This is a genomic window from Paraburkholderia sp. 2C (assembly GCF_054589215.1).
The window spans coordinates 578,640-636,169 of sequence record NZ_BAAILL010000032.1 but is presented as its reverse complement, the minus strand read 5'-3'; the positions used below and the strand labels follow the sequence as shown (position 1 = coordinate 636,169).

The window sequence follows — 57,530 nt, the reverse complement described above, 5'->3', positions numbered from 1 at the left end:
CAAGGTGCTTCCGTTTTTGACAGCCTTGGATTTTCGAATGCACGCCGGTATTTTCCATATCTTCAATCGGACCATACAGCGCGTTAGCTTGCTGCTCCACGACTGCCCAATACTTGTCGCCGTATGACCAATGCCTCGCGAGACCTATCGCACTCTGTCCAAGGACGATGCAGAATGCATCGCGGCATTCAAATATGCGGAACAGACCTGTTGTGTTATTCGCTATGACCGCAACTTCTTCCGTTCGGTCTTCGGATAGTTCGACGCCTTCACCCCTCAAGCATGCATCGCCGTCCCAGGCCATATCGCTTTCCTACCATCCAACCGCTCACCGATATAACGTCCAATCACCGCTGCGGGCGATCCCGTATCGTTGCCCGCGGTATTTACCAGCACGACAATCGCGCGTCCGCTCGAGCGGTTGAACGCCGCATAGCTTGTAAAGCCGCCCGTGCCTCCTGTGTGCCAGTGGGTCTCGTCCCCAGGCTGATAGAACCAGCCAAGACACATCGTCATGCCGGCACTGACTCCTATACGACGCTTTTGCGCTTCCTCGAGCGCTTGGCTCAACGTGCGTCCACCCGGGCCCGCTGCGTCGCGTACGCTAGCCGGATTGCAAAATGCCTCAAGATAACGAAGCACGTCGGCCGCAGACGCGCGCAGTCCGCCCGCCCCTGCCAGTACGTTGAGGTTCCAAGGCTGCGCGGGCTTGCCATTCGCCTTATGACCTTGAATAAAGCGCTTTTGCTGTTCAGCAGTCAGTGCGATGGCGGTGTCGTTCATGCCTAACGGATCGAGCACCTGCTCGCAGAGCAGCGCATCGAATGGTTTGCCAGCCCGGTTCGCGAGTGCGTAGCCGAGCAGGCCCACGCCAAGATTGCTATAGCTGCATTCCCGCTTTTTGGGCTTGCCCGTTCCATAGGCCGCGAAAAATTCGAGCAACTTGTCGGCATCGAAATCTGCGTAGGGATCGTCGAAGTTAGTGGGTTGCATGTTGGTGGGTAGGCGCGGCAACCCGGAATGGTGCGTCGAAAGGTCAAGCAGCGTAATTTCCCTTGGCGCCCGCTCTTTTACGATCCCGCGCGGCAAGAGTTCTCTTACCGGTTCATCCAGATGTGCTTTCCCTTGCGCAACCATTTGCGCGAGCAGCAGGCCCGTGAATGTCTTGGATACCGAACCGATTTCAAAGATCGACGGGGCATTTGCGGCGCCAAACGAGACAACCGACCGCTCGTCGTCCTGCACAACGCCGATCACCACACCGCCGGCGCTGCCTGGCGAGAGCCAGCCATTCGTCACGATCGCCTCAAAGTCTCGCGCAAGCAGTGCACCGAGCTCTGCCACCGGAACAGGTGGCAATGCCGACAACATGCGCGGCGGGGGAGGCGGTGTCGCGCGCGTGATCTGCGTCTGCCGATCGAAGTTGAGAGGGCAGTCGGCAAGTTGAGTCCATTGTCCGATCAGCCGGTTACCGTCCGCGGATAGCGTGCCCACCCAACGGCCCTGGATTGAAGGCACTTCGAAAGCGAAATGGCCGTCGCTAAACGATATGTTCTCGCACGCCAGATCGCCCCCTCGTTGATCAATGCTGTTCAAGGAAACGACGTGACGCCCGGACTCATCCGTTTTGACGATGAGTTGAATGCGAAGTACACGCTCGTCGGCAGCAAGTTGGCCCAGCCATATGCCGTCGACAGGAGAGGGCGATTCAGCTGGAGTGTCTGAGCTTGATGGAAGGCGAGTGTCTGGGGGCATGGCGAGTCTACGCGTTGGCGCGAATGTCGAAACTCAAATTGCATCATGGGCAGTCATCCGAAATTGGCCACATAAAGCCCGCTCATTAAACTGAGATCCCTTTTGTACCACACAAAAGGGGACTTCTTATGGTTAGCGTTGCCACCCTCGGACTCTTCTCTACGGCGTGTCTCGCCTTAACGATGACACCCGGCCCAGAGATGCTGCTCATAGCGTCGAGAAGCATGACCCAAGGGCGCTTCTCTTGCTTTGCCTCTCCAGTCGGAATACTGGTGGGCGCTCATTCTCACGCCGGAATATTTCCTGGCTGATCAGTGTTATTGCAGATCGAAGGGATAGTCGACACAGATAGTCACATTCCGCCCTTGCCGCGGCGGCTTATCGTCTCTTCGTGTTTTTTTGCGCTTAAAGGGATAAAGCAATGCGTGAGCATAAACACCATGAGTACCGAAAAGATCAACCTCGACATTCATAAGATTCTCGCCCTTCTACCGCATCGTTATCCAATCCTGCTGGTCGACCGCGTGCTCGAAATCGAACCGCACAGGACCATTAAAGCGTTGAAGAACGTATCGATCAATGAATCGTACGTTCAGGGACATTTTCCGACGCGGCCGGTGATGCCAGGCGTGCTGATCCTCGAAGCCCTCGCGCAGACGGCGGCGCTCCTAACGCTATCGGAAAATCCCGGTGATCCGCCGAACACGCTTTACCTGTTCGCCGGCATCGACAATGCACGATTCAAGCGCGTAGTGCAGCCGGGCGATCAGCTAATCCTGCACTGCACGTTCAAGCGTCACCTGCATGGCATCTCGAAGTTCACGGCGCGAGCCGAAGTGGATGGCGTCGTCGCGGCGGAGGCTGATCTGATGTGCGCTGAGCGCCACTTAGACAACGACAGGTAAACGAGAAGCGAGGACGCATGAGCAGGATCCATCCCACTGCGATTATCGAAGCGGGCGCGCAGCTCGATGAATCTGTCGAAGTCGGGCCCTATTCCGTGATCGGGGCACATGTGACGATCGGCGCGCGCAGCACGGTCGGCTCGCACAGCGTGCTCGAGGGCCACACTACGATCGGCGAAGACAACCATATCGGCCATTACGCATCGATCGGCGATCGTCCGCAGGACATGAAGTACCGGGACGAGCCGACGAAGCTTGCGATCGGCAACCGCAACACGATCCGCGAGTTCACGACAATCCACACCGGCACGGTGCAGGACGCGGGCGTCACGACGATCGGCGACGACAACTGGGTGATGGCCTATGTGCACATCGGACATGACTGCCACGTCGGCAGCCACGTGATCCTGTCGAGCAACGCGCAGATGGCCGGCCATGTGACGATTGGCGACTACGCGATCCTCGGCGCCATGTCGGGCGTACATCAGTTCGTGCGCATCGGTACGCATGCCGTGCTTGGCGCCTCGACGGCGCTTGGGCAGGACGTGCCGCCTTACGTGATCGCCGCGGGAAACCGGCTTGTCGAGCCACACGGCATCAACGTCGAAGGGCTGCGCCGCCATGGCTTCTCGGCGGATTCGATCTCGGTGCTGCGCACCGCGTATAGCGTGCTATACAACAATGGCCTGTCGCTCGAAGAAGCGAAGGTGCAGTTGAAAGAACTCGGTTCGAAGGGTGGTGATGGCGACACGCCGGTGCAGACGCTACTCGCCTTCGTCGAAGGGTCGCAGCGCGGCATCCTCCGCTGACAAATCCGGGCTATCCGGATTCGGGCAAAGCGTGGTTCGCCGGCATGACGCCCCCAGGAGCAGCATTGGCCGGCCAGCTTCGGTTCCTCGGGCGCCAGCGATGCCATTCACCTCCTAACGCCAGCCAAGCGCAGGAGCGACGTGGGTCAGCAACGATCCTATAACGTGAGCGCAGTACTCCACGCCCAATTGATTCGGCACGGTCAGAAGTAAAGTATCGGCCTCCGCAATGGCCTCGTCCTTTGCAAGTTGCTCGACGAGGACATCGGGCTCTGCCGCGTAATTGCGCCCAAAAATCGTCCGGACATTGTCTTCGAGCACACCGACGGTATCGTCGCTCTGTCTGTCGCGTCCGAAATACATTCGGTCATGATCGTTCATAAGCGGAAAAATACTTCGGCTTACCGACACGCGCGGTTCGCGATCATGTCCGGCTTCTTTCCATGCGCGGAGATAAGCCCGAATCTGCTCCGCCTGCTGAACGTGAAGCGGGCGACCTGACTCGTCGTTCTTCAACGTCGAACACTGAAGGTTCATGCCCATTTTGGCCGCCCAAACCGCAGTCGCATCGGAGCCCGAGCCCCACCAGATCCGGTCACGAAGACCCGCGGAGTAAGGCTCGACCCGAAGCAGGCCTGGCGGATTCGCGAACATCGGTCTCGGATTCGGCTGAGCAAAGCCCTCGCCGCGCAGCACCTCGTAAAACACCTCAGTGTGGCGCCGCGCCAGATCGACGTGCGTTTCGCCTTCGCCAGGCGCATAACCGAAGTATCGCCAGCCGTCGGTCACCTGTTCGCCGGAACCCCGACTGATGCCAAGCTGCAGCCGCCCGCCCGCGATCAGGTCTGCAGCGCCGGCATCCTCCGCCATGTAGAGCGGGTTTTCGTAGCGCATGTCGATGACGGCGGTGCCGATTTCAATCCTGCTGGTTTTAGCCCCGACGGCAGCTAGAAGCGGGAAGGGCGATGCGAGTTGCCGGGCGAAATGATGAACGCGAAAAAAGGCGCCGTCCGCGCCGAGCGCTTCGGCGGCAACTGCCAGCTCGATGGATTGCAAAAGCACATCGGATGCTGACCGTGCTTGCGAATGCGGGGAATTGGCCCAGTGGCCGAACGAGAGAAAACCGATCTTTTTCATTCAAACGTCGCGCGAACGCGTTCCATTCGAGATAGGGGCGTACTCAGGCAAGCATATCGCGATTCGCCAAAGTCACGCTGACGAAGTCCCACTCTTTTCGAGCATGACCGTCGGGCGGCGCCGATCGGCCAGGCTCGATGCTCCTGCTCTTCGCTGGGGGTATTCACACCGGAAAGCCGGTGGATCGCGACAGCGACTCCCCCTTCCGCGTTTCCGCCCTTACGTACAGGTTCTTTTCCGCGGTCGCCTTCAGCGTGTCGGTGCCAGGCGGTAGACGCAACGGCGGCGTTGCCTCATCGACGAGCACGACGAGCGCGACGAGCGCCGTTGCCAGCATTCTGGTCGACAATTTTGGTGTAGCGACAAGGATCGACGCAAGTGGTTTTGACCGGAGAGGCGACGTATGAGACAGAATGCGAATACCCCTTGCGGAGCGGGTTTTCACCCCTTGCCGCAAGACACCTCGCGCGCGATCCTATGCATCGCCTCCGCTTGATCGCTTTGGAAAGAGAATGCCCTCCTTAACGGGGCTCCCGGGTTTTACGCCATCGCCCCAACGCAAATTCCAGCGGGGACCGACCGAAGCGCCAAGCAAGTCTTGCAACTCAAGCATCTTGCCTGGCATCACGGGGTGCAGCAGGTTGCTGACACTGTAGAGCGCCTCGAGCAGCGTATAGAGAACCGTATCCAGCCGGTCGGACGCGTCGGAGTCTTTCGCGAGCGCCCATGGTGCGCTGCTCGCAACGTAGCCGTTGAGGTGTTTGACGAAATCCATCACCTGTTCCGCCGCTCGGCCCAGTTTCATCTCCTCGACCAGTGTCAGAACGATAGCCGGCAACTGGCTCGCGCGAGCGATGATTGATTCTTCGCGCGCCTCATAGGCGCGGGGCACAGGGACAAAGCCGTCGCGATATTTCTTCGTCATCGCCAGCGTGCGGGCGGCCAGGTTGCCCAGATCGTCTGCGAGATCACGATTCAGCCGCTGTTCGATCACCGCGTTGCTGATAATCCCGTCGAAACCGAAGCTGACCTCGCGGATCAGCGTATAGCGCAGTGCATCCACGCCGTAGGTATCCGCAGCCTCTAGCGGATCGACGCCATTTCCGAGCGACTTGCTCATCTTGCGACCATCGGAGCCGAGCAGATGCCCGGATACATGCAAACGCTGATACGGCGCGATACCGAGCGCGTGTGTCATGCTTAGCCAGAAGAGCGTGTGCGTGCGAAGGATGTCCTTACCGATCACGTGGCGCACGGAAGGCCAGTAGTCACGAAAGGCAGGATCGTCGGGATAGCCAAGCGGCGAAACATAGCTCAGAAGCGCATCGAACCAGACATAGGTAACGTGTTCGGCATCCCAGGGAATGGGGATGCCCCACTCGAGGCGATTCACGGGACGTGAGATACTCAGATCGCCTATCGGCTCTTCCAGCAGCTTCACTATTTCGTTGCGGTATTGCACCGGCTGGATCAGATCAGGCGAGTCCCGTAACAACTGACGCATCCAGTCACGGTGTGCCTCCATACGGAAGAAGTAGTTCGGTTCACGCCGCAACACGGGCGGTTCCTTGTCTTCGGGAAGCTTGCCGTCCACCAGTTCCTTTTCGGTGACGAAGCGCTCCTGGCCGACCGAGTACAGCCCTTCGTAGTCCGCCAGATAGATCTGCCCGGTATCGAAGAGACGGCTCAGACACTCGGACACAACCTTGGCGTGCTCGGGCGCGGTCGTGCGAACGAACTTATCCGGCTCGACCGACAGGCGGCGCCACGCTTCCACAAAGGTTTGCGCGTGTCGATCTGCGAATGCTCGCGGCGCCTCATTGGACTGCATAGCCGCTTTGGCAATTTTCTCGCCGTGCTCATCCGCGCCTGTAAGCAATATCGTCTGGTGCCCCACCACTCGCAGGTAGCGGGCCATGATATCGGCATGGACACTGGCATAGGCATGGCCCAGATGGGGCCGATCGTTGACGTAGTAAATCGGCGTGGTGAGGTATCGGTACGTCATTGCCGCTCCCGAAAACAAAAAGGGACGCCCGCGGCGTCCCTTTTCTAGAAATAAAAAAGCCCTTAGCGCCCGGGGGAGTAACCTTCCAGGAACATACGCATCGAGTGAACGGGGGCTTGGGTAACGTGGCTTTTCATTGAGGTGAGTCGAAGATAAATCGGCGGACTTGTCCGCACATGACAAATCCTGCCAGCTAATGTAACGCCTGTCCAGCAGAACGGCATACGCCCGAGCCCTTCCGCCATGACTGCCCACATTCCCCAGCCAGCGCTAAGCCGATTCCAGCTTGAACACCGCCACCGCGTTGCGCAGTACGACGGCCTGTTCTTCGAGCGAACGGGCCGCCGCGGTCGATTGTTCGACGAGTGCGGCATTCTGCTGGGTGGTCGAGTCCATCTGCATCACCGCGCGGTTGATGTCCTCGATGCCTGCGCTTTGCTCCTGAGCCGCAGTAAAGATCTCGGTCATGTAGTCGCTGACCATCTTCACGGAAGACACAATGTCGGTCATTGTGCGGCCCGCCTGGTCGGCTAGCGATGAACCTTCTGAAATTTTATCGACGGTGTCGACGATCAGCTGTTTGATTTCCTTCGCCGCGCTGGCGCTGCGCTGAGCCAGACTGCGGACTTCGCTTGCCACAACGGCAAAACCTCGCCCCAGCTCACCTGCTCGTGCAGCCTCGACCGCGGCATTCAAGGCGAGGATGTTGGTCTGGAATGCGATGCTGTCGATCAGGCCGACGATCTCCGCGATCTTCGACGAATGCGCCGAAATGCCCTGCATGGTCCTCACCACGTCGTTCACGACCTGCCCTCCCAGGGCCGCCGTCTCCGATGCGTGCGATGCCTGCCGGTTCGCCTGATCAGCATTGTCCGCATTGCGCTTCACGGTCGAAGTCAACTGCTCCATGCTCGCGGCGGTACGCTCGAGCGAGATTGCCTGCTGTTCGGTGCGTTGCGATAGATCGGCGCTGCCGGTTGCGATTTCCTGCGCGCCGCCGTTGATCGATTCGGTGCTTGCCCGCACGCTTCGCACCGTGTCGGCGAGCGCATCCTGCATGGACTTCAGATCGGCAAGCAGCGCGCCCATCTCGTTGCGGCGCTCGATCACGACCTCAGCGCGAAGGTCGCCCGAAGCGATGCGCTGCAGATGCGTCATCAGCTGCGCGACGGGGCGTGCGACAACTCCGACCAGCATCGCGCGAGCGAGAAGGCCAATGACGAGCGCGAGCGCCGATACGCCGCCTAGCGCCGCAACCATGAATTTGAAGCGCGCCTGTGCATCGGCATAGCGCGATTTCTGCCTGTCGATCACCGCGTTCGCGCGCGCGGTCATTGCAGTCTGATAGGCATTCGCCAGGGCTTGTGTTTTCTTCCCTTGCAAATCTTTGAAGCCGCTGAAATTCATTTCGTTTAACGCATCGAGCGACGGAATCACCGCGTCCTTGATAAAAAGCATGCGTTTCTGTTTCAGCTCCGTCGCCGCTTCCGCCGACTCGCGATTCTGCGATTGAAGCACCAGGTAATTGCCGAACGCGCGGTCGGACTCGGCCAGGTCGTTACGTGCGGCGGCAAGCAACTCCGGCTCGGGATCGCCTACACCATATAAGGCCATGTAACTGTCGAGCGATACGCGTGCATGCTGAAGCAACTCGTCGCTCGACTTCAAACTGACGAGGGCGCTCGTGTCGTTCTCGTACATTTCGCGCAGCGCATCGTTGCTCTGCTTCAGTGCGCCGACGCCGGCCGCGCTTGCCAGCGCCAGAATCGCGAAGAACACTGCGATCACGAGCGTAATGCTCGCTCGAATGCTGATGTGCCGTAACATGTAAGTCTCCCCGTTTGATTTTTTGTTCGACGATGCGGCGTCGCGAGTCACTCGACATTCGCCGGCGCGTACTTCTCCATCGTGAACGCCGGATCATAGCCCGAGGTATTGGCGAACTCCAGATTCGTGCGCGTTACCCAGATATTCGGACACTTGACGCGGTTGCGGGCGAGTGATGCATGTTGATATCAGGCGTGAGCCTCGAATCCGCCGCGATATCGGGCAGCCGGATGCGAGTCGGGCAGCCGTGCGTGGCCGAAGAGCTTCTCGCGATAGGTGCCTTCGCGGTAAGCGGTCTTGTACGCGCCACACTCCTGCAGGATCGGAATCAGCAGATCAACCACGTCGTCGAAACATTCAGGCACCACGGTGCGCGACAGATTGAAGCCGCTCAATCCGGTTTCTTCTGCCCACTCCATCATCAGGTCGGCGATGCTCTCCGCGGAACCGACCCAAGGCGGTTGCCTGCTGCCGAGCACCATCTGTTCGAGCAGCTTGCGGCGCGTCCACTGAGGACCGGCGGAACGCGTCATCGCTTCGACGTTCGACAGGATCGCCTGGCTTTTCCGCGTGTCGATGGGTTCGTCGATGTCGTATCGCGAGAAATCGATGCCCAGCGAGGCGGCTGCATGCGCAAGCGCCGCCTCCGAGCTCACGTAGCGCCGGTAGTCCTCGAGTTTGTCGCGTGCTTCTTTGTCGGTGCGACCGATCACGAGCGACGCACCCATGAAAATGCTCACCTCTTTCGCACTGCGGCCGTACTCGATGGCCTTCTGCCGGATGTCGTCGACAATTTCCCTGACGCCTTCTTTTTTCTGTCCATTCACGAATACGCACTCGGCGTGGGTCGCGGCGAACCGCCTGCCGCGCGTCGAAGATCCGGCCTGATAGAGAACCGGGGTGCGCTGGGGCGAGGGCGCGCAGAGGTGCATCGCATCGACCTTGTATTGCGCACCCTGATGATGAATCGTGCGCACGCGCGACGGCGACGCATACACACGATTTTCGCGGTCGTTCAGCACTGCGTCGTCCGCCCAGCTTCCTTCCCAAAGCTGATAGACGAGCGTCATGTATTCGTCCGCGAGGTCGTAGCGGTCTTTATGCGCCAACTGATGATCAATGCCGATCGCCCGCGCTGCGCTGTCCAGATAACCGGTGACGATGTTCCAGCCGATACGCCCGCCGGTCAGGTGATCCAGCGTCGACATGCGACGCGCGAACAGGAACGGCTGCTCGTAGGTGAGGTTGCACGTGACGCCGAAGCCGAGATGCTTCGTCACGGCGGCCATCGCGGGGACGATCATCAGCGGGTCGTTCGTCGGTACCTGAACCGCGCCGCGAAGAGCGGCATCGGCATTGCCGCCATAAACGTCGTATACGCCGACGACATCCGCCAGAAACAGTCCGTCGAACAATCCGGCTTCGAGCGTTTTCGCGTAGTCCATCCAGTACTGAAGCTCGTTATACCGCTTGGACTGATCTCGGGGATGCGCCCAGAGACCCTGCTGGATGTGACCTACACAGTTCATGTCGAATGCGTTGAGGCGGATTTCTTGCGGCATGGTCCTATCCTGTTCTGGGGTATCGGCGCGGAGCGATCCATCCTTCGGGCTGTAACACCGTTGCTTTGTTTACTATAGTAGACGATCGACTACTATAGAACCGATTTAGATTGAGCTTGTGCTCCCTGCCGGGACGCGCGGCGTCGTTGCACGAGTCCCGCATAGCGCACGTTTATAATGCGTCGCTCCTACCTTGATCCGACCATGGGGGGCCGAGTGACGAGTGACCCGACTGATGCCATCGCCACGCGCATCAAGATTGAACGCGAAGCACGAAAATGGGCGCTTTCTGAACTCGCGGAGCGCTCAGGCGTATCCAAGGCAATGATCAGCAAGATCGAGCGTGGCGAAGCAAGCCCGACTGCCACGGTGCTCGGACGGCTGTCCGGCGCCTTTGGATTGCAGCTTTCAGCCTTGCTGGCGCTGTCGGAACAGGCGGGGCTGAGAGTTAGCCGGACTGCCTCGCAGCCGGTCTGGCAGGATCCGGAAACGGGTTATACGCGGCGTGTGCTCTCGCCGCTCAATGGTTCAGTGCTCGAACTGGTGGAGATCAAGCTGCCTGCGCATGTGAGAATCTCTTATCCGCCTTCTGCGTTTGCGTTTCAGCATCAGCAGATCTGGGTGACGTCGGGAACGCTGGTATTCGAGGAAGGCGAGGTCACGCACACGCTGGATGCGGGAGATTGCTTGCAACTGGGTCCGCCTGCGCAATGTTCATTCGTGAACCCCACCGATGAAACGTGTGTTTATGTGCTCGGCCTGGTTAAGCGATAAGTCTGGAATGGCGCGGTTTATTCCGCGACTTACGCATGGAGGGACGCTGCGATCGCAAGCTGGATGCCCCGGACCCGCCAGTGCGAGCAGCACCAGCCACTTGACTCATGCGCACCGCCAGGTGGCTTTAAAAATCGGTGCGATGGACTTCGTCCAGAACAGCGCGCAGCGCCGCTGCCTTTTTCTTGCCGAACGCGCTCTCGAACCGGTCTTGTGCGATCTGCCAGTGCGCGATCGACTCCTGCAGCTTTTTTAAACCCTTCAATGTCAGCCGCACGATTCTCGCCCGCCTGTTGTTCGGATCGGGCTTTATCGAAACCATTCCATCCCTTTCGAGCGGACGGAGATTATGCGTTAGCGCGCTTCTACACAGAACGAGCTCGTCGGCAAGTTCCCCCATGGTTGGCGAGCTTGCATGCTGGATGGCGACGAGAATCGACACCTGGGTTGCTTTAAGACCGCACGGCGCCAGGTATGCGTCGTAGTGCAATGAAACGTTGCGCATGGCTTTGCGCAACGCTGTGGCATTGCAACGTCCTGTTTGCGACGTCCTCTCCCCTATCAGAGCGTAGTCGATGTCTGTCATGTTGAATACGGGCGAGGAGGCGGTTGAATACTCATGTATCCCTGCATCGTACCTGTATGCGCATACGCCCGATCAGAATTGAATACTCAAAAATTGATGTCGAATTGCGCGCCTGAGATTGTCTTGTGTTTGGCCGACGAACCATTGGCCAGGAGAGGCAACGCAGGTATTGAATTCTCAACGGACCGATGAAGTGGGCGCTTGCGAGGGGATTCGATAGGTGGCTCGTCAGGATCCGCGGGACAAGACGGCCTTCTATGCAGCAATAACGCATCACTACAATCGCGGCGGTGTGCCGTGCTCCAATCGACTCGACGAAGACGCTTCTGTCAATCGAGGAGTCCCGCCCATGCAAACTCAGCTCGCTCGCCCGCTTCCTGTCGCATCCTCACAAGACGGCGCACCGCCGCTACCCTCTGGCGCGCTGCCGCAGGTGGCCAACGTTGCGCGCACAGCGGCACCGCCGGCCGCGCACCGGGCAACGCGGTCCCGACCTGCGTCTGCGCCGGCGCGGGCGTCCCAACCGGTTTCGCGCGTGGTTCGCCACACGTCGGTCAGCGAGTCCGGATCGGGCACAAGGGTCGCGCGCGGCGGCGGTCAGACGAAACTGGACTGCACCGCCTCTCCGTTTCGCGAGTGTCGTGGCGGTGAAGCACTGGCTGCCGGCGCATCGACTTTCCTGCTGTTCGACCAGGCCGACTACCCGACGTTGCCACCCGACACATGGCACGGTGCGTGCGAGGGATGGCTGCGCGAAAGCTTGCGCCGCCTCGATCGGGACTCGACGGCGAACCCGGACCTTGCCGGCGTAGTACGCGGGATGCTCAAAGACGTCAATACACGACGCGGCGATGTGTCGAACGATCTGCTCGCCCGCGTTGACCGCTTTCAGAGCAATGCGGGCACGCTGGGGTTGAGTCGCTACGCCGTTGGGACGCATCTTCAGATCGATCCCGCGAGCACGCGCGATATCGCGCAGCGCACATTGTTCCAGGATCTGTTGCGCCGGCTCGATGTCGGCTCCATTGCGCATATCCGCCTCGGCGCGATCGGGGCATCCGCTGGAGACAACGAACTGGGCGGCCATACCTTGTTACTCCAGCGCTTGCCCGACGAGAACTACGTCATCTTCGATCCGAATAACGGAGCGTTTGTCTATCCGAACCGCAACGCAATGCGAGACTGCCTCACCGACTACATCGACAGTGCGTTCGAAGGGACCGGGCTGCATCTGCGGCCCGATAGTGTCCAGTACTACACGCGCAGGCCGCCTGCCACGATTCCGGCGATGGCGCCGCCCGCCGTGCCGCTGCGCGATCCGATCCCGTCGATTCCGCGCGGGAGATCGGAGACGCGCGACGCGTACCGGAAAAGCGCGGACATCTGGAACGACCTGTCCCAGCAGGCGCTCTCGGCCGCCTCGGCGAGAGCGTTGTCGCCCGTCGTCGGTCGCGGCCTCGCGATGCAGGCGTTGACCGAGGTCGCGCAACGCAGGTCGCCCACCCTCACGCAGGCGACCGAGAACATCCGGCAGCGTCTCAGCGACCGCGTCCATAAACCCTGGTTGCTTCAGGAAATCGATGAACTTCAACGGCAGAATCAGCATGGGCTCGTCGGTGCGTTGCCGAATTACCTGAGGCACGAAGGCGTGATGAACCTGCACTCGGCAGGCGCGCTCGTGGGCGAACTCCAATATGCGTTCGACCACCCGCAGATAGGCGACGACGAACGATTCGGATACCACACCGAATTCGCGGTGCTCGACCTGCGTTTCCGCGATACGCTGTCGGATACCGCAAGCGCCGCGGTGCCCCGGCTGTCGCCGGACGACGGGCACACCGTGATTGTGCAAAGGTTGCGCTCGTCGTCCGACTCGCGGACGAGTCAGTATGAACTCTACGATCCCGACGCCGGTGTATTCCGATACGCGAACTTCGCGGAACTGGCCACCGCGCTGCATGGCATGTACGAAGTGGGCTTTCTGCGGCACAGCGGGATCGACCACGTCGACACGAACTACTACGTCGACTTGTCGAACCCGGTCGCGCTGGCGGGCGCGGACACGTCCAGAGCGCCGCTTGTCTCAACGCGCCTCGCGAATCTCACACTCAGTGGTGTGGAGCACGAAATGCTCGATCGCGGTACCACACCGCATGCCACGCCGCGCCCGACGTTGCCGACGCCGCCTGTCGTCTTCGATCCGCCCGTCCTGCAAGCATACAAAGAATTGAAACGCCAGACCGGCGCCGATCCGGAGGGCGTCCCCGTTGACGGTGTGTTCCGGCCATCCGTTGTGAGCCCGATCGACCTGCAGGAACGTGGCGGCTTCGATACCGGACAGACGCCGCTCCGGGAGGTCAACCTCAGTCTGCACGATCACGATGTCGCGAGCAGCCAGACACTGATCGACAGCGCCGGCTATCTGGGCACGTTCCGGCGCGAGCGGACCGCACTCGACCGATTGCCGGGCGATGGCTACATCTACTACATCGCGCCGACACCGAACATGGTCGATGTCAATGCAACGCTCGGCCGCTTCGCGCATGTCCCGCGGACCGAGGAACTGGCCGCGATGGGTTGGATCGACTTCAGCCAGATCCGCGGGTGGCGCCCCGTGCGGCACGGTGTTCCGGGCCATTACGAGCGCAATTCCGCGTATCGCTGGGACGTGTACGACCGGACCTCGTCCGCGGGCGCTCAACCGCAACTGGCGCGCGTGCCGATCAGCGACTTTACATGGCGGGACGACGCGTTCGCGTCATATGTGTCGGCGGACACGACAGGCGATCGATCGCGAAAATTCAAGGAGAACCCGGATCTCGCTCATGCGTTTTTCTACGACGCGGCGTGGCAGAAGGCGCGCGACGTGCAGGACCAGCAGAACGCCGGAAGGGACTACCGCGGCCCGCTTCGGCTTCAGGCCTACGACAAGTCCGACAGGTCGGTCACACAGATCTATCTCGACGCAAGCGATAACGTCTACGTCAATTCGATGAACTTGCGATCCTCTACGCACGGGGGAACGCGGCATAACTTTGCGGTTGGCGACGACGGCCGTTTTCACGTGGTCGGTGACTACGCGAAGGTGCTGCGCGTCGGCAGCGACGGCAATCTGTATGCCGGTAATGTGCCGGACGACCCGGAGTCGGCCAACGGAGTATTCGACTATGTCGGGCAAACGCTTATCCACCGGGAGGACGGAAAGTATTTGACGACCGGATTGTCCTCGTACACGCCGTTCGTCGACAGTATCGACAGAGGGGAGCGAAGCCACTGGCAGTTGATAAGGCAGGACAGGACGCTGGCTATTCCGCCAGAGGTCAATCGGCACACGTTCACCGACGACTATATCGGCAGCAGGGCGCAGCAATACGCATTCTATCGGGATCCGGATAGCGCTTTGCCGCGCTCGGCGACGCACTTCGTCACTACCGTGCCGCAAGGCGCCGCAAGCAGCGAGTTCCGCGAGTACGTGAAGACGTTCGATGCCGCCGGTATTCGCGACGCGGCGGCGTGGCTCTATGCGAACAATGCGGCATGGCTCTTCAGGGACGGGTTCTATGCCGTGTCGAACACGCCCGGCAAGCTGGACGTATTCACATTGGGCGGAAGCCTCGCGTGGCACTGCGAAGGACTCGATTCGGACTTGAACAATGCCGTGTATACGCACTTCGATGCGCCTGCTTCGACCTACCGGATGCGCGACGATATATGGGGCCTCGTCATCGAGCGCGAGCGGCGCCGCAAACAGCTGAGTTTGAAGTTGAGCGCGTTGGGCCGGCATATGTGAGTCGCGAATCTGCTGCGCCCCTTCGCGCGCGGCTTGACCGTGTCGTGCTGATTGACAGACCATCCGACGCGGCATCCAGACAGTTGGACGCTTCGTCTGGGCGACCTGTCTATTTCTGTCGGTTTCGACGCTCGTATGCCGGTTGGCAAGCGGCTCCGAATCGTGCATGAGTCGAGTTTCGCAGCATCACGGCGCGAACGTCATTGCGGCCGACGCGAAGCACTCGGCAGAGCGGCGACGGGTTAGCGCAGTTGCATGATTCACTCCGATGATTGCCGCCGGTTTTTCTCCCAGGCTTCCCTGGAAGCGTACATGCAGCGCGATCTCGGCTGGCGAATCGAACGGCGAGGGCGCGAGGAGACTAACGGTAGTTGACGAAGTTGATGATGTCGTTGAGGAACCACGGCAGAATCAATTGCGTATCGGGGTAGCTGGTGCCGACGCTGAGCCTCGGTGGCTTCGACGCCGACGCGGCGTTCCCAGGCATCGCCGCGTTGGGAGTGTGCAGCATATAGGCATTTGTGTTGGCTGCGCCTGGCGAGGCGACCTGATTTGCCGCGGGCGGCGGCCATGCGGAGCTGCAGCCGCTGATCAAGACGATGAATACCACTGCAAAACCCGCGGCTGCTGAAGCTAAAGTCTGCAGGCCCTCCGTGAAGTGCCGGTGACGGTGCCCGGTGACCTTCAATTCGCTAGGCTCCGAGCTTGTAAGGGCGGGTCATGACCTCGAGAAAATGCCCGTCGGGGTCGTCGAAATAGAGGCCCCGGCCGCCGTTGTGCAGATAGGTTTCGCCGACACGCTGCTTGCTGGGATCGGCCCAGTACTGAAGCCCTCGATCGCGAATACGCGCGAAGGCGCGGTCGAATGCTTCTTCGCTGACCAGAAACGCGTAATGCTGCATGGAAATCGCGCCGTCGCGCTCGAAGAAGTCGAGCGAGACGCCGTTGTCGAGTTGAACCACCAGCATTGGCCCGAACTCGACTGGATCCGGAAGCGCCAGGATGTCCATCAGGAAGCGTGTCGACTTCCGCTTATCGCTGCACCAGACGATCGTATGATTGAGCTGGACGCCCATGGTGTGACCCTCGCTGAATGTGGCCCGAGTTCCGCCTCTCCATCATTCAACATAGCCGACGCGTGGCGGCATTCAAGTAAACATCCACTCAACCGTCCGTCGAAACCGTAACGGTCTCCCATGCCCGGATTTCGTCTCCCAACGCCGACAACTTGTCTCGCACAAGCCCGAGCGCATCGCTGCCGAGCAACAGATGAACGGGCGGGCAGTCCGCGTCAATCGCCGCGAGCATCGCGAGCGCAGCTTTCTTTGGGTCGCCCAGTTGTCTGCCGCTCTTTTCCTCGCGCGCTTGACGGATAGGGTCGAAGATCGCGTCGTAATCCGGAATCGAGCGGGGCGTTCGTGTCATCGAGCGGCCGGCCCAGTCGGTGCGGAACGAACCCGGTGCGACGGCGGTCACGGCGATACCGAAAGGCTTGACCTCCTTGCCGACCGATTCGGAGATACCGACCAGCGCGAATTTGCTTCCGTGGTAATAAGCGATGCCAGGCAGGGTGATGTGACCGCCCATCGACGCCATATTCAGAATGTGCCCGCGTCGGCGCTCGCGCATAAAGGGCAAGACGGCTTTCATCATGGCGACCGCGCCGAATACGTTCACATCGAATTGCCGGCGCATCTCCGACAAAGGCGATTCTTCCATGACGCCTTCGTGGCCATAGCCGGCGTTGTTGACCAGCACATCGATCGGCCCGACCGTCGCTTCGATATCCGACACGACGCCGTCGATGGCATCGAAGTCGGTCACGTCGAGTACACGCGCAAAAGCAGCGGCCGACAGCGACTCGAAATCGCGCTTTGCCTGCGCACTCCTTACCGTACCGACCACGGTGTGGCCGACCGCGAGCGCTTCTTTCGCGAGCGCGAGGCCAAAGCCGCTGCTGACGCCTGTGATAAGCAGAATTTTGCTGGATGCCATCGAAGTTTCTCCCGAATGTTATTTCGAGAGTGCATACTAGTCTGAGCGTCGAACGTAAATAAGCGAGATTTCGCTAATTTTATTGCACAAAACTATGAGTACCCATCATGAGCACAACGCGCGCGTCCACTGAGCATTGCGCGCCGGCCTTACGCAGTTCGGGCAGCCAGAAGCGCATGGTTGCGCTGCTGCGCGCGTTGGCTCCCGATGAAGGCTACAACCTGACGCCACTGCCGAGCGTGCGCATCCTGCGTTCGAACCGGGCGCTGTCGCGCACGCCGGTTTTGTACGATCCCGGCATTGTGATCGTCTGCCAGGGGCGCAAGCGAGGTTACTTCGGCGACCAGCTCTATCTGTACGACGAGCATCATTACCTTGCCGTTTCCGTGCCTGTGCCGTTCAGTATGGAAACGGACGCAACGCCGGAGCGCCCGCTGCTCGCGCTGTATCTGCACCTCGATTTCGCGCTCGCCGCCGAGCTGGCGGCACAGATCGACCGCGAAGGCGCGGCGGAACGCATGCAAGCGCCTCAAAGCATGATGTCGACGCCGATGGACGACGCGATGCAGGCTTCCGTATTGCGCTTTCTCGAGGCGATGCACCGGCCGCTCGAAGCCGCTGTATTGGGCCCGGACCTGCTGCGAGAACTGTATTTCCGCGTGCTCACGGGTGCTCAGGGGCGCTCGATGCGCGAAGCGTTGGGAATGCGCGGACAGTTCGGCAGGATAGGCAGATCGCTACGGCTGATTCACGCGGGCTACGCGCAATCGCTCGATGTGGCGCAACTCGCCAAGGAAGCCGGCATGAGCATTCCGAGCTTCCACAGTCACTTCAAGGCGGTCACGCAGGTGTCGCCGATGCAGTACGTGAAGTCGACGCGTCTGCATCAGGCCCGACTGTTGATGGTGCGCCAGGACCTGACGGCGGAGGCGGCCTGCAACGCCGTGGGTTACACGAGCGCGTCGCAGTTCAGCAGAGAGTTCAAGCGGCTTTTCGGCTTGACGCCCGCCGCGGAGACGAAGCGCATGCGCGAAAGCTTCGCGATTCCGGAAGCGTTCGCCGATGGGATTTATGTCTCGTCGCATTGAGGCCTCACGCTTTGTTCAAGCGTGTGGCGGATGGCGATGCATGTCGATCGCTGACTCGCGCCGCTTCAACGCAGAGGCGACCACGCTTCGGGCAAGCAGATCGTCGATGTCGCATGCTCTATCTGCTCGGGTCCGCCCTTGGGCGGCCAAAGTCCTTTGGCGTAGTGGTGTCTTCTCAGCGCCATGCGCTCCTCCAGACTCGCAAACCCCCAGATATGCGCGATGCGGGGCGGTCCGTCGAGTGCATACAGGTTGGCCACCAGGTGCGACGTGTAGGCTTTGGCCGGGCCGACGGCGCGCTCCCACGCTGCCATGGTTGGCGCGATTCCTCCCGGTTTTAGCCAATAGCGGCGAATTTCATAGAACTGGCCGAACGTCGAAGGCCCGATTTCGGGCAAAAAGGGAAACCGCGCGTAGCTTTCCATGTTCAATTGGACATGGTCGTTTCTGATATCGAAAGGCCATGTGCTCATTAACGCGCGATCGCGTTCATGCTGCATTTCCTCGGCCGCTTCGAAGCTGCGCAAGACGACAATGCGCGACAGCTCGCCGATCTCCGTTCGCCACGCGCCCAGCAGGCGGCCTGTTGCGTCGGCGTTCGACACCCAGCGATGCGCGCCCGCGGAAACAGCGTCTTGTTCCAGAAGCGGGCACGATAGCGTTGCCAATTCATACAACATGTCAAATCTCCGTTTGTGCGCGGATTCAATGGTAGGTCGACTTTGACGACTGCAGTTTCGTGAGCACGCCGCCTTTGAGACGGAACCATCCTTGCGGGCCTTGCATCACGACTTCATCGTCCTGCCAGAACACACGCTTGATTGTTATGCGCCTGTTCGAACGCTGCACGAGTGGCGGACGGTGGCGAAAGTCGTACAGCACAGGGCCGGAATCGGTCTGCACGAGCATGCGCGTGACAGCGTCATTTGCATTGCCGATGTCGTCGAAATGCGTGAGCGTGTTCGCACCAAAGCGATCGAATGCCTGTTTGTCCAGCATCCCCACGAAATCATGGTCGACGCGCGCGAATTGCAGTTCGCCCGAGGGCGTGACGAGCGGGCCGGGTGCATTGCTTTGCGCATGAGCGAACGTGACGAAGCAGGTGGCGGCGAAGGCGGTAAGGAAAAGTCGTCTCATGTTTTCTCTTGGTTCAGCGGCGGACAGATGGACATGGGGTAATCATTGTCCCGCATTCCGCCCCCTCAAACACGCTTCCGTATCCCTCGGTCGGCCAGCAGCACTAGTTCCGAATAGGTATGTCGCCAGGCCGTCAGTCTCATTTCGCAAAACCAATGAGCGATAGACCGGTCGATACGCCGGTCCTACGATGGATGGGCCGATGCGTGCGACGAGAGAGGTGGTGATGAGCAGCCTGCATATCGATGGTCGCACGCTACAGGCGCTCATGCGAAGTGAAAGCTTCGTCGGCAAGCACCGCAAATCACCGTTAGCCAAGCCATGTCACAAGATTCGTATAGCACCACGCGCCGCCAGGGGCTGCGCGCCATTGGGCTCGGTACCGTATTGCTGACAGCCCTGTCATCGGGACGCATCGCCGCTGCACGCGAGAGCGGCGCGTCGGACAGTGCGTCTGCCATCCCCGGCGGCGCCGCCACGTTGCAGGAGCTTGCCCGCACGCTGGCCCGGGCGCCGCGCCATCGGCAGTTCGAGTCGGTGCCATTCATGCTGACCGATCAGCACATGTGGGACAAGCAGGCGGCCGACGCGTTGCTCGGCTACCAGTACACCTTCAGGCAGATGTGGGACGTCGCGGACCTCGCCGGCCCGTGGCCCGGACTCATGCGCGAAGCCATGAATGCGCAGGTGTTCGCAAACGGCCGGCGCGACTTTCTTGCGGTCTCGGCAACGCATGGTCTCGCGCATCTCGCCCTGTTCCCGCAAAGCATGTGGGACAGGTACGACCTGGCAAAACTCGCCGGCCCGTACTTTACCCGCAACACGCTGATTCTCGAAAAAGACGGTGCTTCGCCGGATGACGCCTTGCAAAACCTGGCCGGATTCTACGGGCCGCAAAACAACAACATTACGTCGCTGCAGCGGCGCGGTGCGGTGTTCGTTGCGTGTCACGACTCGATTCACGCCATCTCGAGAACCCTCGCGCAGTCGTCTTCATCGCGTTGCGCCGACGACATTGCGGCGGATCTCACCAACAACCTGATCCCCGGCGCGGTGCTGGTACCGAGCGTCGTGGCATTCATGGTCGATCTGCAAAAGAAAGGCTTCACCTTCGCCTAGCCAATCCATGCCGCGCCTCTGCGTGCGGTGAACGACAGCACCGTCTTGCGGCGCCCAGTCGGGCATCACCTGTCTTTACGGAGAACAAAGTGCCGAATAACGTGAATCGAAAAGTCCGTTGCGCTATGGCAATTGCCGTCATGGCCGCCGGGTTCGCTGTCACCGCCCATGCCGAACGCGCGAATCGTGGCAACCCCAGGCTCGAGTACTTCAACCAGAGCGTGGATCAGATGATCTACGACCTCATGGACGAGAAACACATCAACGGTCTTGGGATGGCGATCGTTCAGGCGCCGTATATCCCGCGCGTTGCCGGTTACGGAAAATCGGATGCGCAAAAGGGCCTGCTGGCCTCGAGCAATACGCTGTGGAGTATCGGGCCGATTACGCAGGGCTACACGGCAATCGCCATCATGCAGCTGGTCGAAGCCGGCAAGATGGAGCTGAACGATCCGATCGGCAAGTATGTGGCGGATCTGCCCGCTTCGTGGAAAGGCCTGACCGTGATGGAGTTGTTGCAGCATGCCACGGGGCTGCCCGATTACCGCCATGCGCCCGGCTTCGATGCGAGCCATGACTACCCGCCGCAGGAACTGCTCAAAAGCGTGCGCAGCGAACCGCTTGCATTCAAGCCCGGCACGCAGGTTTCGGAAAGCGCGACGAATTTTCTTCTACTCGGCCTGGCCATCGAAAAGGCCAGCGGCCTGTCGTATCACGACATGATCTGGAACGGCCAGCTCAAACCGCTGCATCTGACCCATACGATGTTCGCCGAGGATTTTGCGAGCATGACGCAGCAGGATCCGGTCGAGCAGAACGGAAACTGGCACACGCGGTTCGCCGGGGACGAGGCCTATATCAATCCGACGGAAGTGGCGACCGGCTACGCGCGAAAGAATGCGCAGAGCACGCCGGTCAAGCGTATCAGCACGTCGAGTCTGTTTGCGTACGGATCGCTCTGGGCATCGCCTGAAGATGTGAGCGACTGGGACGTCGCCCTTGCCGGTCATACGCTGGTCAAGGAACAGGCGCACCGGGATCTGATCTACAAGCCCACGACGTTGCCGAGCGGCAAGGTCGTCCCCGCGATGGCCGGCTGGCAGTTCACCGGCCATGAGGGGTTTATGGACATCAAGGGTTCGGTTCCCGGGTTTAGCGCTTACCTGAGCCGCTTCACTGACAAGGAGGAGCTGGTCTGTGTCACGGTACTCATTAACGAGCAGAACATCGATCTGACGGACCTCGCGCGCCGCATCGCGGCCGCCTACGACGTGACGCTGGGTTCCGGTGTCAACCCGGAAACGCAGGAGACGTACGCGAGCGCGTTCGATGTCAATGAAACCACCGCACGGCTCGAGCAGAACATCAAGGCCGCGGGCGGCAGGATCTTCGCGTCGCTGGACCAGCAGGCGAACGGATCTCAGGCGGGGCTTTCGCTGCGACCCACGCGCGTCATTATCTTCGGCAATCCCAAGGCGGGCACGAAGGCGATGCAGGACAGCGTGGCCGCTGCCGCGGATCTTCCGTTGCGGATCGCCGTCTGGAAGGATAGCTTCGGCGAGACATGGATCGGCTTTGAAAATCTGGACGCGCTGGCGAAGCGCGATGGCGTGAAAGACCCGGTGCTGATTGGCCAGATGAAGGCGGCAGTCGAGGAGATTGTCCGGAAGTCCGCGAGCGTGTATCAGTGAGCGTCGGAGAGAAGGTGTGCAGGCGGCGATTAGCCGCCTGCAGCACGAAACCGGCGCTGCGCCCGCTGTTTCGATCTCGCGTCACGATTCGCCGAAAATCGGGCCCTGCCCGCCAGGCGCAAACGCCGGGAACATGTCGGCATGCGGTGCGCTTGCCGCCGCATGAGCGCGCGGCATCGGTGCCGGCTGCGGCGCCGGTTCCCGCAGCGTGACCGCGCTATCCGCGGTGATCGGCACACTCGGTATGGCAAGCAGTTCTGTCTTTCTCATCGAGCCCGCCGACGTGCCGAAGTAGTAGCCGATGATGCTGATCCACGCCGTGCCGAGCGCGCCGATCACGACGTTCACCAGATTGCTGTTTTCGGGGGGCAATTCCTTCAACGTCATCAGCAGCAGAATGCCGAAGAAGCCGCCCGTCACCGACATCGCGAGCGCCTTGGGCACCCAGTCTTTATTAGCGATGCCCATCGCGCGCGCATTGGCGCGATCGCGTGCCTGGATGCGCGCCATGTTGGTCTGATACGCGAAATGGGCTTGCGTCACCACCAGCTGCTGCAACTGCGCCGCGTTAGCGCCTTCGGCCTGTCTGAGCTTGTCGAGTGCGGTGGGGTCGTCATGCAGCGCGGTTTCGATTGCTTGCGGATCGTTGGGTGTACCCAGCGTATGTGAAATGATCGCGGCGGCGGTCGTCACACCGAGGCCGATCGGTCCGCCGATCAGTTCAGCAAGCAAAGGAGTCGCGCTGCCGATGCTCGAAGCTAATTTTGACCAGTCCATCATGCTGCTCCCAAAAGAAGGTTGGTTGCCATGCGGTCCGTCCATCCCCGGCTGAAAGTGGGCCACGTATGGAGGTTTCGCAGATACCGGAGCCGATACGCCACGAATCGCAGGATAAATTTCATCGGGTCCGCTTGCTTCACGGCGGCCATGGTGTCCGGGCCGAATTTGCCGTCCTCGTATGCGCCGGCGGCCTTCTGCATCCACAACACCACGAGGCCGCCGTTGTAGTTCGCATCGAATATCTGGAAGGCGACCCGTGGATCGAGTTCATCCAGATGCAACGGGTCCCAGTATTTTTGCTTGGCGATCTGCATGGCGGTTTCGAGCGGCAGGTCCTTCATCGCGCCGGTGTAACCGAAGTTGCGCGCCACGCGTGCCGTCACGCCCCACATCGTTTCGCCGCCAGGGTCTGCGGGATGGAAGGAGTAGCCGCCCTCGCTTCCGATCAGGGCTTTGAACGCATCGTCGAAGCTGTTCATTTAGCGTCTCCTTGCTCGATGTTGCTCGATAGACGACTCTTGACGGCTTCACTGACGCATTGACCGTGCCACTGGCTGCCGGGCCTTTGCGGTGGTCGAGCGCGCGTGCCGCGCAGGTGTGGAGAGCGGAAAAGTGTTGTTCGGTGGCCGACACTTTTCGATAGAAAGTTCGGCGGCGGAAAACATCGGCGGCGAGCAAAAAATTTGAGCCATACGAGCATGCGTTCGACTCGCCGCAGCATCGACTTCGTTTCGAGCGCGCTCTACATTCCATTCGCGAAGTATTTAACGGAGCGTACTCGAGATGTTTTCAATACTGGCCCCCTGGTTCTTTGTGCTTATCTGGTCGACAGGACTCGTTGCCGCGCGAGCGGTGGTGCCGCACGCGTCGACGGAACTGTTCCTGCTCGTGCGCCTGTTGCTCAGTGCGGGCCTGCTCGGCGTGTTGGCGTTCACCGCACGCGAAAGGTGGCCGCGCGGACGGCAGCTTGCGACGCATCTGCTGGCCGGCGCGCTCCTGCATGGCGTCTATCTGAGCGCGGCCTATTGGACCGTCGCGCACGGTATGCCGGCCGGCGTGATGTCGCTGATCGGCAGCATGCAGCCGATCGTGACGGTGGTCGCCGTGTTCCTTATTTACGGAGAGCGTCCTGCGATGCGAACGGTAGCAGGGCTCGCGACCGCAATCGCAGGCGTCGTTTGCGTACTCGCACCGGCATTGTCCGCTACGGGAGATGAACATTTCGGTGTATGGGCCGTCGTTGTCGCGGTCGTCGCGGTGACGGGCATGACGGCCGGCACGATGATCCAGCGCGGCAGACTCGCGGGGGACGGCGTGCGTGTCTCGGCGAGCGTGCAGAATGCCGGCGGCGCGATCGTCGCCCTTGCAGGCATGCTGATCGGCGGCGGATACCAGTGGGATCAGTCGCCGACGTTGTGGATAGGCTTGATCTGGTCGGTCGTGGGGTTGTCCGTCGGCGCGGTGTTGCTGCTTGTCTGGATGGTGCGCATTCACGGTGCGACGAAAATGAGCACGCTGCTGCTCGCGGTACCCGCGCTCGCGGCCGGTGAGGCGTGGCTTCTGTTCGGCGAAAAACTGGGCGCGATGCAGATGCTGGGTTTCGTGCTGGCGTTAGCGGGCGTTGTGCTCGCCCGTCGCGTCGTCGCGCCGTCCCAGGCCCAGAGTAATCAGGAGCAGGCAACGCACCGTCAAGACGCGACAAGTCCTTAAACATGCTCGTCTTACAAACAGTCCAGGGCAATTCAATGACGTGCGCCTTAGCGACGTGCCGCGCTTTATGGCAAAAGGGCACCATCATCTGCCCGTGATCGATCGCCATCGCCGGGTGGTCGGCGTCCTTACCCAGTCGGATCTTCTCGCATTGATCTGCGACCTGAATCCGACGCGCTAGCGGAACCCTATCCAATTGGCATCGCGCCGTCCGTCGCTATCGGCGGACCATTTGCGTGACTGCAGCAAAACTTGACCTCGACGACGCACCCCGCTATACATCTGGGATGTAAGGCGGATGTCGGCTTTTAGAAAGAAGGCGAGGGTTGGCCGATCGACCGCCTACACGCGGGAAAAGTGCACGGTAGTCCCTAATCCTAAGACAAGAAAGAGGAAGGACCATGTACCACCAAACCTATAACCCGTTCGGCAATGCGGTTCTTTCCACGATCGCCGCCGCCATTCCAATCCTCACGCTGCTCTATTTCATCGCGTTGCACCGGCACCGCGATTCGCAGGGCAATGTGCACCTGGGCATCTCCGCGCCCTACGCGGCATTCTTCGGGGTCGTTGCCGCATTCGTTATTTCCTGTCTGGTGTTCCGGATGCCGTTGGTATCGGCCGTTTCGGCGTTCGCGCTGGGCTCCCTGTCGGGATTTCTGGGCATTATCTGGATCGTGCTGGCGGCGATGTTCCTGTACACGATGAGCGTGGTGAGCGGCAAGTTCGAGATCGTGAAGGAGTCCATCGTTCATATCTCGTTCGACCGGCGCTTGCAGTGCGTGCTGATCGCATTCTCGTTCGGCGCGATTATTGAAGGCACGTCGGGGTTCGGGACGCCCGTCGCGATTGCCGGGGCGGTGATGGTCGGCCTCGGCTTCAGGCCGTTTCAGGCGGCCGTGCTGAATCTGCTCGCAAACACGGCGCCGGTCGCGTGGGGTGCGATCGGCACGCCGATCGTGACATTGGCGGCGGTCAGCGGACTCGATCAGGTTACCTTGTCGGCGATGGCGGGGCGGCAGCTGCCGTTCGTGTCGGTACTCGTGCCGTTCTGGCTGGTCGCGACCTTCGTCAAGATGGAAGGCGGCACGTGGAAGCAGGTGTTCGAAGTCTGGCCGGCGATGTTGTGCGCGGGTCTGACGTTCGCGCTGATGCAGTTTTTCGCGTCGGGGAGCAGTGCGCTGCATTTGATGACCGATGTGGTATCGGGCGTGTTTTCGGTGATCTGCACGGCGCTGTTTCTGCGCTTCGTCTGGCACCCGAAGACGCGGTTTCTGCTGCGCTCCGAACGTGAGGCACTCGAGCGGGAGGGTAAAAACCCGGAGACCGTCACCACGGACTCGAGCGGGTGGAAATACCGCTACACGACCGCCGAAACGATTCATGCCTGGATGCCGTGGGTGATTCTGATCGCATGCTGCGCATTGTGGGGTGTGCCGGAGTTCAAGAAGCTGCTCAACGGTCTGTTTTCGGGCGTCACCTTTTCGACGACCTTGCTGGGTTCGCCGTTTGCCGGTTCGCTGTCGCTGCCCGTGTGGGACATGCCCGCGCTGCATAACCTCGTGCAGCGGATGCCGCCGGTCGCGCCCGTCAACGCCAAAGCGGAAGCGGCCAAATTTACGATCAACTGGTTATCGACTGCAGGCACGGGCGTGTTCGTCGCAGCGCTGCTTTCCGGGCTCGTGCTCAAGTTGAGCGCGGCACAATGGAAGGAAGCGTTCACGCAGACCATGCGGCGGATGAAAATTCCGGTGCTGGTGATCGGCCAGGTCCTCGGGCTCGGATTTCTGACGCGCTATTCGGGCACGGACGCGGTACTGGGTCTCGCGTTTACGCATGCCGGTTTTCTGTATCCGTTCTTCGCCGCCTACCTCGGCTGGCTCGGTGTGTTCCTGACCGGCTCCGATACGGCGTCCAATGCGCTGTTCGGCAGCCTGCAGCGGATCACTGCGCAGCAGCTCAACCTGAATCCGATACTGATCGTGGCGACAAATTCCACGGGCGGGGTCATGGGCAAGATGATCGATGCGCAGTCGATCATGGTGGCGTGCGCGGCCTGCTACGACGATCCTAAAGAGCGGTCTTTCGCGTTAGGGCCGATCTTCCGGACGGTGTTCTTCCATTCGATCGCGGGGGCTGCAGTGATCGGGATCATCGCCATGCTGCAGGCGTATGTGTTTCCCTCGATGATTCCATAGAAAAGAGCGGGGCCCGCCCGTGCTTGCCTCACCGGCGGGTCCGCACCTCGAACATCGATTATCGGTTCACTTGGCGTCCTCGCTACCGGCCGCGAGGCGGTGAAACATCGCGGCTTGTGCCGCGCGCCGCGGCCGGATAAACAGCGCCGTCACCAGCAATGCCGCCACGCAGAACGCGGCGAGTGCGCACAGACCGTCCGCGTAGCTGTTGGACGAGCGCTTGAACAGGCCAACGAGGTAAGGCCCCGCGAATCCGCCCAGATTGCCGATCGCGTTGATGAAAGCGATGCCTCCCGCAGCCGCCTGGCCACGAAGATAAGACGACGGCAGCGACCAGAAAGGCCCCTTGCAACCGAAGATTCCCACAGCCGCCACGCTCAGCGCCACGATCGACCAGACCGACGCGCCCAGCGCCCCGGCGGCGACAAGGCCCCCGGCGGCCAGCACCATCGTCGCCGCGAGGAACCAGCGCCGTTCGTTGAAGCGATCGGACAGGTTGCCCACTATCAGCATGCCGATGCATCCGGCGATATACGGGATCGACGTGATCAATCCGACGGTGACGTTGCTATAACCTTGCTGCTTGATGATTTGCGGCAGAAAGAACGAAAGCCCGAGATTCGCGCCGGTCGCGCAGAAGTAGACGAACGCGAGCAGCAATACGGTCGGATTCAACAGCGCTTTGCCGAGTCCGGCGATCTTGCGCTCGGAGGATGACGAAACGTCGTCCGCGGCCAGTTCCTTGCTGAGCCATTCACGTTCGCCTTCGGTGAGCCAGGTCGCGTGCTCCGGACGGTCCGTCAACAGGCGCAGCGCAAAGAATGCGCCGATGATCGCGGGCACTCCCTCGATGATGAAAAGCCACTGCCATCCCTTCACGCCCAGCGCGCCGTTCATTTGCAGAATCAGCGTCGACAGCGGCGCGCCGACGGCAATCGAAACCGGAATGGACAGCATGAACGCCGAGACGATTCGCGCGCGATAACGGGCCGGAAACCAGTACGTCAGATAGAGAATCACGCCCGGGAAAAAGCCCGCTTCCGCGAGTCCCAGCAGAAACCGCAGTGCGATGAAGCTGGCCGGTCCGCTCGCCAGCGCCATCGCACAGGCAAGCACGCCCCATGTCAGCAGGATGCGCGCAATCCATCTGCGGGCGCCGACCTTCACCATCATGACGTTGCTGGGAATCTCAAAGATAAAGTAGCCCACAAAGAAGATGCCCGAACCCAAACCGAACAGATAAGGCGTGAGGCCGATATCCTTATTCATGGTCAGTGCCGCAAAACCGACATTGATGCGGTCGATAAACGAGATCACATACAGAACCATCAGAAGCGGAATCACTCGCCAGAAGATCTTGCGAATAACGGTTTTTTCGCTGAGCTGTTGCATGGTATCCATGAATACTGGCGTGGGGTGACGGGAGGGCCGTGCCGGCTAGAGCCGTAATGACGTTTCGAGTTGCGGCACGCGTGCGTGAGCGGCGTCCCCCACCTTGAATACCGCTACCGAATTGCGTAGCAATTGAGCCTGCTCGGCCATGGATTGCGCCGCCGCGGTCGCCTGTTCGACGAGCGCCGCGTTTTGTTGCGTGACCTGATCCATCTGCGTGATGGCCCGATTGACCTGATCGATACCAGTGCTCTGTTCGTCGGAGGCTGCCGAAATCTCTTTCATGATGGCTGTGACGCGCGCCACCGAGCGGACCACTTCGTCGATCGTGCTGCCTGCTTCTTCGACCTGTTTCGAGCCCGAACCGACGCGCTCCACCGATTCACTGATCAGTTCCTTGATTTCCTTCGCGGCCGTGGCGCTGCGCTGCGCGAGCGTGCGAACTTCACCGGCGACCACCGCGAAGCCACGCCCCTGCTCGCCCGCCCGCGCCGCTTCGACAGCTGCATTGAGCGCAAGGATATTGGTCTGAAACGCGATGCCTTCGATAACCGTGATGATCTCCGCGACTTTCGACGAGCTATCGGTAATGCCTCGCATCGTCTCGACCACGCGTCCCACCACTTCGCCGCCGCGCTGCGCGACGCGCGAGGCATCGCCGGCAACCGACGTGGCCTGCCGTGCGTTTTCGGCGTTCTGGCGGACTGCGCCGGTCAGCTCTTCCATGCTCGATGCGGTTTCCTGCAACGATGCAGCCTGTTCTTCGGTGCGGCTGGACAGATCGGTGGTGCCCGAGGCGATCTCGTCGGTAGCGGTGGCAATCGAATCGGCCGACACCATGATCTTGCCGATCATCTGCGTCAACTGCTCCTGCATTTGCCTCATCGAATACAGCATGCTTTCGCGATCGCTGGGCACCGTTTCGACCGCTGCGCTCAAGTCCCCGTTGGCAATTTGCGTGGCAATGCGCGCGGCGTGCGAGGGATCGCCGCCGAGGCTGCGGCGCACACTGCGGCTGATCAGCACCATCGCGGCCGATACGACGGCGCCGATGGCGAGCACGATCAACAGGTATTCGAGCAGTAACCGGTGAAATGCCGCGGCGACGTCAGTCAGATAAAGACCCGAATCGATATACCAGTCCCACGGTTTGAACTGCTTGATAAAGGAGATCTTGGTTTCGTAAGTAAAACCGGACCCGCCCGAGGCGTTCGGCACGCGGCCTTCGAATTCCGCATAGCCTTCGCCGTTCGGATTCTGAGCGGCGCGCACCTGTTCGACGAACAGCAGCTTGCCGTTCGGATCCTTGTTCTCCCTCACGTCCTTGGTGAGCAGATCGGGGAGCACCGGATGCATGAGCACCCGCGGATACGAATCCATGATGAAGAGGTAACCGCCCTTGCCGTAACGCATCGCTTTCAGGCGCGCGATGGCCTGTTTTTTGGCGTCTTCGACGGAGATCTCATGACGGTCGGCCCGTGCGGCCAGATCGGCCACGATCGCCGTCGCCGATTCGACCACGCTGCGAATGGTGGCCTTGCGCTCCTCGAGCATCGTATTGTGCGATTCGACCACCGCGCTGCCCGCCAGCAGCAAGAGACCGACCCACATGACGGCAAGCGCCGCCCATAACTTCGCATTCAGATTCAGACGACTCACTTCTGTTTCCTCCGCGTCATCTCGATCGACATACTGAACTCTGGTCAGGATTTGCCTGGATTGTGAAAACGACCTTTGTGTTAACGGTAGGCGTTCAGGCGTTCTTGAGATTAAACTCGCGGAAGTTTCAAGGCGAGGGTCGAGATTCAGTTTTGTAATTGTTTGTTAGTGATGCATCATGAGTGGGCGTGTCTGAATGCCCGCATCTTCAAGCTTTGCTGCAAGGCTTATTGAATCTCATCGAGGCGTTTTGTTTGCCGCCTGACAAGGCGCTCGATATCGGCGATATCGGCCGCCGAAAGCCTGGGACCTGGTTTGCGCAGTGCCGCCGAAGCAATCACGCCACGTTGCGCCATGATGTGTTTGCGCACCGCGAGGCCAATGCCCGACTGTTGTTCATAGCGCGCGAGAGGCAGGTAGGCGTCGAACAGGTCGTGGGCCCGTTCGATATCGCCGTTCGCATGGGCCTTGCACACGTCGACCATCATTTCGGGGTACGCGAAACCCGTCATCGCGCCGTCCGCGCCGCGCGTCAGTTCTTCCGGCAGAAAGAGACCGCCGCCATTGCCTGTCAGTATCGAAACGCGCTTGACCTCGCCTTTGCCGCTTGCCGCGCGGATGGCCGACAGCTTGGCGAGGCCCGGACAATCTTCGTGCTTGAGCATCACGCAGGCCGGCGAATTCTTGAGGATGCGCAGGACCACGGGTGTGGACATCTGCACGCCTGTTGAAACCGGATGGTCCTGCAGAACCCACGGGCAATCGTCGCCCAGCGTCTCGTTGACCATGTCGAAGTAGGCGACGATCTGGTCGTCGGTGCGCAGCGTCGGAGACGGTGCAACCATGACGCCGGACGCGCCCATGTCCATCACGCTCGCGGCCAGTTCGCGCATGGGCGCGAAACCCGCTGCCGATGCGCCGACCACCACCGGCGCGCGATCGGCCACGCGCGCGAGTACGCGCTTGACGAACGTGCGTGACTCGTCGGCCGTCAGCTTGGTTGCTTCCCCGAGGATGCCGAGAATCGTCAGGCCGGTTGCGCCACGCTCCAGATAAAAATCCACCATGCGGTCGGTACTCTCGAGATCGAGTGCGCCGCTGTCGGTGAACGGCGTCACCGCGATCAGAAAAACGCCTTTGGCAGTGGCATGCAACAGGTTGCTCATGAAGTCCTGCTCCTGGTTGTATTCGATCTGGCGATGCAGTGCATCGCTGCCGCGAGGACCCTCAAACGCTGGCGATCAATCCGCCGTCGACGCGAATCACCGAACCGGTGATGTACGCCGCCTGTCGGCTCGCGAGGAACGTCACCGCCGACGCATATTCGCGTGGATCGCCATAGCGTCCGACCGGAATGGACGCCACGCTCTCGGCGCTGACTTCCTCGACGCTGCGTCCCTCGCGCTTGGCCTTCTGTTCGTCGAGGAACGTGATGCGCGGCGTGGCGATACGTCCGGGCAGCACGATATTCGATGTGATGCCGTCACGGCCCACTTCGCGAGCGAGCGTCTTCGACCATCCGACGAGCGACATGCGCAGCGCGTTCGAAATGCCGAGTCCCGCGATCGGCGCGACGACGCCCGACGACGTGCTGGTAATCACGCGGCCCCACTTACGCTCGCGCATGCCCGGCAGCACCTGATCCGTAATCGCAATGACCGACATCACCATCGACTGAAAGCTCTTTGTCCACAGATCGACGGACTGTCCCGCAGCCGGCGTCGGCGGCGGTCCGCCGGTGTTGTTGACGAGGATATCGACGGCGCCGAACGCGTCACGGATCGACTGGATGCGGCTTTCGACGATGTTCAGATCCGACAGATCCCATTGCAGCGGCAGCGCGTCGGCGCCCGCGGCCCGGACGTCCGCGACGGTCTGCGACATGGCGTCTTCATTGATGTCCGCGACGGCGATGCGCGCGCCTTCGGCCGCCAGCGCTCGCGCAATGGCGCCGCCCAGGCCGCCCGCCGCGCCGAATACGAGTGCGGTTTTTCCAGCAATTCCCAGATCCAAGGTGCAACTCCAAAGATGGAAGGTGATGAGGCGGCCGACGTCATGGCGAGCAACCCGTTGGCCGGTTAGTATAGGCAACGGGAAGTTCGATACAAAACGGATAGTTTCTAGTCTGAGCATCGAAAAGATTGATACATGATTCGCAATCTCCGCACCTTCGTCGTCGCTGCTGAAACCGAATCGTTCTCGGCGGCGGGTAACCGGCTGGGTCTGACTCAATCCGCGGTCAGCACGCAGATCCGGCGGCTCGAAGAAGAGTTGGGCTATGCGTTGTTCGACCGTACGGGCAAATCGGTCACGCTAAGCAGCGAGGGTCGCGACGCGCTCGGCGAGGCGGCGCGCATTCTGGAATCGTTCGAGGGCCTGAAGCAGAGCCCGAGCGGCACGGCGCGGCGCGTCATCAATGTCGGCGCGATTTCCACGGTGCAAAACAGTTTTCTGACGAAAGCCCTGCTGCGCTTTCGTCGCGAGCACGCGATGGCGAACATCAATATCGTTCCGGGCACGTCGATCCAGTTGCTCACACGTATCGATTCGCACGACCTGGACGTGGCGGTGATGATCAAGCCTCATCTCGGCTTGCCTGCGGATCTGAAGTGGCTTCCGCTCTTGCAGGAGCGCTACGTGGGCGTGGCGCCCGAAGGTTCGCCCGACGATCTGGGCGAGCTCTTCCGTCAGCAGCCCTTTATTCGCTATGACCGGCGCTCGCACGGCGGCCATCTGGTGGATCGCTTTCTGAAACGGCACGGCTTGTGGACCATGGATAGCATCGAAGTGGACGAGCCGTCGGTGATCCTGAGGATGGTGAGCGAGGGCCTTGGGTGCTCGATTATTCCAGGCGAACTGATTCCCGTCGCGCGCACGGCGGGGATCAAGGTGATTGCGTTGCCGGGCCGTCCGCTTGCGCGTGAGATCGGCATTCTGATCAGGCGATCGGCGATGAACCGGCAGCCGGCGCAGGCACTGATCGAAAGTCTCACCGCTGAAGTACAGGCGATGCGACGATAGCGCACAGGTACAAACGCCAATGAGATGACACTTATCGCGGTTACTTCGGCTGCGGTGGATGCTGGGGTGGCGGAAGCGGAGGGCCGGCGCGGATGGTGCCGTTCGCACGGCCGACAAAGTACCGGTAGATTTCGTCGATGTGCCCGGCGATCAGCGGATTGTCGCGATACGCGGGCATCCCGCGAGGCGGGTCGCCGTCGAGGACCATGCGGGTAAACATCTCGCGGCTCTGGGTGCGCGCGTAGTCGACAATCGAAGGTGCGGCCAGTCCTTCGTAATCCTTTCCATGACAGCGGGCGCAGTCGACCATGCGCAGGGTGCGCCAGGTGCTGACGATAGCGTCGTTGGCCAGGGGCGGCACGGCGTCTGCATGGGCCCGAGTCGGTGCTGCCGCCGCAATAGCGGCTGCAATAACCGCTGCGATTGGCAGTGCACAGCAGCCATGCACGGGCCGCGCGCTACGGTGACTCTTCATTGGTCGTCATAACAGCGCACGAAACCAGCGCATGACGAGCGGCCCGGCGATCACCGCCCACGTCATCAGGCAAAGGCCAAGCGCGACCATCACGGCGGCACTGCCGAGATCCTTCGCGCGGCGCGACAGTTCGTGACGTTCGAGCGAGATGCGGTCGATCGCCGCTTCGAGGCTCGAATTGAGCAGTTCGACGATCAACACGAGCAGTACCGAGGCGAGCAATAGCACGCGCGAGGCAGGATCGACGGGCACGGCGAGGCCGCACGGGATCAGGATCGCGGCGAGCACGAGCTCCTGGCGGAATGCGCTTTCCTCACGAATCGCGACGCGAAATCCGGCCAGCGAGTTCTTTACCGCGCGCCAGCCGCGCGTGAGACCGCGGCTGCCTTTGTACGGATTGAACGACAACGGCGCGAGCGAATCATCAGCGGAGAGCGGTTCGGGCGGGACGTCTGGCTGCATATATCGGCATGTCGCGTGGTAGTGAAGGAATGGTGAGCGAAGAGTAGGGATGCAAGTCAATTGACCTGCGATGCCTGGACAAAATGGTGCCTGGCCGTGTCTGTGCGCGGCCGCTGAACAAAGGGATCGACATCGTGCCAGTTGGCTTGCGAACTGAACACGCCGAACAGGTCATCCGAGACAAAGCGCGGTTTGGTATCGAGGTTACGCAGTAGCGATTCGTCGTAAATGGTCGCGATATCGGCGGGAGCGTATCCCATCAGTTCCAGCAGCGTCGGCGCAATGGCGAAATGAGATCCGTGCCCCGGAAAGCGTCGCGACACGTCGGTGAAGCGTTGCCTCAGGTCCTGATCTTCCGTGGCAACCATCAGCGGCACGATACCTTCCTGAGGATCGACATTGCTGGCGGAACTGCAATGGGTCAGGTGTCCGGGGCTGAAGTTCTGGCCGTGGTCGGACGTGTAGATCATCGTCATGCCGTTCCAGTTCGCATCGCGTGTCAGACGGGCCATCGTTCGATCCGTCGACCAGTGCACGGCGCTGGCATAGGTTGCAAGCGTGGCGGGATCGTTGCCCACGAAATTGCCGTCGATGGGTACAGGAGGCTTCCGGTCGCCGGGAGCGTCGTTCACGTAAGGGAAATGGGCGCCGTTCTTGTTCGCGTAGATGAACACGCGATCGCCGCGGGCAAGTTCTGCCAATGTGATGCGGACGAGTTCGTCATCAAGTTGATGCGTGGGAATATTCGCGTCCAGCTTGTAGAGACGGTCTATCGAGTTCGTCTCCGCGGGCGTCATATAGTTTTGCAGCTTGCCATAAGCGCTGATGAAGCCGGCCTGCGCATCGATATAGACGGTGCGGAATCCCGCCGCTTTCGCGTACTGCCAGACGGTGGGATTGGTCGTGATGCTGGTCGAGAGATTGCGCGGGTTGGCCATAAAGCGCAGCAATGCGTTCGAGTTGTTGGAGCAATTGCTGCCCGACACCGCGGGACTGAAGTCGATCCAGCGTTGGTTCACCGAGGCCCATTCGGGCGTATAGCGATTGCCCGGTTCGAGGCTCACATGGTCGGCGCGCACGCTTTCATCGACCATCAGAACCAGCGCGCGGACCAGCGGCGTGCCGGGATTCAATTGCACCTGATGGCGGTCGGGGAATCGCCCGGTATCGATCTTGTACGCGGCGAGAACGGTGAGCGACAGCGGCGCAAACTGCTTGGGCATCGCATCCGAGCCTTTGCCGTCCCGATACAGCACTACGAGGATCATCAGCGCGACGGGCAGGAGCGGGGCCATGGAAAGTGCATACCGCATCGGGCGATGAATGTCGGTGGACAAACCTGTAGGCATGGAAAACGCCACGAAACTCACGCACAGGACGGCAAGCGACGGTGCGATTGCGCCGGAATAGAAATTCAGTGCCCGGTTCACATCATGACGGGCGGACCAGAAGTTCAGCACGTCGAATATGAAGAATTCGGATTGCTGGACGGCATAGTAGGCAAACGCCGCTGTTCCGGCGACGCTGAGTGGAACCGCCCAGAACAGGCGCACGACCGGAGACGGATGAAAGGCGGCCGCGAGAATGGCGGCAAGAGAAAGCATCCAGATCGCGCCGAATATCACGAGCGTCATTAAACGCTTATCGACAAGCAGAAAATGCACGCGACTGAACGTGCCGTGGTTCGTGGCATTGATCACCACAAGCAGTAACGCGATCTTTAGCAGGAAAGTTGGCTTAATTCTCATGGACCCCTCTCGCTCTCAATGACGAGTTTCCCGGGAGGCATAGCCCTCACGGTTGCGCTAGATGTCATTCACGAAGCGCGACCTCGAGAATCGAAGCGTCCGGGTCGCAGATGTAAATGAAAGGGGATGGTTGGCGCGATGTAAATCCTAAAAGGCCTGGTTTTGCGCGATAGCGCACAAAAATATGTCAAACGTGTGACGGGCCGGCTAAAGTTGCGGATCGAGCAGCGCAACGACGCGTTCCAGCAGCTTTTCGAGGAACGGACGGCGGCGCCAGTCGTCAAGCGTGATGCGTTTTGCGTGGGTGACGTCGCGATCGAAAATCGCGGTTTGCTGCTGTGCAAAGTCGCGGTCGTAGATGTTGAGATTGGCCTCGTCGTTGAGCTTGAACGAGCGGCTATCGAAGTTAGTCGAACCCACCGATACCAGATACTCGTCGACGACGAGCAGCTTGCAGTGGAACATCGTCGGCTGATATTCGTGCATCTCGACGCCCGCTGCGAGCAGGTCGCCCCAGCACGCGCGCGACGCCTCGCGCACCGTATGGGTGTCGATGCGCTTGCCGGGCGTGATGATGCGCACCTTGACGCCGCGCTTTGCCGCTTCGACGATCGCATTGATCGTCAGCTTGTCCGGCACGAAGTACGCGCTGGACAAATGAATCGAACGCGTCGCGGCCGTGATCGCCATGAGGTACATCAGCTGCATGTCGTCGCTGCCGCCCGAGGGCGAACTGCTGAACATATGCGCGAGGCCATCGCCCGCGGCGTCGATCTCCGGAAAATAGCGCGGGCCGTGCAGCACGTTCCCCGTTGCTTTGACCCAGTTGTCCATGAAGACCGCCTGCATCTGTCCGACCGCCGGGCCTTCCACGCGAAAGTGCGTGTCGCGCCAGTGCTTCTCGTCCTGCGCGTGCCCGGTCCATTCGTCGGCGATGCCCACGCCACCCGTAAAGCCGATGTGTCCGTCGATCACGAGCAGCTTGCGGTGTGTGCGGTCGTTCATGCGGCCGAGGCCCGTCCAGTGCGGCTTGTGATACTGAATCACTTCCGCGCCCGCCTCGCGCAGCATCTGTAGATAGCGCCTGTCCATTTTCGACGAGCCGACCCAGTCGAGCAGAATATGGACGGCGATACCCGCACGTGCCCTGTCGGACAGCGCCTTTGCGATTTGCTCGCCGATCGCGCCGGACCAGTAAATGAAGGTTTCGAAGGTGATCGTTTGCCGCGCCGAGCGGATGCCTTCCAGCATTGACGGAAAGATTTCGTCGCCATTCACGAGTACGTCGAAGCGATTGCCGCCGACAACGGGCGGACCGAGGAGCAGTCCCATCGAGCGCTTGAACTGCGGATCTTCGCTGGCGTATAGCCGCTCGATCTTGTGTTCGATCTTCTTTTCGCCGCTCGTCAGGTTCGCGATGATCAGCACGACGACAAGCGTAATAACGACCGTTAGGGCAATCAGGGCAATCATCGGCATACGCGGTCCTTGCGGGGCGAACATTCGTCCGGACCGTTAGTGTACGACGGCCGCTCCTGTGTCTAAGCCCCAGACGCGGGCCACACCCATGCTTACGCCTGCATCCGCGGCACGAAAGCCTGCTGCCGGATGTCGCCGCGGCGAGCGACGATGGCGGTATTCTCCGCAACTTCCTCCCATGCATTGGGCAGATCGACCAGCGGCTCCGACAGCACCAGAAAAGCCTCTTCGCCTGCCGAGGCAATGCGCGGATCGTGCGGATAGAGTTCGTGCAAATGCCTGAAGGACGTGCTGTGAAACAGCGTGCGCGACTGTCGCTCGCTCGAGTAGCGTACCGCCACGACCTGCTCGCCGTCCGTGGCGCAGACGGTCATATTGAGCGGCTGCGCGACGCGATGTAACGCCGCGGTCTGCTCGATCAGCCCGGCCATTCGTTGCAGCGCGGCCACCGGCTCCTGCTGAAGTCCGTAGGTAAGCGCGAGATAGAACATGACTTCCGAATCGGTCGACCCTTCAACCGATGCGAACAGCGCGGGGTCGATCCGCATCATCAGGTCGCGGCGCAGCACCTGAAAATTCCGGATCAACCCGTTATGCACGAATAGCCACTGGTTGTGGCGAAACGGATGACAGTTGGATTCCTGCACCGGCGCCTCGGTCGCCGCGCGAATATGTGCGACGAACAAGGGCGAGTGTATGGCCCGCGCAGCCTCGCGCAGATTGTGGTCGTTCCACGCCGGGCGAACGCTGCGGTAACGAAACGGCGTTTCGTGGGGCCGGCCATACCAGCCGATACCGAAGCCGTCGCCGTTCGTCGTGGTGGCGCCCATGCGTGAGTGCAGACTTTGGTCTATCAGCGAATGCGTCGAACGGAAAAGCACGGTTTCGAGCTGAATCGGATTTCCCGTATATGCGAGCCAGCGACACATGTTCCACCTCCCGGAAAACGCGCGACCGCGCGAGTCGGCTGACGACACCTTACCCCGATTGCGGCTTTTGCGCACTGCGCCCCACCTCGCGCTGACGGCATGTTCCGGCGGTCATCGCCGCGGCCAGGAGCCGCGTATCTGATCTCGTTGCCGAAGCCTGCAGTGCCGGACAGTATTCCTTTTCTGCCGAAGGTGGCTGTGGCAGGCGCGCATTGAATGGCTTTGGGCCGCGCGCCGGATGCATCGCAACGTTGTCGTCGTTGCCGTTGATACGGCTCGCCCGGTCCAGTTCCACGCGCGCGCCTTTCACATCTCCGTTGCGGTAGAGCGCAATGCTCCAGCCGATGCGCGAGGGCCCATGGCGATCGCCGCTGACGCTCACTGCCGATGAGAACTTCTTGACGGCCTCATCGAGTTCGCCATTCGACAGGTATGCATCGCCCCAGTCATGAAGATTATCGGCAAAGCGCGGCTGCGCTTCATGCGCCGAACGGAATGCATTCAATGCCTCTTCGTATTGGTTAGGATCGCCACTCTCTTTCCAGGCATGAATCAGTACGTCACCATAGACGCGCCACGTGTCGGCAGTCGCATCCGGACGCTTAACGCTTGCACGCAATTCGCGGATCGCTTCGTCTCGATGTCCGTTGTGCTCGAGCGCGACGGCGTTGATCTGATGTAGCGCGGCCGATTCGCCGAATCGGTCGATGCCTTCCTTGCTGAGTTCGCGCGCATCGTCGAATCTGCCGCGGATATCAGAATGTCGGCTTTGCCGGCCTGTGCGATCTTTGCTTGTAGCAATCGAAGGCCAGATGCGCGATCAGGTAAAGCACGATAAAGGTACACGCCCGACTCATCATCCAGCTGTGCCATCTTTGAGGTGTTAGAAAAAGCAACGCCAACGTGTGTTTGAACGTTGAATTGTCTTTTGCTTTCGCTCCGCGTGCGCTAACCAGGCGAATGCGCGGAAAACGGGAACTCGATCTGTTGTGGGCGAATGATTGCATGGTGGTCTCCTCGGTAGCGGTTTGCCCGTAGAGCGTCCGACTGGCGAGCGAGCGCATTTCTGCATCGAATATGCCAGCACGGGTAAGTCCCGTGCGGCCGGCGTGCGAGGGGATGAAGTTCAATGGGCCGCGAGCGGATGTCGTGGCCGCGACAACAGATTCTGAATTTGTGTTGGGTGGTTCACAACAACGCCAGCGCGACCCGCTCCCGAAGCGTCGGCAATACATCCGCATCGAACCACGGGTTGCGCTTGAACCACGCGATGTTGCGCGGCGACGGATGCGGCAGGGGAATCATCTGCGGACCGAAGTCGCGCCACCGCAAGAGCGTTTCGGTCAATGTCGTACCGGATGCATTGCCGAGCCCGAACCGCTGCGCGTATTGGCCGATCAGCAGCGTGAGGCGAACCGAGCGCATCCGCGCCAGCAAATCGCCGTGCCAGCGCGCCGCGCATTCGGGCCGGGGCGGCAGGTCGCCACTTGCGCCGCGACCCGGAAAACAGAAACCCATCGGCACGAGCGCGAATTTCGCGTCGTCGTAAAAGATCGCATCGTCGACGCCGAGCCATGTGCGCAATCGCGCGCCGCTCGCGTCGCTCCATGGAATGCCCGACGCGTGCACGCGCGCGCCGGGCGCCTGGCCGATGAGCAAGATGCGCGAATTTTCGGACGCGGCCAGCACCGGACGAGGCGCGTGCGGCAGGAAGGGCGCGCAGACCGTGCAGGCGCGGATGTCGTGCAGCAGGGCATTCAGAGGGGATTGCTTCATAACCCGCATTATCGATGACTGCTCTGGGTCATGCAGCGCCTGCCATCACGCTCACCTCACAGAAACTTCACCGCGCCGCCCTGCAGTTCGTACATGGCGCCGACGATCTTGATCTGCCCTTTGCTTTCCAGATCGTGCAGCGTCGGGCTGCCGTTGCGTATCGCCGTGATCGTCTGCTGAACATTGGTTTGTGCGACGGCGTCGACGAAATCGAGATTTTTGCTGCTCCGTTCTCCGGTGTACTGCGTGGCCTCGACCGCCGGTTTGATCTTGTCGAGCAGACCCGTGAGGTTGCCGAGCTGCACGTTGTCGATCGCCCCCTTGATTGCGCCGCACGACGTGTGGCCCATCACGAGGACCACTTTTGCACCGGCCGCCGCGCAAGCAAATTCGAGGCTGCCCAGGATGTCCGGATTGGCGACATTGCCGGCCACGCGCGCATTGAACGTGTCGCCAATGCCCGCGTCGAGAATGATCTCAGCGGGGGCACGCGAATCGATGCAACTGAGGATAACGGCCGCGGGGTACTGCCCTGTGGCACTTGCCCGCTTCTGCGCAAGAAAGTCGCGCTTTTGCATCTGTCCCGACCGGAAGCGCGCGTTCCCCTTTTTCATCAGCTCGATAATTTCGTCGGGTGTCAGCGCATCGCGTTTAGCCTTTGTGAGTGCGGCGGCTTCGGCGGTAGTCGCTTCGAAACCGAATCCTGCAACGACCGTCGCCGTACCGACCGCCGCCTTGAGCCACATGCGGCGCCCGGTGTCCGTGGAGTGGGCCATCCGACAGCAATTCCTGATCGCGTCCATTGCTTTCTCCCTCAAGTCAGCCGCGAGTTCGTGTTGCCTGTTTCACTATATGCGCTGCTGGACGGGCGCCGCGAACCAGTTAGCGATTCGTCATTTCAACAATGCTTGAAATATAGAAACAAAGCCTGTATCGTGCGTCCATGGACTCGAACCTCGTCGTACGCGCGCTCGGCGCGCTTGCCCACGAATCACGCCTCGCGATCTTCCGCGCGCTGGTCGTCGCGGGCCCGGACGGCCTGCCGGCCGGTGAAATCGCGCAGCAGCTCGGGCTCGCGCCTTCAGGCCTGTCGTTTCATCTCAAGGACCTGTCGCATGCGGAACTCGTCAGGTCGCGTCAGGAAGGGCGTTTCGTTATTTACACGGCCAATTTCGACGCAATGACAAGCCTCATCGGGTTCCTCACCGAGAACTGCTGTGCCGGCGCACCGTGCGCGGCAAGCAACCCCTCTTCCTGTTGCGGAGACGAATCATGAAGCGCATGCACATTCACGTGTCGGTTGAGAACCTGAGCGACAGCATTCAGTTCTATCGCGCGATGTTCGGCAATGCGGAGCCGACCGTCATCAAGAGCGACTACTGCAAGTGGGAACTGACCGATCCGGCCGTCAACTTCGCGATTTCGCAGCGCGGCGTAAAGCTCGGCATCGATCATGTCGGCATTCAGGTCGAGACCGATGCGGAACTGGCTGAGATGAATGAGCGCTTCACTGCGGCGCAATTGCCGGTGGCAACGCAGACCGGCACGACGTGCTGCTATGCAAGGTCGGATAAGGCATGGACTGTCGACCCGCAAGGCGTTGCATGGGAGACGTTCCGCACGCTCGAGGCCGCGCCCGTGTACGGGCAGTCGCGCGAGTCGACGCAAGGGTCCGCCGCGTGCTGCACGCCGGTTGAATCGAGCGTGAGTTTCCGGAGCCGCTCGTGAACACCAGGCCGTGGTCGATCCTCATTCTTTGCACGGGAAACAGCGCGCGCAGCATCATGGCCGAAGCGTTGTTCAATGTGCTCGGCAAAGGCCATTTCCGCGCATACAGCGCGGGCAGTCAGCCGGCCGGTGCGGTGAATCCTTTTGCTGTCGAACGTTGCGAAGCGCTCGGTTACGACACGTCGAACCTGCGCAGCAAGAGCTGGGATGAATTCGCCACGCCCGACGCGCCGCAGATGGATTTCGTGATAACGGTGTGCGACCGGGCCGCGGGCGAAGTGTGTCCGGTCTGGCCCGGCAAGCCGATTACGGCGCATTGGGGTTTCGATGACCCGGCCGCATTCGCAGGCAGCGACGACGACAAGCGCGAGGTATTCGACAAGGTGTTCCGGCAAATCATGAGCCGCGTCAGCCAGTTCGTGAATCTGCCGTTGCACGTGCTCGACCACCACACGATCCAGCACCGGATGCGCTCGATCGGCGCGCAGCCCGCAGAGGAAACGAATGAGCCACACTGACGCCGCAGCGAGCGCCGCGCGCCCGGCCATCGGCTTTTTCGAGCGCTATCTGACGGCGTGGGTCGCGCTTTGCATCGTGGCCGGCATCGCGCTCGGACAAGCGCTTCCGCAATTTTTCCAGGCGATCGGCCGGATGGAGTTCGCCAGCGTCAATCTGCCGGTCGGGGTGCTGATCTGGGTCATGATCGTGCCGATGCTGGTCAAGATCGATTTTTCGGCGATGGCGCAGGTGAGGAACCAGTGGCGAGGCATTGGCGTCACGCTGTTCGTGAACTGGCTCGTCAAACCGTTCTCGATGGCGCTGCTCGGCTGGTTGTTCGTTCGTCATGTATTTGCGCCGTGGCTCCCTGCCGGCCAGATCGACAGCTATATCGCCGGCCTGGTTCTGCTTGCGGCCGCGCCTTGCACGGCAATGGTGTTTGTGTGGTCGCAACTGTGCAAGGGCGATCCGTATTTCACGCTATCGCAGGTTGCGCTGAACGACTCGATCATGGTGGTCGCGTTTGCGCCGCTGGTCGCACTGCTGCTCGGCCTGTCGGCGATCGCGGTGCCGTGGGACACGCTGATTATTTCAGTTGTGCTCTACATCATTGTTCCAGTGGTCATCGCGCAAGGCATACGGCGTCGCTTGCTCGCGCACGGTGACGTGTATTTCCGGCGGGCCGTCGCGCGCCTCGGTCCGTATTCGATAGGTGCACTGCTCGCGACACTCGTGCTGCTCTTCGCATTTCAAGGGCAGGCGATCGTGCGGGAACCGCTCGTCATCGCGATGCTTGCCGTGCCGATCCTCGTTCAGGTTTTCGTCAATTCGGGGCTCGCGTACGTGCTCAACCGCCGGCTTGGCGTCGCGCATTGCGTGGCCGGTCCGTCGAGTCTGATCGGCGCGAGCAACTTCTTCGAACTTGCCGTCGCGACCGCAATCAGCCTGTTCGGCTTTCATTCGGGGGCCGCGCTGGCGACCGTCGTCGGCGTGCTGATCGAAGTGCCGGTGATGTTGCTGGTGGTCGGTATCGTCAACCGTTCGCAGCGCTGGTATGAATCCGGACGAGCGCAGCGCGTGTGAACCGCGCCGCCCATTTCGAAACCTGAATCCATGATGGAAAAATCGAGCAGCGGCGGTGCCGCGACATGGGCGCTCGCTGCGGCACAACTCGTCGCGTGGGGCGCGATCTACTACGCGTTTTCCCTGTTCGTCGTGCCCATGGAAAGCGCGATGGGATGGAGCCGAACGGCCACGAACGCGGCGCTCTCCGTCGGTCTGCTCGTATCCGGCCTAGCCGCGTGGCCGATCGGCATCTGGATCGATCATGGCCACGGCCGGCGCGTGATGACGTGGGGCGCCGTGCTCGCAACGGCAATGCTGGTCTTGTGGTCGCAGGCTCATAGCCTCGTCACGCTGTTCGTCGTCTGGATAGGCCTCGGCTTGGCCATGGCCGCGACACTCTATGACCCGGTGTTCGCGGTGGTCACGCGCCGTTTTCCCGACAGCTTTCGCAAAAGGATCACGCTCATTACGCTGGCAGGCGGCTTCGCGAGCACGGTGTTTATCCCACTCACACACAGTCTCGTGAATTCGCTTGGCTGGCGCGGCGCGCTGCTCGTGCTGGCCGCGATCAATCTGGCGGTCTGTCTGCCGCTCAACGCGATTGCGATCGGCCGCGATACGGCGCGCGCCGATCATTCGGACCACAAGCTTGCCACGCAGCGCGCCAATGCGGCTGCGACGCGGCGTGCACTGCGAACGCCGACGTTCTGGGCGCTCGCCGTCTGCTTTACCGCCTACTACGCGACCTTCGCGGCGCTGACGTTTCACCTCGTTCCGTTGATGACCGAGCGTCACGTATCGCCGGCGATCGTCGTTGCGACGATGGCGGTCATCGGTCCGGCGCAAGTGCTTGCGCGCATCCTCTGGTTGACGATCGGCCGCAACGTTCCGCCCTCGACGATGGGCATGGTGATTACGACCGCGTTCCCCGCTTCGGTCGTGATTCTGATGCTGGCCGGCAAGTCGTCCGTCCTGCTCATGCTCTTCGCAACCGTGTACGGCGGCGCTAACGGAATGATGACCATTCTGCGCGGGACCATCGTGCAGGACGCGATGTGGACTGAAGGCTACGGTGCGGTGAGCGGCCTGCTTTCCATGCCGTCCAACATCGCAAAAGGCATTGCGCCGATTTCCGCCGCGGCGATCTGGGCAATCGGACGCAGCTATGCGCCGGTAGAGTGGACGGTTTTGCTGGTCTCGCTCGGGTCCGCAGCCGCGTTCGTGACAGCAATGCGCATCGCCGCGAGCGCAAAGCATCGATGCGTCGACACGCTTACCAGCGGTTGATCGCCGTGCTGCCCAATGGCCGGTTACGCCGTCTTTGACACTGCGGCAAAGGCGGCCGCCTGCGGGGAAGGCTGACGCGTCTGCAATACGAGCCACATTGCCGATCGGGCGCCTTTCTCCTTGAGCGGCCGGTACACCACGCCGTTCGCACCAATACTGCGCAGCGAGTCCGGCACAACCGCGACACCGAGCCCCGCCGCGACCAGTCCGACGATGGTCGCCATTGCATGCGCTTCTTGTGCAATGGTCGGGGCAAAGCCTGCCCGGCGGCACAGCATGATGATCTGGTCATACACGCCGGTCCCGCTGTCGCGCGGGTACATGACGAATGCCTCATCGGCCAGGGCACTGATCGGCAATGGCCTCGCGGCGCCGGCCAGTCGATGCTGCGCTGGCAACGCCACGACCAGCGAGTCTTCGAGCAAACGCGTCGCGCGCAGCGTAGGGGGCAGGTCGGGGGTCGAGACGCTGCGCACGATCGCGACGTCGAGCCGTTGTTCGAGCAGCGCGTCCAGTTGCTCCTGGGTTGTCAGTTCATCGATGCGCAGACGTACACCGGGATAACGCTGGCGGTACATCAGGATCAAACGCGGAATCACGACGGTGAACATGGCCGAGCCCGTCAATCCGACACGCAGTTCGCCAATTTCGCCGCGCTGCGCGCGGACCGCCACCGTCGATGTCCGTTCCGCTTGCGCGAGCAGCGCGCGCGCCTCGGGCAGCAGCGCCTTGCCGGCCGGCGTCAGTTCCACGCGCCGGTTGCTGCGCTCGAAGAGCCGCGCGCCCAGTTCCTGCTCGAGTACCCGGATTTGCTGGCTGAGCGGCGGCTGCGCGATATTCAGGGACAATGCGGCGCGGCCGAAATGCAGGTTTTCGGCCAGCACGACAAAGTAGCGCAGACGTCGCAGATCCATGATATCGATTATGTATCAATTACGGCGCAAACGATATTGGACGGCCATCGTTTCGAGTCGGATCATTCGATATAGACATCAGACCGATCGACCGGGAACCGAACATGGCAGGACAAGACGCCGACACCCTGGAACAGGACATCGCGCCCGCGATAGAGACCGCGGGGACGCCGCCCGCATCCCGCGCGGCGATCCGGAAGATCGAATTCGGCACATCCGAATTCGTCCGCACCAACTGCGCGCTATTTGCGGCGGGCTTTGCGACGTTCGCGCTGCTTTACTGCGTGCAACCGCTGATGCCGCTCTTTTCCGAGAGCTTTCACGTGAGCGCAGCGGGCGCCAGTCTCGCGCTGTCGTTGACGACCGGCCTGCTGGCCGTCTCGTTGCTGGTGGCCGGCGGGCTCTCCGAAGCGTGGGGCCGCAAACCGATGATGGTCGGCGCATTGCTGCTGTCCGCTGTGCTGGGCATGCTCAGCGCGGTACTGCCGCACTGGACGGCATTTCTCGTCATGCGCGCGCTGATGGGGGTGGCGTTGAGCGGCTTGCCGGCCGTCGCCATGGCCTATGTCGGCGAAGAGATGCATCCGCGTTCGCTCGGTATCGCGATGGGGCTGTATGTCGGCGGCACTGGTTTGGGCGGCATGTCAGGCCGTCTGCTGACGGGCGTGGTGACGGATATGTGGGGCTGGCGCGCGGCCGCGATGACGATGGCCGTCCTCGCGGTGCTGTGCGCGCTTGTCATGTGGCGCTACCTGCCCGCGTCGCGGCATTTCGTTCGCCGTCCGTTGCATCTGGGCTTGCTCGGCAAGACGTATGCGCTGCAGTTGCGGGACCGCACGCTGCCGTGGCTATTCGCAGTGGGCTTTCTGCTGGCGGGCGGGTTTGTCGCTGTCTACAACTACATCGGCTACCGGCTGGTTGCGCCGCCGTTCTCGCTCAGCCAGACAAAAATCGGTCTGATTTTTGCTGTCTATTTATGCGGTATTGTCAGTTCGGCATGCATCGGCAGCCTGTCGGGATGGCTTGGGCGCAAAACGCTATTGCCCATTTCCCTCGGGCTTATGCTGCTTGGCACCGCGCTTACGCGCGCGAATTCATTGCCCGTGATCGTGATCGGCATCGCGGTGTTGACGGTTGGTTTCTTTGGCTCGCATTCCGTTGCGAGCGCATCGGTTAGCGCTCGCGCGCAATCCGGCAAGGCGCAAGCTTCATCGCTGTATCTGTTTATGTATTACGCCGGGTCGTGCGTGGTGGGATCGCTTGGCGGTGTGTTCTGGAACCTCGGTGGATGGTCGGGCATGACGTGGATGACCGGTTCGCTCCTGCTGGTTGCGATTGTCGTCTCGCTCTGGCTGCGCGCAACGGGCAGGAGCGCGTAGCCACCACTTCCGCGACCGAGCCTGCGAGCACTCGCCCGCCGGCCCCCTTCGCTCGTCATCTGCCGCGTTGGGATCTCATTCCTTCTCGCAGACACGCGCCAGTGCGCGATCCATCGCGTGTGCATATAACGAATCGAGCCCTTGACTCGCGACATATTCCTGCGTGGCTCGCGCCAATTGCACGTCACAATCCTGCGCCGCGCGTAACGTCTTCATATCGGCCAGCACCTGAATAAATCCCTGTTGCAACACGTCGAGTTTAGGGCGGATGTCTTTCGCGAGATCCACTCGCTTTTCATCTGGCGCGCGACCCGCCCGTCTCCATTGGGCAAGCAGCACATACTGCACGAGCTTGTTTGCTTCGATCTGGTCAGCAAAGAAACGCGCTGCAAGCCGTGCAGGCACGCCGAGCGTGCTTGCCTCCTCCACTGCGGCCTTGATCACGTCCGCTTCCCGTGGCAGATCTTCAACGGGCTTACGCGAATCCCACTTTGTCAAAGCTACCTGCCGCGCAATATGCAAGCGCGTCGCCGTCATGTCGAGCAAAGGGAGGAATTGTGGCATGGAGGTTGGTGCGGCTTCGGCACGCGGCATCGAAAACGCGATGACAACGGCAAGAGGACTCACGATAAAGCGCGACTTATGAAAGCAGAACCTTAGCATCTGTCGATCTCCTTTTTTTGACGAACCAGAAGGTAACGACGACGCGCGACAGGATGACGCACGCCGTGTTCGGAGCCCCTAAAACACGGCGTCGCGGATTCTATTCCATGTGTCTGGAGGTCAGCGGAGATCGAAGATGTCTTAGCCTGTTCATCAGGAATGTACCTTCGGCAGGCATTGTCGAATCGCAGTGCTCCCATCGATATCTAACCGAGCTACTGTTTCTACGCATCAATATGCGTCTGTCATATGCGCACCGGAGTGCGGATTGCCGAACGACACCCGAGAGCGAAGCGGCCACGCCGATCCTGTGTATGCCTTTGTGCTACGCATATCGTCGAAATGACAGTTTGAAGAAGTGCAACAAATTGCCCTCAAATCGCGTGTTGCTCTACCTGTCCGGTTTAGTGGCGAAGTGATATTGCGGCTCGTGGCACAGTGAATCGGGTCGACCCCTATCGTGCCAGTGCTAAACCGGTCCGAATGTGACTAGTATTTCACAACGCCATGGTTGAGGTAGCGTATGAAAGCCGCAGTTATGTTGCCAGTCTGCACTCTGATGACATGGACAGTCGTCCTGGTTTGTAGAGTGACCATTTCCGAATTTATCAATCTGATTCGTGTAAGAATTTTGCTGGAAAAAGGTATAACGCAAGCCAGTGAAGAGGCCGCGGACGACCTGGTGTTTGCTAAGAGCGTCCGTTGGGACGTGGAGCGTACACTCCTTGGCGCGCCTTTGATCTTCTACGTTTCCTCGATCGTAACCTCGATGATCGGAAACACAACATCCTTTGACCTGACAGCAGGATGGGTATATGTCCTGACTCGCATCCTGTATAGCCTCGGGCCATCCATCAAGCTAAGCGCTGCGTCACGACTGATTGTCTTCCTTATCAATGGAATAGCGCTCGGTACATGTGCCTTCCGTTCACTCCAGTCCTACATTTCCTTGTGAAAGAACGAGACCGATCGGGATGCTTACACGATTTGGCTTGCTGTCTATTTAGATGGCGGTCTTTGCACCCACGTCTACAAGAGGATTGCATGTCGTGGCTACAAAAGCTTCTTGCGACCCAGCTCTGTTCTGATCGTTAAAATTGCTTTACTCGAGATCTTCGGAGCCAGGATCGCCGCGGCGACAAGGGTGAACACGGCCTGCGCTAGCGGGGGTAATCCAAGGTAGTTGTTTGTTCGCTTCAACATCAGATGTACGCGACGCCTGATCGCATCCCGGATACTTTCCGGCTCGAATTTTCCCGCTGGCCACGGCGGCTGCGGTTGCTCTTGGGTTGCACTGCCATAGAGGGGGATCAGTGGGCATTCGTTCATGCCGTCCGGCGGCCTGGGTCCGCCGTACCCGTCGGATATCTCGGGATGATGCCCGCTGAAGACCTTGTTCTCTCTGGACAAAACCAGTGTTCCAGTCAGAAAGGCTTGGCAGTTCCTGCGACCGAGCATGAAATCGTGCTCCCTGAAGTCTCGGCACATAAAGCCGAGAAACGCCCCCAGGCCGTCGCTGCAAAGGGCGGCGCCGCCGGCCAGCGTGATTCCGCTATCCGACTTCCGCTTCGGGGCGATCAAAAAGCGGTTATAGGTATCCGAGCGCAGGAAGCCTGCCATATCGGCCGTCCCAAACCGACCTGCACCCGAAAACATATGTATTGTTGGAGCGAGAAGCTTGGCTAACGTCAAACGCGTCGATTCTTGCGGTCGATGAGGAGGGTGGCAAAGAGGATCTATGAGAATGATTGCGCATTGTGCGTAACTTGATTCCTTGGGGCTGTCTATCTGCAACCCCTCAACTGCTTGACTGGCGAACAGAATTGGCTCGTTGTTAGTAAACCCACCGTCGAGCGCAGTGAAGGAATAGTTTGTCAGCTCATCGCTTGAGCTTGCCATTCCTGACCACAAGGGAGTGATCCAGTTATATTTTCCACTTTCATTGTCCATAACGAATCGATAAGCATAGTGTATTCCCTCTCGTTTAACGGTTCGTGCGGGAAATCCAAAAACATATGCTGATGTACCCAAGGCGTTTTGCGCTATATCCGGCCATTGCAACGGTTTCAGGTTCGACGGGACAGGGGCGGGCGCCAGGTCGAAGCCAGCCGGAACATTCAAATAAGGTGAGTGCGGCAGATATTTAACGTTGGGGCTGGGTGATTCAGGCGAGGGCGAAAAGCCGGCATACAGCTGAACGTAGTCGGCGTGATTCGTGAAATATTCCTCTGAGAGACCGAGTCCAGAGAACGGTTGGGCGTACGGAATGCCGGTGAGATTCGTATGGGTTACGACGATGGACAGCGGATTGTAGACCCAGCTGCGGCCGGCTGATGCGACTACGCTAGCGTGGGCTCGATCTGCGGACGGATACTTGAGTGCCGAGCAGGCGATTTTATCAAGGGCGGTTCCGTTAAGTATCGAAGTGATCTCCATTCCAGGCTGAAGATCTGAGTTATCCAGAAGATCCGTGATATCTATGTCATTAACCCAGATATCGTAGAACGGGTTGGGTGAACGCTCGCTAACTGCCGCCGCAGAGTGCATCGGCGCGTGTGGAAACCGGTAGTGAAGCGCGCGAGCCGCGAGTATGGCATTGATGCCACCACCAGACGAACCCGTCATGATCCGGATGCGAACTCGATGAGACGGTACCGTCGTTGAGTCAACACCCTCGAGTCGTCCGTGTCTCGCGTCGTCCCAGGCGTCAAGTGCCTCGAACAAAAAGTCGAGGACGCCGGCGGTGTACGTTCCCGCCGAGACAGTTCCTCCCATTACCAGGCCTATTTCGAAGAGGCCCGGGCGAACCTGGTGCGTCGGAAAGTAGTCCGAGGGCACTCCGTCGGGCGTGGGCCAATTCGAGCAACCGTCGGGTAGGTCGATGTTCGCGTCCGCTGTCTGAGCTTGTATTCCAGTGATGGGGGAATGGGTCATGTCAATGGACTCACACCGTCATTGCTGATCGGTTGCGTTCAAACGAGTCGATGTGGTGCTGACCAGCGCGGCGTGATCGAATCGCTCGTATCACCTCGAGAAAAATCGTCGTGTGACGCTTTACGACCCCTCCCATCACGACTGGAAGCATCTTGCCGATTCGATCTGGTCGGTACTGGTCGTTGATGTTCTGGATCCGGGACATAAGCGTCTTGCTCCGGATATGTCATGTTCACCGTGCTTGGCGCCAATCGCTTGCCTTGCTCGCGACAGACGGCTCATGACCGTGCCGACAGGAACACCAAGGAAGCTGGCAACCTCGGCGTATGTCAGACCTTCGACTACCAGTTTGAGCACCACTTGATGTTCTCCCGTCAAACTTTCGTATGCGAGAACGATCTCGTCGAGGAAGAGATTTCGGTCTGCGGTTAATACAACAGGATCGCCGTGAGGCATATCGGACACGTTGTCCATGTCAACACACGGACCTCGGCGGCGCTTCCTTGCTCGCAGCTCGTTTATCCATACCGACTGCATGACAGCAAACATCCAGCTCAACGGCGCGCTATTCGGCTGCAGTTGGTGACACCGCTCAAGAGCGCGGACGCATGCCGATTGCAGAAGGTCGTCCGCGTCATGCTTGTTACCGCAGAGACGGAGCGAAAATTTTCGTAACGGTGGGAGCATCCCTGGCAACAGGCTCGCAAGTTGGTCGACTTCCATGTGGCCACCCTTGTCATTGAAGATTAATAGACCTGAATGTGAATTGATCAAAAAACTGCAAGAGCAAGCCCACGACGCAACCTGCGCCAAGATCGAGAAGGAATGTGAGTCTTCTTTGCATTGCGCCGGGAGCAATGGTGGAATTCGATCTGCCGGACGTCAAAAGCGTCATGCTTCCGTGTTATGGATAAAGTATGGCGGGATATCCGGACTCCAAAACGTCAAAGACTCTTCGGGAGAAAAGTCGCCGGCCGTCCAAGCCTTACCGGCACTTATATGATCGATATCTGAGGAGAACTCGAAGAATGAACCCCAAGGGTCCATCACGTAGTGGAAGTAATTGGACCCAAGACAGTGACGCCCGGTGCCCCATCCACGTTTATATCCTGCGGAGGCCATTTGCACTGAGCCTAAGCCGACCTGATCTATCCCATCGACATCCCATGCGGAATGATGCCATCCTTTCGCGGTGCTCCTGGCTAACGCGATCATGTGATGGTCACTACCGTGCACACCGCTCATAAATGCGATGACGTCAGCTGATCGGTCCGATAGGCACAAACCGAGCGCGCTTTGGTAGAAATCAATGGCGCGTTGTAGATCAGTAGTAAACAGCATTACGTGGCTCATTCGTCGTGGACGCACAATGTCCTCTTGCGATCCAGGACGAACACCGCGGGTATCCGCTCTCGTCTCGTATCGTCCGGAGGGAATCTTTTCATTGGGAGAGGTTTTGTGCCCGACGCCGACATGAACCAGATTGCCGTCGGGGTCATTGAACCAGAAGCCCATGGTGGTGTGACGTCGCCCTTCGGCAACTGCGGTTCCATCGCGGCAGATGCGGCCTCCCGCGTCGCGAACCTGACGCACGAGCGTACCGAGATGTGTTTCAAAACAGCTAAAGCTAAGGTATGCCAGCGACTTGCTTGCCGCAGGCAGGATGCGCGCCCACCGATGGCCGTCGAGCGCGCGCAGTTCCAAATGCAGGTCCGTCCCGTCGTCAACGTCGCGCACGTAAAGGCCACTCGCGTTGAAGAAGTGTCGAGCGTCGTCAAGGGACGGGACATTAAGCGCGAAATGGTCGATCGAATGGACAGCACTGCGCTGTCCCCAGACGTTCGTGCTCATTTTCACTCCTGCGGAAAAGAGGTCTCGTAATGGAAACGACCGAGCCGGTTGGATCGGTTGCCGCCCTTGGGCGCTGTGCCGGTTCGCATCCGTCCGCGTTGGCAGATTCCTCGAGCCGGCTTAGGGGCGACGGGGAGGGAACCTGCTAAATCTGCGGAAACTATCTTAGTGCACTTTGTATATAAATTATCGTTAAATATCTTTTTTGAGTTTTCCAAGCTTTCTGACAGGAAGCCGCGAATCGCTTTCTTCCCGACGTCTTGGGCGACTGCTCTGATCGGGTTTAACGATGGCCGGTGGGTTCTCATCCAAAGCCGGCACGCTTGCACGAGGCAAAGGGAGCAAGGCGGATCTTTGCCCGTTTTGACGCCGGATCCGTGCGGCGCGCGACAGGTGGTTTCCGTAATAGAAAGGACATAGGCGGGGAATATGTATAAAATCCAGATCAATCGAGATTATTGGCGAAGCGTGATAAATGGCTCACCGTACGGCAGTACCGGAAGCGGGTGTTGTACGCACAATGGCATCGGCGCTCGAGAGCACATTGAGGCGGGACATCATTGCTGGCCGGCTGGAACCAGGCAGCAAGCTGCGCGTACGTGAACTCGGCGAGCTTTACGACGCGGGCCCGATTCCGCTGCGCGAGGCGCTCTCGCGTCTGAGCGCAAGCGGCTTCGTTGTGACGGTGGACCAGAAGGGTTTTCGGGTTGCCGAAGTCTCGCTTGAAGAATTCAGGGACATCACGCAGACACGGCAGGATATTGAGCGGCTGGCGCTGACGCGTGCAATGCGTCGCCGGGACGTAGAGTGGGAAGGAGAACTGCTCGCCGCGCATCACCGGTTACAGCAATTGCCGATATTCGAGTCTGCAAACCCGGTGCGTCTCAACGCGGAGTGGGAACTGGCGCATAGCCGATTTCATGACAAGCTGATCTCAGGCTGCCAGTCGCAAAGCCTGATTCAGTTTGCAGCTGCGCTGCGCGACCGCGGCTCGCGTTACAGGCATCTTATGGTTGCGACGCTCGAAGGAGACCTTCAGGATGCCGCGCGGGAAGCCACGCGCGAACACGAGGCAATACTCCATGCCGTGCTGTCGCATGACGTCGAACTGGCCGTTTCGCTTCTAATCAACCATCTCGGCGCAACCGCAAGCATGCTTGCCGACGCCTTAACGAAGATGCGTAAAATTGTTTAATTTTACGAAAAATGTGCACGTCCGTTAGGCTCCTCGCTGTGTGTACATGGAAGGCATCGCTAGAAATATCGGGTCGTGCTTAGACGTCGGTGTGCAATACCATGAATCTTCGTCGTCTCAACGTCGGAAAATGCAGTACGTTGCGGAAGGTACGAATTGCGGCGCGCTGATTGCGTGCGGCTTGGGCGTTTCGCGGCACATCAGTCCAGACGCTTGCGTTTCGACTGCAATCTCATACGCAAGACACGCGAGAAAGCGCGTCATTCGCAAGAAACCTTCCTTGTTCGCATATGCGAGGCTCCACTTATGGCGTCTCACGCCTTTATCAGGCTGACGACGTTGTCTTCGTTTTCATGTATTTGCACGAAGCGTGATCCACGCATGAGCTGTCCATGCGCTTAAGCGTTGTGGTCAGCCGTGCTGGATAGCATGCCGCAGATACACTCTGGATCGGCATCGTTTGATGCTTTGCAGTGTCAACTGCGCGCTCCCCAACAGCGGCAGCACCGTTAAGCCGACGGCTGTGCGTTCCCATGACTGGCCGCGCAAGGCAGATGCGAGTGGCGGATCATCAATCTCAAACTGACAGCAGTCGCCGCGGTTCCAGGTGAGCGCCTCGCACCGGTTTAGCGTGCAGGGAATCGGCCAGCCAGGATCGCATTTCTTCGACCGCACCTCCAGCGTAGCATTGAGCCAGATATGAAGTTGATCCGGCAATGGGCAATGCATGCTTGCCGGTACACACGGTCATTCCTTCAGTAATTTATCCCGTGTCGTTTCCTCGGTCTTGCATTCAGAGGGCGGCGCTTGAGCACCTTCTACGCCACTGCCACGAGACCGTCCGAGCGCTCGCGCATGGCACTACTCCCGATCCATATGCTGGTGAACGGGCGAATCAAGAGATCGACTAAGCAAATAACGAACTGGCCGTTGTCATAGCGAAGTTTCTGTCGTGAGAAATATCCGCGGAATAACTTCGACCTCTTTAGCGTTTTCAGCGCGTCATTGGCGAGCCCGTTGTTCCGCCGGTTATCGGCAGTGCAAGTAGCAAGGACACTTTCGTTTCGTGCCTGCCCTCTTTTGAGAAGGAGTGGAAATTCATGCTGTCGAACATCAGTTCTTTAGGGAATTCCTCGAATCCATCGCATTCTTTGATGCGATCATGCAATGGCGGTGTGGGTGGCGCCTGGGCCGATGCGCGGTCAAAGCAAGCGATGCTAGAGGCGGCAAAGCCATGAAAGTTGCGGTCGTCTTGATGTGGATCAAAGCGATCGCAGACGCTGAAACGGGTGCGCACAGCAAACTGACCGCATGTGGGCTCGTGGTGTCTGTCGGGCAACTAGAGACCAGTGAACTCGCTCATGGTGTCTTGGGGAATGAAGCAGGGGAGAAGCGCGTCGTCGCTGGCGATCGTCCTTTCGCTGCTTTGACCAATGCATGCGCATTTTTGTCACCACTGCGTCTCTTCCTTGGTTCGCTTGATCGACCTTGCGTCCAGTGTGGTGCTCCTTTTAGTTGGGCGATGGTCGACGACAACCTGGCGAAGAGTACGACGGTCCGGGATCCGAAGGTTCGCGGCTCGACCTCTGAATCATTTTCGGCCCAAGTTATTCGAAATTTGAGTTTCGAAAAATGCAACAAATCGCCGTTGAACCCAGTTCTGGCCTATTCCCGTAGGTTCAGGCCATGTTCCCGGTCGAAGTGCCGGAGCGCATCCATGAAGAGGACGTTTACGATGACGGCCTCGCGTCACGTGGCGACATAGCGTTTAATCGAAAAATGACGGAGGAAGTTTTCATGATGGAGCTCGACGACATTCGGGCATTGGTCGAGATTGTTCGGGCGAAGGGCTTTGCGCAGGCTGCGCGACGCCTTGGCCTCTCGAAATCCATAATAAGCCGGCGCATTGCGCGCCTCGAAGATGAACTCGGAACAGTGCTTTTCAATCGGACGACACGCGGAATCAATCTCACCGAGGCCGGCCAGGAATGCTACGAACGCGGCCAGGCCATTTTGACTCAAATGACGGAAGCACGTGAGGCCATTACATTCAGCCAAGCGGAAATAGCTGGACGCTTGCGGGTTTCTCTCCCTCTGTCGTTTGGCCTGCGTCGGATGTCAAGGTTTCTTGCCTGCATTTATAGCATCCATCCCAGACTTGAGCTCGACGTTTCGTACAACGATCGAACAGTCGACATGCTGTCAGAGGGATTCGATGTTGCAGTGAAAATGGGGCGGCTAAAGGACTCTACGCTCGTTGCAAGACAGGTAACGTCCGTCAAATTTATTCTTGTGGCAAGTCCGGAATACTTATCCCGTAACGGGGAACCCGCGACACCGAAAGACCTCGAGCACCATCCCTGTCTGATTTACACGGGTGGATGCACGCGGCAGCGCTGGCAATTTTACAAGGAAGCGAAGAAAACGGTGATATCGCCAACGGGCAGATTATTTATCGACAACGGGGAAGGGCTTGTTCAGGCAGTCGAAGCAGGGCTAGGCATAGCGGCACTTTCCGACTTCATCGTAATTGAGGGTTTGGAGTCGGGCCGATTGGTTCACGTGCTGCCGTCATTCTCGATGCAAGAGTCCCCGCTATATGTTGTTCGCCCTCCGGGGGCAAGATCAACCGCAAAAATCAGAGCCTTCACAGAGCTTTTTATTTCCTCATTCGGGGCTGCCGGGCAGCGGGGAACCGGTTCGGATCCAGGTTGCTGACTTCGCTGATGGAACCCGTCGTTAATTCAGTGATCCTGTCAATAAGACATATATCTGCAATATATACGCAATCCGAAACATATTTTCTTCGAAGGCGATCTATCGCCATGGCAACCATACCAAAGATACTGGTTATTGAGGACGATACCGCACAGGCTGAGGAATTGTGGAAAATTTTGATATCGTCAGGTTTTGAGGTATCTATTGCATTTACCCTTGATAAGGCTCGCTTTTTAATCGAAAAATCAGAATCATCTTTAATCGTGATTGGTGTGGCGGTCAGAAACATCAATGTTTTTTCGTTTATTCGTGAACTCAAATTGGCGTCGAAGACGAGTTATATTCCTGTCATCGCCATGGATAGGGATGGGTCTACAGAACAGGACTGCGTGCGCGCGATAGAAGCTGGCGCAGACGGCTACATGCGACGACCATTCGGTGCCAGTGAGTTGGTGGCATACGTCAAGGCCTTGCTCAGACCTATCGGCGACTATTCGCGGCGCAACATCTCCTTTGAATCGATCCGGCTGGATCTGGACAAGCGACGCGCCTTCATAAAGAAAGACGGAGGAAGCGAACTCGAAGTTGCTTTAACCCATCGCAGCTTTGAATTGCTTGGTTTTTTTATCAAGAATCCCTATCGTATCGTTACATGGGAGGAACTGATCGAAAACGTTTGGCAGGGAAGAAAGGTTAAAAAGACAACGATCACGGTCGGCATTCACCAGCTCAGGATGGCAATTGAAACCGTTCAGGACGTCGTGATTCTCCAGACAATGCATCGCGAAGGCTATCGGCTGACGACGCGTTCCAACCAGGGGACACCGTGAGTTGCTCCGTCTCGTATCAAGCTGGCAACACGACGGGCACCGGAACGACAAGTGAGGACATGCTGTCCAAATGATAGGACCAGGGTACGCTCATTCGGGCGTCGCGGTTTGCATCGGCCGAATCCTGTCACCCTGCGCAGCGGGCCGCTCACCAAAGGACATTGACTCCCGCCAGATCGAGTACCTGAAGCTGCTGTTGCGAAACATGCGCCGCACGCGGTCTAGTTGCCAGTCGGAGACTGGATCGTCGGTTCAGGAAGTTTGAGCCCCATCGCGGAGAGTTCGAGGCAACCGAGGGTGCCATGCCCGCGTGGAACGGTGAGCGACTAGACGGCCATGTTCAGGGTAACGGACAAGTCTCTCGATTGCACACTAAAGCGACGTGAAAATGCGAATTGCACGGACGTCTATCGGGATCAACTTACGCAGATCACCTATAGGGGAATAATTCAATTTTCGCAGCGTTCTTGTGCACCGCCTGGCACGTGGTGGCGTTACCGACAAGAATCAAACCCGTTTGCACGAGGCCCGTTGACTTGTGTATTGCGCACAGCATTAGCCAGCACCACTCCAGGTTAGATTGTGCTCAGGACATTCTCTATTTCACGCGATCCGAACATGGCTCACCGTACGGCGGTACCGGAGGCGGGTGTTGC

General features: G+C 59.9%; 51 protein-coding genes and 3 pseudogenes. 22 read left to right on the top strand and 32 right to left on the bottom strand.

The features are described 5' to 3' along the window. Window positions 1–139: 139 nt before the first annotated feature. A pseudogene (locus tag ACYPXD_RS11080) lies at window positions 140–259 on the top strand (NIPSNAP family protein); the annotation flags it as partial. Window positions 260–276: 17 nt separating this feature from the next. Here ACYPXD_RS11080 and ACYPXD_RS11075 read toward each other — a convergent pair. Beyond that, complete coding sequence (locus ACYPXD_RS11075; RefSeq protein WP_459710776.1) at window positions 277–1,596, bottom strand: serine hydrolase domain-containing protein; 1,320 nt, start codon at window positions 1,594–1,596, stop codon at window positions 277–279. 599 nt (window positions 1,597–2,195) lie between these two features. Here ACYPXD_RS11075 and fabZ point away from each other — a divergent pair. Together fabZ and lpxA are read left to right on the top strand one after the other, a co-directional pair. After that, window positions 2,196–2,660, top strand: coding sequence for a 3-hydroxyacyl-ACP dehydratase FabZ (gene fabZ / locus ACYPXD_RS11070; RefSeq protein WP_459711454.1), 465 nt, complete (start codon window positions 2,196–2,198; stop codon window positions 2,658–2,660). A 17-nt stretch (window positions 2,661–2,677) separates the two neighbouring features. Further along, the gene (gene lpxA, locus ACYPXD_RS11065) at window positions 2,678–3,469 is read left to right on the top strand and encodes an acyl-ACP--UDP-N-acetylglucosamine O-acyltransferase (protein WP_459710775.1); all 792 of its coding nucleotides are present in this window, start codon (window positions 2,678–2,680) and stop codon (window positions 3,467–3,469) included. 114 nt (window positions 3,470–3,583) lie between these two features. Here lpxA and ACYPXD_RS11060 read toward each other — a convergent pair whose 3' ends face one another. The 5 genes and pseudogenes from ACYPXD_RS11060 to ACYPXD_RS11040 all read right to left on the bottom strand — a co-directional run bounded on the left by ACYPXD_RS11060 (window position 3,584) and on the right by ACYPXD_RS11040 (window position 10,003). Further along, window positions 3,584–4,606 carry an LLM class flavin-dependent oxidoreductase gene (locus ACYPXD_RS11060; RefSeq protein WP_459710774.1) on the bottom strand — a complete coding sequence of 341 codons (1,023 nt, stop codon included), beginning with the start codon at window positions 4,604–4,606 and terminating at the stop codon, window positions 3,584–3,586. A 163-nt stretch (window positions 4,607–4,769) separates the two neighbouring features. Next, window positions 4,770–4,922 (bottom strand): annotated as a pseudogene (locus ACYPXD_RS11055) (short-chain dehydrogenase/reductase); the annotation flags it as partial. Window positions 4,923–5,081: 159 nt separating this feature from the next. Continuing rightward, entirely contained in the window at window positions 5,082–6,614 is a 1,533-nt protein-coding gene (gene metG / locus ACYPXD_RS11050; RefSeq protein WP_459710772.1) for a methionine--tRNA ligase, read from the bottom strand. A 270-nt stretch (window positions 6,615–6,884) separates the two neighbouring features. Beyond that, window positions 6,885–8,441: a methyl-accepting chemotaxis protein gene (locus ACYPXD_RS11045; RefSeq protein WP_459710769.1), complete on the bottom strand. Its 1,557-nt coding sequence runs from the start codon at window positions 8,439–8,441 to the stop codon at window positions 6,885–6,887. A gap of 188 nt (window positions 8,442–8,629) precedes the next feature. Continuing rightward, entirely contained in the window at window positions 8,630–10,003 is a 1,374-nt protein-coding gene (locus ACYPXD_RS11040) for an LLM class flavin-dependent oxidoreductase (protein WP_459710767.1), read from the bottom strand. Window positions 10,004–10,207: 204 nt separating this feature from the next. Here ACYPXD_RS11040 and ACYPXD_RS11035 point away from each other — a divergent pair, with 204 nt between their 5' ends. Further along, window positions 10,208–10,777 (top strand): helix-turn-helix domain-containing protein, encoded by a 570-nt coding sequence (locus tag ACYPXD_RS11035; protein ID WP_459711452.1) that lies wholly within the window; start codon window positions 10,208–10,210, stop codon window positions 10,775–10,777. 127 nt (window positions 10,778–10,904) lie between these two features. On the opposite strand, the gene ACYPXD_RS11030 is transcribed toward ACYPXD_RS11035, so the two are convergent. After that, window positions 10,905–11,363, bottom strand: a complete 459-nt coding sequence (locus ACYPXD_RS11030; RefSeq protein WP_459710765.1) for a MarR family winged helix-turn-helix transcriptional regulator — start codon at window positions 11,361–11,363, stop codon at window positions 10,905–10,907. A gap of 535 nt (window positions 11,364–11,898) precedes the next feature. Here ACYPXD_RS11030 and ACYPXD_RS11025 point away from each other — a divergent pair. Then, a complete protein-coding gene (locus ACYPXD_RS11025) occupies window positions 11,899–15,153 on the top strand; it encodes an enterotoxin A family protein (RefSeq protein WP_459710763.1) in 3,255 nt (1,084 codons plus the stop codon). Window positions 15,154–15,514: 361 nt separating this feature from the next. Here the strand turns inward: ACYPXD_RS11025 and ACYPXD_RS11020 are convergent, their stop codons facing one another. The 3 genes from ACYPXD_RS11020 to ACYPXD_RS11010 form a co-directional block, all read right to left on the bottom strand. Further along, window positions 15,515–15,841, bottom strand: a complete 327-nt coding sequence (locus ACYPXD_RS11020) for a hypothetical protein (RefSeq protein ID WP_459710761.1) — start codon at window positions 15,839–15,841, stop codon at window positions 15,515–15,517. 4 nt (window positions 15,842–15,845) lie between these two features. Beyond that, a complete protein-coding gene (locus ACYPXD_RS11015) occupies window positions 15,846–16,229 on the bottom strand; it encodes a VOC family protein (protein ID WP_459710759.1) in 384 nt (127 codons plus the stop codon). A gap of 88 nt (window positions 16,230–16,317) precedes the next feature. After that, the gene (locus tag ACYPXD_RS11010) at window positions 16,318–17,148 is read right to left on the bottom strand and encodes an oxidoreductase (RefSeq protein ID WP_459710757.1); all 831 of its coding nucleotides are present in this window, start codon (window positions 17,146–17,148) and stop codon (window positions 16,318–16,320) included. 107 nt (window positions 17,149–17,255) lie between these two features. Here ACYPXD_RS11010 and ACYPXD_RS11005 point away from each other — a divergent pair, with 107 nt between their 5' ends. Next, window positions 17,256–18,236, top strand: a complete 981-nt coding sequence (locus ACYPXD_RS11005) for an AraC family transcriptional regulator (protein ID WP_459710755.1) — start codon at window positions 17,256–17,258, stop codon at window positions 18,234–18,236. Between the two features lie 65 nt (window positions 18,237–18,301). Here the strand turns inward: ACYPXD_RS11005 and ACYPXD_RS11000 are convergent, their stop codons facing one another. Next, window positions 18,302–18,904 carry an NIPSNAP family protein gene (locus ACYPXD_RS11000; protein WP_459710753.1) on the bottom strand — a complete coding sequence of 201 codons (603 nt, stop codon included), beginning with the start codon at window positions 18,902–18,904 and terminating at the stop codon, window positions 18,302–18,304. 37 nt (window positions 18,905–18,941) lie between these two features. Beyond that, entirely contained in the window at window positions 18,942–19,373 is a 432-nt protein-coding gene (locus ACYPXD_RS10995) for a hypothetical protein (RefSeq protein WP_459710751.1), read from the bottom strand. A gap of 321 nt (window positions 19,374–19,694) precedes the next feature. On the opposite strand from ACYPXD_RS10995, the gene tetH reads away from it, so the two are divergent. Next, window positions 19,695–20,492 carry a thiosulfate dehydrogenase gene (gene tetH / locus ACYPXD_RS10990; RefSeq protein ID WP_459710749.1) on the top strand — a complete coding sequence of 266 codons (798 nt, stop codon included), beginning with the start codon at window positions 19,695–19,697 and terminating at the stop codon, window positions 20,490–20,492. A gap of 125 nt (window positions 20,493–20,617) precedes the next feature. Beyond that, entirely contained in the window at window positions 20,618–22,183 is a 1,566-nt protein-coding gene (locus ACYPXD_RS10985) for a serine hydrolase (RefSeq protein WP_459711450.1), read from the top strand. A gap of 81 nt (window positions 22,184–22,264) precedes the next feature. Here the strand turns inward: ACYPXD_RS10985 and ACYPXD_RS10980 are convergent, their stop codons facing one another. Together ACYPXD_RS10980 and ACYPXD_RS10975 are read right to left on the bottom strand one after the other, a co-directional pair. Continuing rightward, a complete protein-coding gene (locus ACYPXD_RS10980) occupies window positions 22,265–22,960 on the bottom strand; it encodes a hypothetical protein (protein ID WP_459710747.1) in 696 nt (231 codons plus the stop codon). After that, on the bottom strand, window positions 22,960–23,442 hold the full coding sequence (locus tag ACYPXD_RS10975) for a glycoside hydrolase family 108 protein (RefSeq protein ID WP_459710745.1): 483 nt from the start codon (window positions 23,440–23,442) through the stop codon (window positions 22,960–22,962). Before ACYPXD_RS10975 ends, ACYPXD_RS10980 begins: the two co-directional genes overlap by 1 nt. Before the next feature lie 304 nt (window positions 23,443–23,746). Here ACYPXD_RS10975 and ACYPXD_RS10970 point away from each other — a divergent pair, with 304 nt between their 5' ends. The 3 genes from ACYPXD_RS10970 to ACYPXD_RS10960 all read left to right on the top strand — a co-directional run bounded on the left by ACYPXD_RS10970 (window position 23,747) and on the right by ACYPXD_RS10960 (window position 26,871). After that, window positions 23,747–24,673, top strand: a complete 927-nt coding sequence (locus tag ACYPXD_RS10970) for a DMT family transporter (protein ID WP_459710743.1) — start codon at window positions 23,747–23,749, stop codon at window positions 24,671–24,673. A 40-nt stretch (window positions 24,674–24,713) separates the two neighbouring features. Further along, complete coding sequence (locus tag ACYPXD_RS10965; protein WP_459710741.1) at window positions 24,714–24,854, top strand: CBS domain-containing protein; 141 nt, start codon at window positions 24,714–24,716, stop codon at window positions 24,852–24,854. Window positions 24,855–25,074: 220 nt separating this feature from the next. Then, a complete protein-coding gene (locus ACYPXD_RS10960) occupies window positions 25,075–26,871 on the top strand; it encodes an L-lactate permease (protein WP_459710739.1) in 1,797 nt (598 codons plus the stop codon). 66 nt (window positions 26,872–26,937) lie between these two features. Here the strand turns inward: ACYPXD_RS10960 and ACYPXD_RS10955 are convergent, their stop codons facing one another. From ACYPXD_RS10955 to ACYPXD_RS10940, 4 genes are all read right to left on the bottom strand, one after another. Next, on the bottom strand, window positions 26,938–28,272 hold the full coding sequence (locus tag ACYPXD_RS10955) for an MFS transporter (RefSeq protein WP_459710737.1): 1,335 nt from the start codon (window positions 28,270–28,272) through the stop codon (window positions 26,938–26,940). 36 nt (window positions 28,273–28,308) lie between these two features. After that, window positions 28,309–29,922, bottom strand: a complete 1,614-nt coding sequence (locus tag ACYPXD_RS10950) for a methyl-accepting chemotaxis protein (RefSeq protein WP_459710734.1) — start codon at window positions 29,920–29,922, stop codon at window positions 28,309–28,311. A 227-nt stretch (window positions 29,923–30,149) separates the two neighbouring features. Next, a complete protein-coding gene (locus tag ACYPXD_RS10945) occupies window positions 30,150–31,088 on the bottom strand; it encodes a dihydrodipicolinate synthase family protein (protein ID WP_459710732.1) in 939 nt (312 codons plus the stop codon). Window positions 31,089–31,149: 61 nt separating this feature from the next. Then, window positions 31,150–31,935 carry an SDR family oxidoreductase gene (locus tag ACYPXD_RS10940; protein ID WP_459710730.1) on the bottom strand — a complete coding sequence of 262 codons (786 nt, stop codon included), beginning with the start codon at window positions 31,933–31,935 and terminating at the stop codon, window positions 31,150–31,152. A gap of 135 nt (window positions 31,936–32,070) precedes the next feature. Between ACYPXD_RS10940 and ACYPXD_RS10935 the strand changes: the two genes are divergently transcribed. Further along, window positions 32,071–32,943 (top strand): LysR family transcriptional regulator, encoded by an 873-nt coding sequence (locus ACYPXD_RS10935; protein WP_459710728.1) that lies wholly within the window; start codon window positions 32,071–32,073, stop codon window positions 32,941–32,943. 40 nt (window positions 32,944–32,983) lie between these two features. Here the strand turns inward: ACYPXD_RS10935 and ACYPXD_RS10930 are convergent, their stop codons facing one another. From ACYPXD_RS10930 to ACYPXD_RS10895, 8 genes and pseudogenes are all read right to left on the bottom strand, one after another. Next, window positions 32,984–33,304, bottom strand: a complete 321-nt coding sequence (locus ACYPXD_RS10930) for a c-type cytochrome (RefSeq protein WP_459710726.1) — start codon at window positions 33,302–33,304, stop codon at window positions 32,984–32,986. 120 nt (window positions 33,305–33,424) lie between these two features. Then, window positions 33,425–33,871 (bottom strand): annotated as a pseudogene (locus ACYPXD_RS10925) (diacylglycerol kinase); the annotation flags it as partial. A 65-nt stretch (window positions 33,872–33,936) separates the two neighbouring features. After that, window positions 33,937–35,583, bottom strand: coding sequence for a sulfatase-like hydrolase/transferase (locus ACYPXD_RS10920; RefSeq protein WP_459710724.1), 1,647 nt, complete (start codon window positions 35,581–35,583; stop codon window positions 33,937–33,939). Window positions 35,584–35,835: 252 nt separating this feature from the next. Further along, entirely contained in the window at window positions 35,836–37,107 is a 1,272-nt protein-coding gene (gene cls / locus ACYPXD_RS10915; RefSeq protein ID WP_459710722.1) for a cardiolipin synthase, read from the bottom strand. Window positions 37,108–37,199: 92 nt separating this feature from the next. Next, window positions 37,200–38,036, bottom strand: coding sequence for a class II glutamine amidotransferase (locus tag ACYPXD_RS10910; protein WP_459710719.1), 837 nt, complete (start codon window positions 38,034–38,036; stop codon window positions 37,200–37,202). 49 nt (window positions 38,037–38,085) lie between these two features. Then, entirely contained in the window at window positions 38,086–38,790 is a 705-nt protein-coding gene (locus ACYPXD_RS10905; RefSeq protein ID WP_459711448.1) for a tetratricopeptide repeat protein, read from the bottom strand. A gap of 434 nt (window positions 38,791–39,224) precedes the next feature. After that, window positions 39,225–39,821 (bottom strand): uracil-DNA glycosylase family protein, encoded by a 597-nt coding sequence (locus ACYPXD_RS10900; protein ID WP_459710717.1) that lies wholly within the window; start codon window positions 39,819–39,821, stop codon window positions 39,225–39,227. 47 nt (window positions 39,822–39,868) lie between these two features. After that, window positions 39,869–40,588, bottom strand: a complete 720-nt coding sequence (locus tag ACYPXD_RS10895) for a carbonic anhydrase family protein (RefSeq protein ID WP_459710715.1) — start codon at window positions 40,586–40,588, stop codon at window positions 39,869–39,871. Between the two features lie 167 nt (window positions 40,589–40,755). Here ACYPXD_RS10895 and ACYPXD_RS10890 point away from each other — a divergent pair, with 167 nt between their 5' ends. The 5 genes from ACYPXD_RS10890 to ACYPXD_RS10870 are packed head-to-tail and all read left to right on the top strand — an operon-like array spanning window position 40,756 to window position 44,390. After that, window positions 40,756–41,088 (top strand): ArsR/SmtB family transcription factor, encoded by a 333-nt coding sequence (locus tag ACYPXD_RS10890; protein ID WP_459710713.1) that lies wholly within the window; start codon window positions 40,756–40,758, stop codon window positions 41,086–41,088. Beyond that, entirely contained in the window at window positions 41,085–41,540 is a 456-nt protein-coding gene (locus tag ACYPXD_RS10885) for an ArsI/CadI family heavy metal resistance metalloenzyme (protein ID WP_459710711.1), read from the top strand. Before ACYPXD_RS10890 ends, ACYPXD_RS10885 begins: the two co-directional genes overlap by 4 nt. Next, the gene (locus ACYPXD_RS10880) at window positions 41,537–42,058 is read left to right on the top strand and encodes an arsenate reductase ArsC (protein WP_459710708.1); all 522 of its coding nucleotides are present in this window, start codon (window positions 41,537–41,539) and stop codon (window positions 42,056–42,058) included. The genes ACYPXD_RS10885 and ACYPXD_RS10880 overlap by 4 nt, the downstream gene beginning before the upstream one ends. Then, the gene (gene arsB / locus ACYPXD_RS10875; RefSeq protein WP_459710706.1) at window positions 42,045–43,121 is read left to right on the top strand and encodes an ACR3 family arsenite efflux transporter; all 1,077 of its coding nucleotides are present in this window, start codon (window positions 42,045–42,047) and stop codon (window positions 43,119–43,121) included. Before ACYPXD_RS10880 ends, arsB begins: the two co-directional genes overlap by 14 nt. 33 nt (window positions 43,122–43,154) lie before the next feature. Next, window positions 43,155–44,390 (top strand): MFS transporter, encoded by a 1,236-nt coding sequence (locus tag ACYPXD_RS10870; RefSeq protein WP_459710704.1) that lies wholly within the window; start codon window positions 43,155–43,157, stop codon window positions 44,388–44,390. A gap of 23 nt (window positions 44,391–44,413) precedes the next feature. Here the strand turns inward: ACYPXD_RS10870 and ACYPXD_RS10865 are convergent, their stop codons facing one another. After that, the gene (locus ACYPXD_RS10865; protein WP_459710702.1) at window positions 44,414–45,304 is read right to left on the bottom strand and encodes a LysR family transcriptional regulator; all 891 of its coding nucleotides are present in this window, start codon (window positions 45,302–45,304) and stop codon (window positions 44,414–44,416) included. A gap of 104 nt (window positions 45,305–45,408) precedes the next feature. Between ACYPXD_RS10865 and ACYPXD_RS10860 the strand changes: the two genes are divergently transcribed. Beyond that, on the top strand, window positions 45,409–46,683 hold the full coding sequence (locus ACYPXD_RS10860; protein ID WP_459710700.1) for an MFS transporter: 1,275 nt from the start codon (window positions 45,409–45,411) through the stop codon (window positions 46,681–46,683). Window positions 46,684–46,758: 75 nt separating this feature from the next. Here the strand turns inward: ACYPXD_RS10860 and ACYPXD_RS10855 are convergent, their stop codons facing one another. Further along, on the bottom strand, window positions 46,759–47,346 hold the full coding sequence (locus ACYPXD_RS10855) for a chorismate mutase (RefSeq protein WP_459710698.1): 588 nt from the start codon (window positions 47,344–47,346) through the stop codon (window positions 46,759–46,761). A gap of 589 nt (window positions 47,347–47,935) precedes the next feature. Between ACYPXD_RS10855 and ACYPXD_RS10850 the strand changes: the two genes are divergently transcribed. Continuing rightward, window positions 47,936–48,301, top strand: coding sequence for an MAPEG family protein (locus ACYPXD_RS10850; protein WP_459710696.1), 366 nt, complete (start codon window positions 47,936–47,938; stop codon window positions 48,299–48,301). Window positions 48,302–48,399: 98 nt separating this feature from the next. Here ACYPXD_RS10850 and ACYPXD_RS10845 read toward each other — a convergent pair whose 3' ends face one another. From ACYPXD_RS10845 to ACYPXD_RS10835, 3 genes are all read right to left on the bottom strand, one after another. Then, window positions 48,400–49,971 carry a hypothetical protein gene (locus ACYPXD_RS10845; RefSeq protein WP_459710694.1) on the bottom strand — a complete coding sequence of 524 codons (1,572 nt, stop codon included), beginning with the start codon at window positions 49,969–49,971 and terminating at the stop codon, window positions 48,400–48,402. Window positions 49,972–50,415: 444 nt separating this feature from the next. Continuing rightward, window positions 50,416–51,003 (bottom strand): RNA polymerase sigma factor, encoded by a 588-nt coding sequence (locus ACYPXD_RS10840; RefSeq protein ID WP_459710692.1) that lies wholly within the window; start codon window positions 51,001–51,003, stop codon window positions 50,416–50,418. Between the two features lie 168 nt (window positions 51,004–51,171). Then, entirely contained in the window at window positions 51,172–52,131 is a 960-nt protein-coding gene (locus tag ACYPXD_RS10835; protein ID WP_459710689.1) for a VOC family protein, read from the bottom strand. A 475-nt stretch (window positions 52,132–52,606) separates the two neighbouring features. On the opposite strand from ACYPXD_RS10835, the gene ACYPXD_RS10830 reads away from it, so the two are divergent. Beyond that, window positions 52,607–53,326: a GntR family transcriptional regulator gene (locus ACYPXD_RS10830; protein ID WP_459710687.1), complete on the top strand. Its 720-nt coding sequence runs from the start codon at window positions 52,607–52,609 to the stop codon at window positions 53,324–53,326. 994 nt (window positions 53,327–54,320) lie between these two features. Here ACYPXD_RS10830 and ACYPXD_RS10825 read toward each other — a convergent pair. Beyond that, window positions 54,321–54,623: a hypothetical protein gene (locus tag ACYPXD_RS10825; RefSeq protein WP_459710685.1), complete on the bottom strand. Its 303-nt coding sequence runs from the start codon at window positions 54,621–54,623 to the stop codon at window positions 54,321–54,323. 389 nt (window positions 54,624–55,012) lie between these two features. Here ACYPXD_RS10825 and ACYPXD_RS10820 point away from each other — a divergent pair, with 389 nt between their 5' ends. Further along, window positions 55,013–56,044: a LysR family transcriptional regulator gene (locus tag ACYPXD_RS10820; protein WP_459710683.1), complete on the top strand. Its 1,032-nt coding sequence runs from the start codon at window positions 55,013–55,015 to the stop codon at window positions 56,042–56,044. Window positions 56,045–56,151: 107 nt separating this feature from the next. Then, window positions 56,152–56,874, top strand: a complete 723-nt coding sequence (locus ACYPXD_RS10815) for a response regulator transcription factor (RefSeq protein WP_459710681.1) — start codon at window positions 56,152–56,154, stop codon at window positions 56,872–56,874. The last annotated feature ends 656 nt before the right edge of the window (window positions 56,875–57,530 follow it).

Excerpts from the sequence above, each read along its gene's own strand:
- ACYPXD_RS10815 (WP_459710681.1), top strand. The coding sequence starts at position 56,152 with ATGGCAACCATACCAAAGATACTGGTTATTGAGGACGATACCGCACAG.
- ACYPXD_RS10970 (WP_459710743.1), top strand. The coding sequence starts at position 23,747 with ATGTTTTCAATACTGGCCCCCTGGTTCTTTGTGCTTATCTGGTCGACA.
- tetH (WP_459710749.1), top strand. The coding sequence starts at position 19,695 with ATGTCACAAGATTCGTATAGCACCACGCGCCGCCAGGGGCTGCGCGCC.
- metG (WP_459710772.1), bottom strand. The coding sequence starts at position 6,614 with ATGACGTACCGATACCTCACCACGCCGATTTACTACGTCAACGATCGG.
- ACYPXD_RS10855 (WP_459710698.1), bottom strand. The coding sequence starts at position 47,346 with ATGCTAAGGTTCTGCTTTCATAAGTCGCGCTTTATCGTGAGTCCTCTT.
- ACYPXD_RS10890 (WP_459710713.1), top strand. The coding sequence starts at position 40,756 with ATGGACTCGAACCTCGTCGTACGCGCGCTCGGCGCGCTTGCCCACGAA.
- ACYPXD_RS10840 (WP_459710692.1), bottom strand. The coding sequence starts at position 51,003 with ATGGAAGTCGACCAACTTGCGAGCCTGTTGCCAGGGATGCTCCCACCG.
- ACYPXD_RS10945 (WP_459710732.1), bottom strand. The coding sequence starts at position 31,088 with ATGAGCAACCTGTTGCATGCCACTGCCAAAGGCGTTTTTCTGATCGCG.
- ACYPXD_RS10980 (WP_459710747.1), bottom strand. The coding sequence starts at position 22,960 with ATGGACTGGTCAAAATTAGCTTCGAGCATCGGCAGCGCGACTCCTTTG.
- ACYPXD_RS10995 (WP_459710751.1), bottom strand. The coding sequence starts at position 19,373 with ATGAGACGACTTTTCCTTACCGCCTTCGCCGCCACCTGCTTCGTCACG.
- fabZ (WP_459711454.1), top strand. The coding sequence starts at position 2,196 with ATGAGTACCGAAAAGATCAACCTCGACATTCATAAGATTCTCGCCCTT.
- ACYPXD_RS11045 (WP_459710769.1), bottom strand. The coding sequence starts at position 8,441 with ATGTTACGGCACATCAGCATTCGAGCGAGCATTACGCTCGTGATCGCA.
- ACYPXD_RS10830 (WP_459710687.1), top strand. The coding sequence starts at position 52,607 with ATGGCTCACCGTACGGCAGTACCGGAAGCGGGTGTTGTACGCACAATG.
- arsB (WP_459710706.1), top strand. The coding sequence starts at position 42,045 with ATGAGCCACACTGACGCCGCAGCGAGCGCCGCGCGCCCGGCCATCGGC.
- ACYPXD_RS10835 (WP_459710689.1), bottom strand. The coding sequence starts at position 52,131 with ATGAGCACGAACGTCTGGGGACAGCGCAGTGCTGTCCATTCGATCGAC.
- lpxA (WP_459710775.1), top strand. The coding sequence starts at position 2,678 with ATGAGCAGGATCCATCCCACTGCGATTATCGAAGCGGGCGCGCAGCTC.
- ACYPXD_RS10860 (WP_459710700.1), top strand. The coding sequence starts at position 45,409 with ATGGCAGGACAAGACGCCGACACCCTGGAACAGGACATCGCGCCCGCG.
- ACYPXD_RS10975 (WP_459710745.1), bottom strand. The coding sequence starts at position 23,442 with ATGAACAGCTTCGACGATGCGTTCAAAGCCCTGATCGGAAGCGAGGGC.
- ACYPXD_RS10845 (WP_459710694.1), bottom strand. The coding sequence starts at position 49,971 with ATGACGGGTTCGTCTGGTGGTGGCATCAATGCCATACTCGCGGCTCGC.
- ACYPXD_RS10955 (WP_459710737.1), bottom strand. The coding sequence starts at position 28,272 with ATGGATACCATGCAACAGCTCAGCGAAAAAACCGTTATTCGCAAGATC.
- ACYPXD_RS10820 (WP_459710683.1), top strand. The coding sequence starts at position 55,013 with ATGTTCCCGGTCGAAGTGCCGGAGCGCATCCATGAAGAGGACGTTTAC.
- cls (WP_459710722.1), bottom strand. The coding sequence starts at position 37,107 with ATGCCGATGATTGCCCTGATTGCCCTAACGGTCGTTATTACGCTTGTC.
- ACYPXD_RS10935 (WP_459710728.1), top strand. The coding sequence starts at position 32,071 with ATGATTCGCAATCTCCGCACCTTCGTCGTCGCTGCTGAAACCGAATCG.
- ACYPXD_RS10985 (WP_459711450.1), top strand. The coding sequence starts at position 20,618 with ATGGCAATTGCCGTCATGGCCGCCGGGTTCGCTGTCACCGCCCATGCC.
- ACYPXD_RS10900 (WP_459710717.1), bottom strand. The coding sequence starts at position 39,821 with ATGCGGGTTATGAAGCAATCCCCTCTGAATGCCCTGCTGCACGACATC.
- ACYPXD_RS11030 (WP_459710765.1), bottom strand. The coding sequence starts at position 11,363 with ATGACAGACATCGACTACGCTCTGATAGGGGAGAGGACGTCGCAAACA.
- ACYPXD_RS11040 (WP_459710767.1), bottom strand. The coding sequence starts at position 10,003 with ATGCCGCAAGAAATCCGCCTCAACGCATTCGACATGAACTGTGTAGGT.
- ACYPXD_RS10870 (WP_459710704.1), top strand. The coding sequence starts at position 43,155 with ATGGAAAAATCGAGCAGCGGCGGTGCCGCGACATGGGCGCTCGCTGCG.
- ACYPXD_RS10895 (WP_459710715.1), bottom strand. The coding sequence starts at position 40,588 with ATGGCCCACTCCACGGACACCGGGCGCCGCATGTGGCTCAAGGCGGCG.
- ACYPXD_RS11060 (WP_459710774.1), bottom strand. The coding sequence starts at position 4,606 with ATGAAAAAGATCGGTTTTCTCTCGTTCGGCCACTGGGCCAATTCCCCG.
- ACYPXD_RS11005 (WP_459710755.1), top strand. The coding sequence starts at position 17,256 with ATGAGCACAACGCGCGCGTCCACTGAGCATTGCGCGCCGGCCTTACGC.
- ACYPXD_RS10885 (WP_459710711.1), top strand. The coding sequence starts at position 41,085 with ATGAAGCGCATGCACATTCACGTGTCGGTTGAGAACCTGAGCGACAGC.
- ACYPXD_RS11035 (WP_459711452.1), top strand. The coding sequence starts at position 10,208 with ATGGGGGGCCGAGTGACGAGTGACCCGACTGATGCCATCGCCACGCGC.
- ACYPXD_RS10910 (WP_459710719.1), bottom strand. The coding sequence starts at position 38,036 with ATGTGTCGCTGGCTCGCATATACGGGAAATCCGATTCAGCTCGAAACC.
- ACYPXD_RS11010 (WP_459710757.1), bottom strand. The coding sequence starts at position 17,148 with ATGGCATCCAGCAAAATTCTGCTTATCACAGGCGTCAGCAGCGGCTTT.
- ACYPXD_RS10960 (WP_459710739.1), top strand. The coding sequence starts at position 25,075 with ATGTACCACCAAACCTATAACCCGTTCGGCAATGCGGTTCTTTCCACG.
- ACYPXD_RS10865 (WP_459710702.1), bottom strand. The coding sequence starts at position 45,304 with ATGGATCTGCGACGTCTGCGCTACTTTGTCGTGCTGGCCGAAAACCTG.
- ACYPXD_RS11015 (WP_459710759.1), bottom strand. The coding sequence starts at position 16,229 with ATGGGCGTCCAGCTCAATCATACGATCGTCTGGTGCAGCGATAAGCGG.